At 61.1% G+C, this 57671-nt stretch carries 38 protein-coding genes (1 of these 38 running past the window's edge); 30 read left to right on the top strand and 8 right to left on the bottom strand.

The features are described 5' to 3' along the window. Positions 1 to 1779 carry the 5' portion of a protein kinase domain-containing protein gene (locus tag KSY82_RS03165; protein ID WP_217750249.1) on the bottom strand. The gene continues 306 nt to the left of window position 1, outside the view, so only the first 1779 of its 2085 coding nucleotides appear in the window; its start codon is at positions 1777 to 1779; its stop codon lies off the left edge, out of view. A 171-nt stretch (positions 1780 to 1950) separates the two neighbouring features. Continuing rightward, entirely contained in the window at positions 1951 to 2913 is a 963-nt protein-coding gene (locus KSY82_RS10525; protein WP_217750248.1) for an FHA domain-containing protein, read from the bottom strand. A gap of 588 nt (positions 2914 to 3501) precedes the next feature. On the opposite strand from KSY82_RS10525, the gene KSY82_RS03155 reads away from it, so the two are divergent. From KSY82_RS03155 to KSY82_RS03100, 12 genes are all read left to right on the top strand, one after another. Then, on the top strand, positions 3502 to 5760 hold the full coding sequence (locus KSY82_RS03155; protein ID WP_217750247.1) for a DEAD/DEAH box helicase: 2259 nt from the start codon (positions 3502 to 3504) through the stop codon (positions 5758 to 5760). Between the two features lie 621 nt (positions 5761 to 6381). After that, on the top strand, positions 6382 to 7143 hold the full coding sequence (locus tag KSY82_RS03150; RefSeq protein WP_148332050.1) for a ferredoxin family protein: 762 nt from the start codon (positions 6382 to 6384) through the stop codon (positions 7141 to 7143). Positions 7144 to 7486: 343 nt separating this feature from the next. Further along, the gene (locus tag KSY82_RS03145; protein ID WP_217108014.1) at positions 7487 to 7999 is read left to right on the top strand and encodes a PTS sugar transporter subunit IIA; all 513 of its coding nucleotides are present in this window, start codon (positions 7487 to 7489) and stop codon (positions 7997 to 7999) included. Positions 8000 to 8017: 18 nt separating this feature from the next. Then, entirely contained in the window at positions 8018 to 8872 is an 855-nt protein-coding gene (locus KSY82_RS10520; protein ID WP_368042027.1) for a PRD domain-containing protein, read from the top strand. Positions 8873 to 8971: 99 nt separating this feature from the next. Then, on the top strand, positions 8972 to 10570 hold the full coding sequence (locus KSY82_RS03135; RefSeq protein ID WP_217750246.1) for a PTS transporter subunit EIIC: 1599 nt from the start codon (positions 8972 to 8974) through the stop codon (positions 10568 to 10570). Positions 10571 to 10573: 3 nt separating this feature from the next. Further along, positions 10574 to 11956, top strand: coding sequence for a 6-phospho-alpha-glucosidase (locus tag KSY82_RS03130; protein WP_022094313.1), 1383 nt, complete (start codon positions 10574 to 10576; stop codon positions 11954 to 11956). 256 nt (positions 11957 to 12212) lie between these two features. Next, positions 12213 to 14045 (top strand): NAD(P)-binding protein, encoded by a 1833-nt coding sequence (locus KSY82_RS03125; RefSeq protein ID WP_217750245.1) that lies wholly within the window; start codon positions 12213 to 12215, stop codon positions 14043 to 14045. Further along, complete coding sequence (locus tag KSY82_RS03120) at positions 14039 to 15850, top strand: NADH-dependent [FeFe] hydrogenase, group A6 (RefSeq protein WP_254881692.1); 1812 nt, start codon at positions 14039 to 14041, stop codon at positions 15848 to 15850. The genes KSY82_RS03125 and KSY82_RS03120 overlap by 7 nt, the downstream gene beginning before the upstream one ends. 2 nt (positions 15851 to 15852) lie before the next feature. Then, positions 15853 to 16908, top strand: a complete 1056-nt coding sequence (locus KSY82_RS03115) for an ABC transporter substrate-binding protein (protein ID WP_217750244.1) — start codon at positions 15853 to 15855, stop codon at positions 16906 to 16908. A 3-nt stretch (positions 16909 to 16911) separates the two neighbouring features. Further along, complete coding sequence (locus KSY82_RS03110; protein WP_217750243.1) at positions 16912 to 18288, top strand: ATP-binding cassette domain-containing protein; 1377 nt, start codon at positions 16912 to 16914, stop codon at positions 18286 to 18288. Between the two features lie 226 nt (positions 18289 to 18514). After that, positions 18515 to 18718 (top strand): type II toxin-antitoxin system RelB/DinJ family antitoxin, encoded by a 204-nt coding sequence (locus KSY82_RS03105; RefSeq protein WP_006235351.1) that lies wholly within the window; start codon positions 18515 to 18517, stop codon positions 18716 to 18718. 88 nt (positions 18719 to 18806) lie between these two features. After that, complete coding sequence (locus KSY82_RS03100) at positions 18807 to 19721, top strand: CPBP family intramembrane glutamic endopeptidase (protein WP_217750242.1); 915 nt, start codon at positions 18807 to 18809, stop codon at positions 19719 to 19721. A gap of 8 nt (positions 19722 to 19729) precedes the next feature. On the opposite strand, the gene KSY82_RS03095 is transcribed toward KSY82_RS03100, so the two are convergent. Next, complete coding sequence (locus tag KSY82_RS03095) at positions 19730 to 20722, bottom strand: helix-turn-helix transcriptional regulator (protein WP_055250957.1); 993 nt, start codon at positions 20720 to 20722, stop codon at positions 19730 to 19732. Between the two features lie 153 nt (positions 20723 to 20875). On the opposite strand from KSY82_RS03095, the gene KSY82_RS03090 reads away from it, so the two are divergent. Both KSY82_RS03090 and KSY82_RS03085 read left to right on the top strand, forming a co-directional pair. After that, complete coding sequence (locus KSY82_RS03090) at positions 20876 to 22354, top strand: family 1 glycosylhydrolase (RefSeq protein ID WP_217750241.1); 1479 nt, start codon at positions 20876 to 20878, stop codon at positions 22352 to 22354. Between the two features lie 11 nt (positions 22355 to 22365). Then, the gene (locus KSY82_RS03085; protein ID WP_217750240.1) at positions 22366 to 23736 is read left to right on the top strand and encodes a PTS transporter subunit EIIC; all 1371 of its coding nucleotides are present in this window, start codon (positions 22366 to 22368) and stop codon (positions 23734 to 23736) included. Between the two features lie 126 nt (positions 23737 to 23862). Here KSY82_RS03085 and KSY82_RS03080 read toward each other — a convergent pair whose 3' ends face one another. Continuing rightward, a complete protein-coding gene (locus KSY82_RS03080) occupies positions 23863 to 26004 on the bottom strand; it encodes a YgiQ family radical SAM protein (RefSeq protein WP_368042026.1) in 2142 nt (713 codons plus the stop codon). A gap of 253 nt (positions 26005 to 26257) precedes the next feature. Here KSY82_RS03080 and KSY82_RS03075 point away from each other — a divergent pair, with 253 nt between their 5' ends. Continuing rightward, on the top strand, positions 26258 to 26977 hold the full coding sequence (locus tag KSY82_RS03075) for a YoaK family protein (protein WP_217750238.1): 720 nt from the start codon (positions 26258 to 26260) through the stop codon (positions 26975 to 26977). A 79-nt stretch (positions 26978 to 27056) separates the two neighbouring features. Here KSY82_RS03075 and KSY82_RS03070 read toward each other — a convergent pair whose 3' ends face one another. Continuing rightward, on the bottom strand, positions 27057 to 27596 hold the full coding sequence (locus KSY82_RS03070) for an LURP-one-related/scramblase family protein (RefSeq protein ID WP_006235355.1): 540 nt from the start codon (positions 27594 to 27596) through the stop codon (positions 27057 to 27059). A 412-nt stretch (positions 27597 to 28008) separates the two neighbouring features. Between KSY82_RS03070 and fucO the strand changes: the two genes are divergently transcribed. From fucO to KSY82_RS03055, 3 genes are all read left to right on the top strand, one after another. Continuing rightward, positions 28009 to 29175: a lactaldehyde reductase gene (gene fucO / locus KSY82_RS03065; protein WP_006235357.1), complete on the top strand. Its 1167-nt coding sequence runs from the start codon at positions 28009 to 28011 to the stop codon at positions 29173 to 29175. A gap of 604 nt (positions 29176 to 29779) precedes the next feature. Continuing rightward, the gene (locus tag KSY82_RS03060) at positions 29780 to 30823 is read left to right on the top strand and encodes a M42 family metallopeptidase (RefSeq protein ID WP_217750237.1); all 1044 of its coding nucleotides are present in this window, start codon (positions 29780 to 29782) and stop codon (positions 30821 to 30823) included. Positions 30824 to 30960: 137 nt separating this feature from the next. Continuing rightward, the gene (locus KSY82_RS03055; protein ID WP_217750236.1) at positions 30961 to 32334 is read left to right on the top strand and encodes a hypothetical protein; all 1374 of its coding nucleotides are present in this window, start codon (positions 30961 to 30963) and stop codon (positions 32332 to 32334) included. A gap of 8 nt (positions 32335 to 32342) precedes the next feature. Here KSY82_RS03055 and mnmA read toward each other — a convergent pair whose 3' ends face one another. Further along, positions 32343 to 33674: a tRNA 2-thiouridine(34) synthase MnmA gene (gene mnmA / locus KSY82_RS03050; RefSeq protein WP_303246694.1), complete on the bottom strand. Its 1332-nt coding sequence runs from the start codon at positions 33672 to 33674 to the stop codon at positions 32343 to 32345. Continuing rightward, positions 33625 to 34563, bottom strand: coding sequence for a cysteine synthase A (gene cysK, locus KSY82_RS03045; RefSeq protein ID WP_217750234.1), 939 nt, complete (start codon positions 34561 to 34563; stop codon positions 33625 to 33627). The genes mnmA and cysK overlap by 50 nt, the downstream gene beginning before the upstream one ends. A gap of 253 nt (positions 34564 to 34816) precedes the next feature. Here cysK and KSY82_RS03040 point away from each other — a divergent pair, with 253 nt between their 5' ends. After that, on the top strand, positions 34817 to 35245 hold the full coding sequence (locus KSY82_RS03040; RefSeq protein WP_022094857.1) for an RrF2 family transcriptional regulator: 429 nt from the start codon (positions 34817 to 34819) through the stop codon (positions 35243 to 35245). Between the two features lie 141 nt (positions 35246 to 35386). Here the strand turns inward: KSY82_RS03040 and KSY82_RS03035 are convergent, their stop codons facing one another. Further along, positions 35387 to 35752 (bottom strand): phage holin family protein, encoded by a 366-nt coding sequence (locus KSY82_RS03035; protein ID WP_035137358.1) that lies wholly within the window; start codon positions 35750 to 35752, stop codon positions 35387 to 35389. A 324-nt stretch (positions 35753 to 36076) separates the two neighbouring features. On the opposite strand from KSY82_RS03035, the gene KSY82_RS03030 reads away from it, so the two are divergent. The 11 genes from KSY82_RS03030 to KSY82_RS02980 all read left to right on the top strand — a co-directional run bounded on the left by KSY82_RS03030 (position 36077) and on the right by KSY82_RS02980 (position 57576). Then, on the top strand, positions 36077 to 36376 hold the full coding sequence (locus KSY82_RS03030) for a YerC/YecD family TrpR-related protein (protein ID WP_022094855.1): 300 nt from the start codon (positions 36077 to 36079) through the stop codon (positions 36374 to 36376). Positions 36377 to 36560: 184 nt separating this feature from the next. Continuing rightward, the gene (locus tag KSY82_RS03025; RefSeq protein ID WP_217750233.1) at positions 36561 to 39659 is read left to right on the top strand and encodes a PD-(D/E)XK nuclease family protein; all 3099 of its coding nucleotides are present in this window, start codon (positions 36561 to 36563) and stop codon (positions 39657 to 39659) included. Between the two features lie 3 nt (positions 39660 to 39662). Next, a complete protein-coding gene (locus tag KSY82_RS03020) occupies positions 39663 to 43295 on the top strand; it encodes a UvrD-helicase domain-containing protein (RefSeq protein ID WP_217750232.1) in 3633 nt (1210 codons plus the stop codon). A 176-nt stretch (positions 43296 to 43471) separates the two neighbouring features. After that, entirely contained in the window at positions 43472 to 47275 is a 3804-nt protein-coding gene (dnaE, locus tag KSY82_RS03015) for a DNA polymerase III subunit alpha (RefSeq protein ID WP_215674151.1), read from the top strand. Between the two features lie 45 nt (positions 47276 to 47320). Further along, complete coding sequence (locus KSY82_RS03010; protein WP_217750231.1) at positions 47321 to 50785, top strand: DEAD/DEAH box helicase; 3465 nt, start codon at positions 47321 to 47323, stop codon at positions 50783 to 50785. A gap of 165 nt (positions 50786 to 50950) precedes the next feature. Further along, the gene (locus tag KSY82_RS03005; protein ID WP_055285739.1) at positions 50951 to 51313 is read left to right on the top strand and encodes a desulfoferrodoxin family protein; all 363 of its coding nucleotides are present in this window, start codon (positions 50951 to 50953) and stop codon (positions 51311 to 51313) included. A gap of 117 nt (positions 51314 to 51430) precedes the next feature. Continuing rightward, positions 51431 to 53416: an NAD(+) synthetase gene (locus KSY82_RS03000; protein WP_217750230.1), complete on the top strand. Its 1986-nt coding sequence runs from the start codon at positions 51431 to 51433 to the stop codon at positions 53414 to 53416. 137 nt (positions 53417 to 53553) lie between these two features. Continuing rightward, a complete protein-coding gene (ruvC, locus tag KSY82_RS02995; protein WP_035137351.1) occupies positions 53554 to 54075 on the top strand; it encodes a crossover junction endodeoxyribonuclease RuvC in 522 nt (173 codons plus the stop codon). Next, positions 54075 to 54695, top strand: coding sequence for a Holliday junction branch migration protein RuvA (ruvA, locus tag KSY82_RS02990; RefSeq protein ID WP_217750229.1), 621 nt, complete (start codon positions 54075 to 54077; stop codon positions 54693 to 54695). The genes ruvC and ruvA overlap by 1 nt, the downstream gene beginning before the upstream one ends. Further along, positions 54695 to 55762 (top strand): Holliday junction branch migration DNA helicase RuvB, encoded by a 1068-nt coding sequence (gene ruvB, locus KSY82_RS02985; RefSeq protein ID WP_217750228.1) that lies wholly within the window; start codon positions 54695 to 54697, stop codon positions 55760 to 55762. Before ruvA ends, ruvB begins: the two co-directional genes overlap by 1 nt. Before the next feature lie 146 nt (positions 55763 to 55908). Next, the gene (locus KSY82_RS02980; RefSeq protein WP_217750227.1) at positions 55909 to 57576 is read left to right on the top strand and encodes a formate--tetrahydrofolate ligase; all 1668 of its coding nucleotides are present in this window, start codon (positions 55909 to 55911) and stop codon (positions 57574 to 57576) included. Positions 57577 to 57671: the final 95 nt, after the last annotated feature.

Here is a 57671-nt window from a genome sequence, read left to right as displayed (position 1 = left end):
CGTACCGCACAGCTCGACCATAGCGGGCAGCCAAAGGGTTGCGGGCAACTCGCTCAGACACGATGCACTGTTGGCGGCGCCAGCGTTATTCGAGACCTTTTTGACAGATTTGATGAGTGCGCGTAGCTCATTGGGCAGCAGCTTAAGGCCGTCGCCGTCGAGCCATTCTCGCAGCTCGCAATCTGCCCAGCCGGAGCTCGGCGGTTCAGCCGCAGCGTTGCGCTCGGCAATACCGGCGTCGAACATAAACGTTAGCCCTGCCTTGCCCGTACCGTCCAGAAGCTCATCGTGACGGATGCCCACAAGCTGCGCGCCGACCTCCAGCCCGTTGGTGAGTTTCACGCGCTTGGTACACGGATAGGGGATATGCCCATCGGCATCGAGCAGGTGGTAGCGCTTGGCAATCTCGCGTGCCTCGCTACGGGTCTCGGCGGCCTTAATCTTGAGCGAAATCTCCTGCAGCTGATCCCAGGTGTAGTCGTCAAGTGAACCGCGGATGCCATCGAGGTAGTCGGGGATGCCAAAGCCATGGGTTGCCGCGCCAATGACGCCGAGCCCCGCAACGACTGCAGCGACGCCGCCGATAATAAAGCGACGGCGGGTCATGGCATCGTTCCGGGCCTGCTCCAGGATCTCTCGCGCGCGCTCGCCGGCGACGTCGACCTTAAGGTGCGTACCGGAGTCGATGTCAATCGCGGCCTCGTCTCCTGTGCCTTCGCGGCCCTCGGATTCGGCATCGGTGAGGTATGCCGAGAGCACCTCGAGCATCTGCTGCTCGGTGGGACGATCGCACTGCTCGACTGAGAGACCCTTCATGATGATTTGGACGAGCGCTTCATCGCCCTCGCAGCGCGGCTCGAGCGGTGCCGGCTTGGTCTTGGTCTTTACGAGATAGAACGAGCCGGTTGCAGCGGCGTCCGTCGACTCAAAGTCAAACGGTTTGCGACCGCTGTAGAGCTGGTACAGAATGCTCGAAAGCGCATAGACGTCGATTGCCGGCGAACGGCGAAGGGCCGCGATGCCTTCGATATCCTGCGTGAGCATCTCGGGCGCGGCGTATGCGGGCGTGGCAAAGCGCCCGATGTCGGCGCGTCGGGTGATCGTGTCGTCGCCGAGAGCCATGGTCGCGGAGCCCATGTCGATGAGGCAGGGGTCAAAGGAACAATCAGCAATCTGCTGCTCGAGCGTTCGGCTGGTGGTGCGGAACATGATATTGGCAGGCGACAGGTCGCGATGGATGACCGGATTCACGAGGCCTTGGGTCATCAAGAGCGCACGAAGCACGGCGTTTCCGACGGCGGCGACCATCTGGGTGGTCAGCCCGCCCGAGGCGTCGTGCGGAAGCAGGGGCAGCGCCTGCTTGAGCGAGGTGCCCTCGACCCACTCCATGAGGATGAGAGGGTCATCCTCGCACGATCCGTAGCCATAGACGCGCGGAAATCCGCGCAGGTGCGAGACGGTATACAGATGACGGTACTCCTCGAACAGCGCGGCGGTGCTGGCCAGGTGCGCTGCCGATTGCTCGGCGGAGCGGTCGGGGGCTTGGCCGGAAAGGATAGCGTTGTCCTTGAGCAGCTTGACGGCAAAGACCTCGCCGCTCGTGTTGGTCGCGCGCAGCACGTGCCCGATGTTGCCGTTGTTGCGGTGGGCCGTCTGGAGAATAAGCGTCATAAACCGACGTTTGGCGTCGTCCTCGGCACTGGGGTCGACCGCCACGGCGGTATCGAACGTGTCGAGACGGATGAGTTTGTCGCCATAGGCGCTATCGGTAGTATCCATGGCGTTCCTTTGTCTGGCATGGGTTGCCGCACGTATACGCGAACAGTGCGGATATCGGTAAAGTACCACGATAGCCGCACTGCCCACGTATACCGCTGAGCATTGTCGTTTACGACGCAGAAGGTAGAAGACGAAAGACGGACGGCGACCGTCTTTCGATCGCCGTCCGCGCTAGTCCACAATGACAAGGAATGTCGTGTAGAGACCCAGATGGAGCCTGTCGCTGTTTTCGATTTCCACTGGGGGATAAATCTTGCCGGGCTCGCGTTGGTCGCGCGGCGGCTCAATCACAATATCGCCGTCGCCTGCACCCGATTCGAGCACCGTGCCGTTGGTCGATCCAAGGCCCTGGGCGTACCAGTGCTCACCCTCAAGCCAAATGCGAAGATGCTCGCGCGATGCGTCGGCGCCCACATCGGTGATGCTGGGCGAGGTTTTGGGCAAAGAACCAATCACGGTGCCGTGCGGATCGCGTGTGAGGGGATGGATTTGCATGTCGGCGCAGTTGTCGGCATGGGTTCTGAGCAGACCGAGGTTGGGGGCGACGGTGCGCGGCTGCTCCAGGCTGCTCATAAAGCCACGTCCGACGGTAGTTTCGGTGGTGCCAAAGTGCTCGCCCGTCTTGCTGTCGCAAAAGCGCTCGACGGTGGCCACGCCCTGAACGGGATCGGCGAGCGCCCCCGTTGCCACAAAGAGCATAAGGTAAAGCGTGCTTTTCTCGCGCACGGCATTGCCGTCAAAGTTGTCGATGCGATTGAGGGCATTTGCATATAGGCGGCTGTCCAGCTTGTAGCTGGCGAGAGCCGACATCATTTCGTTGGCGGCCGGACCGCGATAGTGCTCGGCGATTGCCCGATAGGCGGACTCGCCGCCGCCGAGCTTGCTGCAGATTGCCGAGGAAAGGTTGAGCGTGGTGACGGTAAAGTCGCTGTAGATGGAGGGCGCGCACTGGTCAGGCTTGCGATGGACGATGTAACGGGTGAGATACGAGCGGTTGGAAGAGCATTTCTCGAGCAGGGTACTGCCGAGATAAGAGTTTCCATTGATGAGCATTCGGGCGATCTCGAGATGTTTAAGACCGCCGAACGAGCGAATATCGTTATAGAGGACCGAGCAAGGCGTCTCTGCTGCCACGGATACCTCCTTTGATTGCTTCCTAGCCAATATGGCGATAGGAATTAATGGCCCCCGGTGGGCGACGTATTAAATGGCTGCGCAATATATAGCGTAACCAAAGCAACATTATAGGCCACATGTTCGAAATTGCAGGAAGACTGAGAGATTTGGTTTGGACTGGACGGAAATCCCCCTCTGTCTTGATCTATAACAATTAGGGCCGATTTTACTCGTTAACTGTTACAGATTGAGACGTTTGTGAGCCGTGTCGACCGTTTGTCTCGATCTGTAACACGTAGAGGAAGATTTGCCCTGTAGATGTTACAGACCGAGACAATCAGCCGGGCCCACCTCGTCCGCCTCGTCATCTGTGGTTTACGTGGGGGCATACGGAGTACGGGTATACTAACCGGCGGCGAATCTGCTCCATCGCTTAGGGCCGCTGCGTCTGGACGGCGCGTGATAGGGCTGCCAAAGCGATCGCCAGCGTGCTGAGCAACGTCCTCTCTGTGCGCACCCGTTTTTGTATGTATTAGCGCACTACCAAGCACGCCCGCGCGGCCGCATGCCGTGCCCCTTGCGCGTGCAGATAAGGAACAACAACATATGCGTAATTCTGTATCCGACGTCACCGACGCCGAGATTCTGGACGAGACCCGCGAGGCCATGACCCAGGCTGCCTTCGATGCCGCCGACGAGGCAAATGCTGCCCAGGCCGTCGAGTCCGCTACCGAGAGCCTGCCCGCCTTTGACGAGCTGGGCCTCTCCGACGAGATGCTCCGTGCTATCGAGAACCTGGGCTACACGGCGCCCACGCCCGTTCAGGCCGGCTCTATCCCCGTGGTGCTCGAGGGCCGCGACCTGCTTGCCGCCGCTCAGACCGGCACCGGCAAGACGGCCGCCTTTTTGCTGCCGACCATGAACAATTTGGAGCACATTGCTCCGCCCAAGCCCGTGCGCGAGCGCGGCGGCCGCAACCGCCGTCGCGGTGTTAAAAAGCCCGAGGGCAACGGCCGCGGCCCCGTGATGCTCGTCATCACCCCCACGCGCGAGCTCGCCCAGCAGATCGACGAGGTCGCAAGCAAAATCGCCGACGTCACCGGCCATGTTGCCGTGACCGTCGTGGGCGGCGTGAGCTACAAGCCGCAGACCGCGGCACTTAAGTACGGCTGCGACATCCTGGTCGCAACGCCGGGCCGTCTGGTCGATCTGATCGAGCAGGGCGCCTGCCACCTGGACGAGGTTAAGGTCCTGGTGCTCGACGAGGCCGACCGTATGCTCGACATGGGCTTTTTGCCCGCCGTCCGGCGCATTGTGCGCGAGACGCCGGCCGAGCGTCAGACGCTGCTGTTCTCGGCGACCCTCGACGAGGAGGCCGTGGGCGAGATCACCGACCTGGTGAGCGACCCGGCTCGCGTGGAGATCACACCTGCCACGTCGACCGCCGACACCGTCGACCAGTTTGTGTTCCCGGTGTCCATCGAGGCCAAAAACAACCTGCTGCCCGAGTTCCTCAAGAAGGAGGGCCCGGAGCGCACCATCGTCTTTATGCGCACCAAGCACCGCGCCGACAGCTGCTGCCGTCGTCTGGAGCGCAAGGGCATCAAGGCCGCCGCGATTCACGGCAACCGCAGCCAGGCTCAGCGCGAGCGTGCCCTTTCGGCCTTCCGCGACGGTACCGTCGACGTGTTGGTGGCAACCGACGTGCTCGCCCGCGGCATCGACATCAGCGACGTGCGCTACGTCGTGAACTTTGACGTGCCGGCCGAGCCGACCGACTACATCCACCGTATTGGCCGTACGGGCCGCGCCGGCGAGCTGGGCTGGGCCATCACGTTTGTGACCGAGCAGGATGTCGATGAGTTCTACGAGATCGAGAAGCTCATGGACAAGACCGCCGACATCTACGAGGCCGGCGACCTGCATGTGGGCCCCAATCCGCCCGCGGTTGACCCCGAGCGCGATCCTGCGGCCTTTAAGGTGAAGAAGAAGACCAAGCGCGGCAAGTCCAAGAGCAAGAAGAAGCTTGAGCAGGCGCGTCGCGACGGCAAACGCAACGGCGACGATTACGGTGATGTGGCCGGTCGTTCCAACCGCGGTCGAGACGAGCGTCGCGGCGACGGTGAGCGTCCGAGCCGTCCCAAGCGCGGCGGCAAGACCCGCGTGCGCGAGGGCGTTCAGGCTCGCGTGGACGAGGCTGTGGAGAGCGTGGCCCGCGAGGTGGCTGCCGAGGAGCGCGGCGGTGCTGGTGTCGTTGAGCAGGCCCCGCGCGGCAACCGTGCCGAGCGCCGTGCCAAGCAGTTCCAGGGCGAGGCGCATCGCCGTCGCCGCGAGGACGAGGACCGCGGCGGTCGTCGCCGTGTTGAGCGCGAGGACGAGGGCCGTGGCTCGCGTGGCGGCAAGCGTGGTTCGGGCGATCGTCGTCGTTCCGGTCGCGATGGCGAGCGCGGCGGCCGTGATGAGCGCCGTGGCGGCGAGGGCCGCGGTTCGCGTGGCGAGCGTGGTACTCGCGGCGGCGAGTCCCGTGGCGGCAAGCGCTTTGATGAGCGCGGTGGCCGTGGCGGCGAGCATCGCGAGGGCACTCGTGGCAATGGCAGCCGCAGCGGTGCTGGCCGCTCTAACGAGTCGCGCGATCGCCGCGATCCGCGTGCCAGCCGCGATCGTCGCGATGACTGGCGCAACTACGACGATACCCGCGAGGAGCGTCGTGGCGGCTATCGTGGCGGGCGTGGCGGCAACCAGGCCGGCTCCCGCGGCGGCCGTGCCGGCGGTCGCGATAATCGTGGTAGCTATGGCAATAGTCGTGGCGGCAAGCGCGGCGGCAGCTCCCGTCGCCCCGGTGACGGCGGCGGCAAGCGCAAGTAACATACGCATCGCCCGCTAGAGCGAGGTGAACCAAGGGCCCCGAGCAACTACGCTCGGGGCCCTTTTTGTTTGCCGTATCCGATCGCTAGTTCAAATGTGATTTCCTCGGGAATGCATCTAGAGGATGCCGTGGGCCTGTTTCCTACCATGCGGCAATGGGTCCCATGGGGTGCGCCGTGCATTTTTTGGAGTATTCTGCAGTTCGAGTTGTCTGCATATGATTTGACGTCGCCAACGGTGGCTTTCGGATATCCCTAGCGAGCGTTCTGAGTCAGATTTCGTCGTTTTCCGGAGCAGGGGCGCGTCATTCTCGCCATGTCGGAACCCAAAATGACGCAGCGCCCTAAAGGTTTGCCCGCTCGGGGTATTGCTGGCGCGGTCACGTTGCAGAATACTCCGTTTTTTGCACGGGCCAGGATGGGGTACCTCGGGAGAACACGGCGGTATCCCGTAAATATATACAATCTGTACCGTAATTTATACAAAACGAAGAGGCAGACAGCGTAGGGTTGGTGCATTGGGGTGCTTGATGCACCAAAATGGGGATCCCACGTGCCGTATACTCTGGCTGGATGTGAAAACGGCTTGACGCGTTGCCAGACGTAGGGGGAGGGTGTCTCGATGAGCGTATTCGAAATTGTGTTTAGTCCGACGGGTGGAACGCAGAAGGTGTCTGGCCTTGTGGCCGGGGCACTGGACAAGAATACCGTTACCGTCGATCTGACCGATAGCGGGCTAGATTTCAGCGCTGTCTCGATGACTGAGGACGACGTGGCCGTAATCTCTGTGCCGGCGTATGCCGGTAGAATCCCGGCTGTGGTGGCTGACCGGTTGGGCATGGTTCACGGCAACGGAGCGCGGGCCGTTCTGGTGTGCGTCTACGGAAACCGCGCGTTTGAGGACACGCTCGTAGAGCTGGAGGACGTTGCGAAGCATGCGGGATTCCGGGTGATCGCGGCAGTTGCGGCCATTGCAGAACATTCCATTGCGCGACAGTTTGCTGCCGGTCGTCCGGATGCGCAGGATGCGGCGCAGCTTGCTGAGTTTGCTCAGCAAATTCAGCAAAAGCTGTTGGCTGAGGATGCGTCCGAGCCCTCTATCCCCGGCAATCGTCCTTATAAACAAGCTGGAGGTCACCGCATGGCGCCCGAGGCAACAGAGGATTGCGTCTCCTGCGGTGCATGCGCCGCGGCGTGCCCCGTTTGTGCTATCGACAAGGGTGACCCCAAACGAGCAGCTGGCGAGGCGTGCATCTCCTGCATGCGCTGCATCGCCGTATGTCCGCGAGGTGCTCGCAAGCTTGATTCCAGCAAACTATCCGCTGTTTCCCAGATGCTGAGCAAGGTTTGCGTCGTGCGGAAGGAATGCGAGCTCTTCATCTAGCGCATACGAAATTGGCGCAATGGGGCCAGGTTAATCTGCACCGACCTGGTGCAAACAAACCTGTCCCCAATGCACCAGAGCAAGGAGTGTCCCCGGGTGCCGGCAGAAAAGGAACGTCCCTAAGTACCGCATAAATACCGTTTATCGGAGAAAAAATACCGTTCGCCGGTCATAATGATTGTTCCGGCTTTGGGCTTGTCTACAATAACCCCCGTAAAAGAAATGCGGAAGGTTACCGAGTCCCCTCGGACGTGGGCCTAACCAAAGTCTTTGATCGCGAGCGTCTCAATGGGCGCATTCGATTGATTTTGGTTGGGCTATATTTATGAAGGGACATGTCACCATGGGTTTCTTTTCTCGCCTAATGGGTGGCTCGGATAAGCAGACGACTGCGGCTTCCGAGTTCGAAATCCTCGCTCCCGTTTCCGGCGAGCTTGTTCATCTAGAAAATACCAATGACCCCGCTTTTAGCAGCCGTGCAGTGGGCGATGGCGTTGCCGTGGTTCCCCAAGAGGGAACGGTGTGCGCTCCTGTTTCCGGCACCGTCGCGGCGCTGTTTCCGACTGAGCACGCGCTGGGCATCATGTCCGACGACAGCTCTGCTCAGGTGATGCTGCATATCGGAATCGACACTGTTAAACTTGAGGGCAAGGGCTTCCATGCGCTTGTTGCCCAGGGTGATCACGTTGACGCGGGCCAGCCCCTCGTCGAGGTCGATTTCGACGTGGTCCGCGCCGCCGGCTTCGATCCCACGGTCTTCGTTATCGTGTGCGAGCGCTCGGAGAACTCGACTCTTCGCGAGCATGCTTCCGGCCCTGTTGCTGTTAAAGAGCCTGTTATCTGGCTTTCCGAGTAAATTCTTGTGGTGGGTACCGTGGTTATCAAGCGAGTTTTTAACAACAACGTCGCAATGGTCACTTCGGACGATGGCTCCGAGCTCATCGTCATCGGTCGAGGCCTCTGCTTTGGCCGTCATGCCGGCGATGCCATCGACGAGGCATCAGTCGAAAAGACCTACGCGTTGCAGGAGGGAACTTCTCAGGATTCGCGTACGATCGACCGCTTGGCACATCTTTTAGAGTCCATCCCCACCGTCAACCTCGTGATTTCCGAGGACATCGTTCAGATGCTTCGTCGAGAGCTCAATGTCGATATCAATGACAAGATTCTCATCGCTCTCGCAGACCATATCAGCCTTGCTTTGGAGCGCGAGCGCAAGGGCGTCCCCTGTGAGAATCCGTTGCTGCTCGAGATTCAGCAGTTCTATCGCAAGGAGTATGCACTTGCGGGCCGTGCGCTGCAGATTATCAAGGAGTATATGGGCATCCAGATGAGCGAGGAAGAGCAGGGTTTCATTACGCTGCATATCGTCAACGCCACCATGCCGCAGCGCTCTGACCGCCTGATCGTTTCGGTCCAGCTTGTTCGCGACGTGCTCGCGATTGTTTCCGAACGCTATGCTACGACCCTCGACGACACCTCGTTGCCCTATGAGCGTTTCGTCCGCCACCTGCAGTTTTTCGCACAGCGGGCGCTTGACCCCACGGCCGGGCAAATCAATGGCGACGCGCTGTTCCGAATCGATGAAACGGCGTATCCGTGCGCATTCTCGTGCGCGGACGCCATAGCCGCCCACTTGTCGTCTACCTATAACGTTGTCGTTACCGATGCCGAGAAGAGTTATCTCGCGTATCACATTGTTAACCTGCTTGGAGAACCTGGTCTCTAGGCATAACGTGCCCACACATCGATTGATATAAGGCAGGGCTTACGGTCTTGTCCAGGGCACATCTGTCTCAATTTGCGGAAAAGGAAGGGGAGTACCGCTATGGCCGCAAAAAAGAAAGTTAACCTCAAAGCGCCGTTGGAGGTGTTCGCGAAGTCGATCGTCCAGCCGATGATGTATCTCTCGGTTGCCGGCATCCTGCTCATCGTGGGCATCATTCTGACCAACAAGACCATTTGTGCTTTGGTCCCCGTACTGGGCTCCGGTCCGTTCCAGCTTGTGGGCGCCGTTGTCTACCAGTCGCTGATGTTTATCATCAACAACCTCTCGATTCTGTTCTGTGTGGGCATCGCCGGCGCCATGGCAAAGAAGAACAAGGGCCATGCTTCGCTGATCGCCCTGATGTCGTTCTTCCTGTTCCTGCAGGCTAACAACATCGTGCTCAACGCCACCGGCTCTCTTGCCGATGCGAGCGGCATGCTCGGCCTTACCGGAACCGGCCAGGCCACCGTTATGGGCATTCAGGTGCTCGATACCGGCGTGTTTGGCGGCATCATTCTGGGCTGCATCACCGGTGCCGTGTTCAACAAGTATTCGAACAAGCAGTTCCCCATTGCCCTTTCGATGTTCTCGGGCGTTCGCTTTCCGTTCCTGATCATGATCATCATCTCCTGGATCATGGGCGCTGGCTTCTGCATCGTTTGGCCTCCTGTCCAGGGTGCCATCTCCTCCGTTGCCGGCATCATTAAGGAGTCGGGCAACATCGGTCTGTTTATCTACGGTATGCTCAACAAGCTGCTCGTTCCCACTGGCCTGCACCACCTCATCTACACCCCGTTCCAGTTCTCCGATGTGGGTGGCACCCTGACGCTGGGTGATCAGGTTATCGCCGGCGCCTATCCCATCCGTGTCGCCGAGATGGCAATGACGGGCCAGCCCTTCTCCGATAGCACCTACTTCAACAGCTATACCTTCAACAACCTGTGGCCCTACATCGGCATCGGTCTCGCCTTTATCGTCACCGCTTACAAGGGGAACAAGGACAAGACCAAAGCCGTTATCATCCCGCTGATCATCACCGCCGTGCTCTCCTGCGTGACCGAGCCCATGGACTTCCTCTTTGTCTTTGTCGTTCACTCGGTTCTTTCCGGCATCTTCCTGGTCCTGCTCAAGGTCCTCTCCGTGCCCGCTTCGACTGCAGGCGGCATCATCAACATCGTGGTCTCCAACCTGGTTCTTGGTGTCGATAAGACCAACTGGCCGGTTATGCTGGTGCTCGGAGTCGTCAACGCCGCTCTGTACTTCTTCCTCTTCACCTTCCTTATTAAGAAGCTCAACCTCCACACGCCTGGTCGCGAGGAAGAGTCCGAGCTTGCTGAGTCCGTTGCCGAGGGCGAAGCTGCCGCGTCTGTCGCGGTGAAGCAGGGCGCTGTTGCCGCGGCTCCCGCAGAGGGCGTCGATGCAGGTATTGCCGACCTGGTCGCAGGTCTTGGCGGCAAGGACAACATTGAGGAGCTCGAGAACTGCTTTACGCGTCTCCGCGTGAACGTTAAGAACCCGGACCTCATCGATGAGAACCTCATCAACCACGTGCCCAACAGCGGCATCAACCGCAACGGCAACAATATTCAGATCATCTTTGGCATGAAGGTCGCCGAGATGCGCGACAAGGTCGAGAACGCAATTGAGAAGGAGCAGTAAACAATGATCATTACTCTGTGTGGTGGCGGATCCACCTTTACCCCCGGCATCGTCAAGTCCATCGCCCTGCGCAAGGACGAGCTCGACGTTGACGAGATTCGTCTGTACGACATCAACGAGGAGCGCCAGCGCAAGATCGGCGTGCTCGTGGACTGGATTTTGCACGAGGACCTCGGCCTGGACATCAAGCTCACGGTGACCACCGACAAAAAGACGGCTTTTACCGACGCCAGCTTCGTGTTTGCCCAGATGCGCGTGGGCGGCTACGCCATGCGCGAGCAGGACGAGAAGATTCCGCTGCGTCACGGCTGCGTGGGTCAGGAGACCTGCGGTTGCGGCGGCCTTGCCTATGGCATGCGCACTATCTTCCCCATGGTCGAGCTGATCGATGACGTTGAGAAGTACGCCAAGAAGGACTACTGGATTCTCAACTACTCCAACCCTGCCGCCATCGTCTCCGAGGGCTGCCGCGTGCTGCGTCCCAACGCTCGCATCATCAACATCTGCGACATGCCGATCGCAATCATCGACGTGGTTTGCGCCGCGCTCGATATCGACAAGAAGGATGTCGAGTACGATTACTTTGGCCTCAACCACTTTGGTTGGTTCACCTCGATCCGCCACAAGGGCGAGGAGGTCCTGCCGCAGCTGCGCGAGTACATCAAGGAGCATGAGATTCTGCTGCCCGATTCTTACCTCAAGGGCATGGGCTCGCTCATGGCAAAGAAGCCCGAGGAGGCTACCGACGAGCACCCTGAGCAGAACCGCCACACCAAGGGCAGCTGGTACTACGTCTGGAAGGGCGAGTACGAGATCATGGAGTGCTTCCCGGAGTACCTGCCCAACACGTATCTGAACTACTACCTGCAGCAGAAGGAGTTCGTCGAGCATTCCAACCCCGAGCGCACCCGTGCTAACGAGGTTGAGGAGACGCGTGAGAAGAACCTCTTTGATGGTATCGATCACTACGAGAAGACGGGCGAGATCGACGAGAGCACGTTCTATGCGGGTAGCCACGGCGACTGGATTGCCGACCTGGCCATCGCTCTGAAGAACGACACCAAGCAGCGTTTCCTGGTCATTTGCGAGAACAAGGGCGCCATCCCCAACATGCCCTACGACGCTATGGTCGAGCTGCCTGCCTACATTGGCAAGAACGGCCCCGAGGTCATCAGTCGCGACAACATTCCGCTGTTCCAGCAGGGCCTCATGATGCAGCAGCTGAACTCCGAGAAGCTCATTGTCGAGGCTACGATCGAGGGCTCGTACGAGAAGGCGCTTAAGGCCTTTACGCTCAACAAGACCGTGCCGTCGATGAAGGTCGCCAAGGAGGTTCTCGACGACATGATCGAGGCCAACAAGGGTTACTGGCCCGAGCTTAAGTAAAAGCAACAGGGTCGCTGACCGCATACCTGGAGCAATGCCCCGTCCACGTGATTGCGTGGGCGGGGCATTGTCATTTGGTAACGCGTTTTATCAAATATGGCTTTTATCTGCGGTAATGTTCTATTTCACCGCTGGGGGTGACATTTTATACCGCCTGCCGAACCGTGTGGAGACCTAACAACTTTTTAGCTCAGTGTTGTGCGTGTAGCAATTTCGCTCGGCCTCGCCTCCGGGCTGCCATGTGAGAGGGGATCTTATGGCACGACTGCACGTAATGGAACGCAGCCACGCTCAAGCCGTCATGGACGACCTGCACGATGCGCTCGGACGCCGTCTGGCGGTGAGTTCGCTCGCCCCGTGCCCCGTTGAGTTTACGGCGGCGCTCGTCAACCTGTGCTCGACACAGAGCTGCGGCAAGTGTACGCCCTGCCGCGTGGGCCTGAGCGCGCTGAGCGATCTGCTCGCCGATGTGCTCGAGGGCCGCGCCGACGAGTCCACGCTAAACTTGATTGAGCGCACCGCCCGCACCATCTATCTTTCGAGCGATTGCGCCATCGGTTACGAGGCCGGTGCCATGGCGCTTACGGCTATCCGCGGTTTCCGCGACGATTTTGAGCATCACATCCGCGAGCACTCCTGCGGCTTTGACCGCGAGGCCCGCGTCCCGTGCGTCTCGGGCTGCCCGGCGCACGTCGACATTCCCGGTTACATTTCGCTCGTCGAGGCCGGCCGCTATGCCGATGCCGTCAAGGTCATCCGCAAGAACAACCCGCTGCCGCTCGTTTGCGGCCTGGTGTGCGAGCATCCCTGCGAGATGCACTGCCGTCGCGGCATGGTCGACGACCCCATGAACATCCTCGCCCTCAAGCGTTTTGCCGTTGAGCACAGCGACCTTAACGATTACAAGCCCAGCGTGGCCGACAACACCGGCAAGCGCATCGCCGTGATTGGCGGCGGCCCGGCCGGCCTTTCCTGCGCCTACTACCTGGCCGTGATGGGCCATAAGGTGACCATCTTTGAGCAGCGCCGCCGCCTGGGCGGCATGCTTCGCTATGGCATTCCCAGCTACCGTCTGCCGCGCGAGCGCCTGCAGGCCGAGATCGACTGGATCTTGAGCGCCGGCATCGACGTGGAACTCGACCACTCCGTCAATGGTGAGGAGCTTGCCCGCCTGCGCGACGAGTTCGATGCCGTTTATCTGGCCATTGGCGCCCACAGCGATAAGAAGCTCGGCCTTCCGGGCGAAGAGGCGCCCGGCGTGGAGTCGGCCGTCAAGATGCTGCGCGCCATCGGTGACGACGAGCTGCCCGACCTGAGCGGCCAGCGCGTGTGCGTCATCGGCGGCGGCAACGTGGCCATGGACGTGGCTCGCTCTGCCGTGCGCTGCGGTGCCGAAAAGGTAAGCATCGTCTACCGCCGTCGCATCTGCGATATGACGGCTCAGGACGCCGAGATTGCCGGCGCCCAGGCCGAGGGCTGCGAGGTCCTGGAGCTCACCGCACCGCTCGCTATCGAGACGGGCGAGGAAGGTCACGTGAGTGGCCTGCGCGTGCAACCGCAGATTATCGGCGAGCCCCGTCGCGGTCGTCCGGCCCCGCGTGCCGCCGCCACGCCCGAGCGCGTCATCCCCTGCGAGCGCGTGTTTGTTGCCATTGGCCAGGACATCGATTCCAAGCCGTTTGAGGATATGGGCATCGCCTGCAAGTGGGGTCGCGTCGTCACCGATTCGGACGGCGCCGTGCCCAACTTTGATGGCCTCTTTAGCGGCGGCGACTGCCAGACCGGTCCCGCCACCGTCATCCGTGCCATCAACGCCGGCCGCGTGGCTTCGGCAAACATCGACCGCTATCTGGGCTTCGACCACAAGATCAAGCTCGACGTGGAACTGCCGACCGTTCAGTTTAAGGGCAAGCACGAGTGCGGCCGCTGCGAGCTGGGCGAGCGCGAGGCCGGCGAGCGCATTCACGATTGGAATCTGGTCGAGCAGGGTCTCACCGAGCAGGAGGCACGCCAAGAGGCGAGTCGCTGCCTGCGTTGCGACCACTTTGGCTTTGGCGCGTTCCGCGGAGGGAGGAACCTGGAATGGTAGAGCTCAACAACCCCACTGTCAGCGATAACACCGAAAGCGGAGCACTCAATATGGTCAAGCTCACTATCGATAATTGCGAGGTCGTGGTACCCGAGCACACCACGATCCTGGACGCGGCCAAGTCCGTCGGTATCCAGATTCCCACCCTGTGCTACCTGCGCGATCTAAACGAGATCGGCGGCTGCCGCGTGTGCGTGGTCGAGGTTGAGGGCTGCGACCAGCTGGTTGCCGCCTGCAACAACTACGTGCTCGACGGCATGGTGGTCCACACCAACAGCCCCAAGGCCCGCGAGGCGCGTCGCACCAACGTGCAGCTGCTACTGTCCCAACACGACTCGCGCTGTACGAGCTGCGTGCGCAGTGGTAACTGCAACCTGCAGACCATCGCCAACGACCTGGGCATCTTCTATCTGCCGTACGAGCAGCACCTGGCGCGCGAGGGCTGGGACTTCGATTTCCCCATCATCCGCGATAACGACAAGTGCATTAAATGCATGCGCTGCATCAAGGTGTGCGAGAGCGTGCAGGGCCTAGGGATTTGGGACCTGACCAACCGCGCCACGCATACCGCCGTGGGTACCCGCGGGCGCGCGCCGATCGGCAAGACCGATTGCGTCGCGTGCGGTCAGTGCATCACGCATTGTCCGACGGGCGCGCTGCGCGAGCGCGACGATACCGAGACCGTGTTTGACGCGCTCGCTAATCCCGACAAGATCGTGCTGGTGCAGATCGCGCCGGCCGTGCGCAGCGCCTGGGGCGAGGAACTCGGCATTCCGCGCGAGGAGGCCACCGTTGAGCGCCTGGCTTGCGCGCTGCGCCGCGTGGGCTTTGAGTACGTGTTCGACACCGATTTCTCGGCCGACCTCACTATTATGGAGGAGGGCTCTGAGCTGCTCGAGCGCCTGGGCGCCGCCGCCAAAGGCGAAGGCGACAGCCGCGGCTGGCCCATGTTTACGAGCTGCTGCCCAGGTTGGGTGCGCTTTGTGAAGGCGCGCTATCCGGAGTTTGTCGACAGCTTGTCCACGTCCAAGTCGCCGCAGCAGATGTTCGGCGCTATTGCCAAGACCTACTATGCCAAGGTGCTGGACGTTGAGCCCGAGCGCCTGTTTGTGGTGTCCGTTATGCCGTGTACGGCCAAGAAGGCTGAGTGCGCGCTGCCGAGCATGGTAGGCGAGGGCGGCGCACCCGACGTGGACGTTGCGCTGACGGTGCGCGAGATGGTGCGCATGATCCGCGCGAGCCACGTGAGCGTGGACACGCTGGTCGAGGAGCCGCTCGATACGCCGCTGGGCTTTGGCACGGGCGCGGGTGTGATCTTTGGCGCCACGGGCGGCGTGATGGAGGCCGCCGTGCGCTCGGCCTATTACCTGGTGACGGGCAAGAACCCCGATGCGGACTTCTTTACCGATGTGCGCGGCCTGGACGGCTGGAAGGAAGCCGCGGCCGATATCGAGGGCACCAAGGTGCGCGTCGCCGTGGTGCACGGGCTGGGCAACGCCGCCCGCCTACTCGACGCGATTCGCGACGGTCGTGCGAGCTATGACTTCGTTGAGGTTATGGCGTGCCCCGGCGGCTGCGTCGGTGGCGGCGGTCAGCCCATCCACGACGGCTGCGAGCTGGCAGCCGAGCGCGGTCAGGTGCTCTGGGGCCTCGATACGAACGCCGAGATTCGCTTCTCGCACGAGAATCCCGATGTTCAGGCGTGCTATAGCGAGTTCTTGGGTGCGCCGCTCTCGCCGCTGGCCGAGGAATTGCTGCATACCGACCATCACGCATGGACGATGCCTAACGAGGGGACGTGCTAGCGATGCGCGCGTTTAATGTTGAGCTGTCGCGCCGGGGGTTTGCCTCGGCGCTCGCCGCGGGCGCGTTGTCGCTCGCGCTGGCTGGCTGTGGCGGCGGAGCTGCGGGGGCGGGGTCCGCCGCGGGCTCGGCTGCCACGGACGGCGCCGGTGCTGTCGCAGAGCCGGTCGAGGTGCACGTCGCCTCGCTCAAGGGTCCGACGTCGATTGGGCTGGTGCAGTTTATGGACCAGGCTGCCGATGGCGAGGCGGACAATAAGTTCGACTTTGCGATCAACACTGCCGCCGACGAGATTGTGCCCAAGGTCATTCAGGGCGATATCGATATCGCCCTGGTGCCCGCCAACGTGGCGAGCGTGCTCTACAACAAGACCGAGGGCGCGGTGCAGGTCATCGACATCAACACGCTGGGCGTGCTGAGCGTGGTGACGGGCGACGCGAGCGTGGCCTCGTTTGGTGACCTGGCGGGTCGCACCGTCTACATGACGGGCAAGGGCACCACGCCAGAGTACGTCATGAACTATCTGTTGGAGCGCGCGGGCCTGACTGGCCAGGTGGCGCTTGAGTTTAAGAGCGAGCCCACCGAGGTGCTCTCGGCGCTGCTTGCCGACCCGTCTGCCGTGGGCGTGCTGCCCGAGCCGTTCAAGACCGCTGCCATCGCAAAGAGCGAGGGCAAGCTGTCGGCGCCGGTGAGCCTGACCGATGCGTGGGACGAACTGGCGGGTGACACGGGCTCCCGTTTGCTGACGGGCGTGACCGTGGTGCGCCGAGCCTTTGCCGAGGAGCATCCCGAGGCCGTGGCGGAATTCGTGAGCTGCCATGCGGCGAGCGTCGAGGCCGTCAACGCGGCGCCGGCAGACTGGGCACAGGCCGTGGTCAATGCGGGCATCGTGGATAACGCCACGATTGCCGAAAAGGCGATTCCCGGGTGCATGCTTGTGTGCCAGACGGGGAAGGATATGAAGGCGGCGCTCGGTGGGTACCTGCAGGTGCTGGCCGATGCGGACGCGAGCGCCGTGGGCGGCAAGCTCCCGGCTGACGATTTCTACTACATGGAGTAGCCCGTGCGTGCGTTTGCTCGACAAATGACAGAGCGTATGAAGGCGGTGGCGGCAGCAGGTGCCGTTGCCGCCTTTTGGCTTGCCGTGTGGGTCTTCGCGGCGGCGTTGGTGGCACAGCCGCTGATTTTGCCGGGTCCGGGCGCTGTCGTGGTGGCGTTGCTGCGGCTGGTGTGCGATGCCGGCACGTGGGCGATTCTGGTGGGCTCGGGTGCGCGGATACTGGGCGGGCTGGCGCTTGCCACGGTGTGCGGCGGCGTACTGGCGGGAGTCTCGGTGTGGTCGCGTGCGTTTGCCCGCCTGGTGGCGCCGGCGCTTTCGTTTGTTAAGGCGACACCGGTTGCCTGCGTAGTGGTCCTGCTGCTCATTTGGCTGGGGTCGGCGCGCGTGAGCATTGCGGCGGTCTTTTTGATGGCGCTGCCGGGTGTGTATTTCTCACTGGTCGAGGGCTTGGCGCAAGCGGATAAACCGCTGGAGCAGATGTTTCATCTGCATGGCGTGCGGGGTTGGCGTCTGTTTTGCGCCCATACCTGGCGCGAGGTCCTGCCGTTTGTGCTTTCGTGCGCGCGTGCCGTGATCGGCATGAGCTGGAAGGCCGGCGTGGCGGCGGAGCTCATCGGCATGGCGACGGGCACCGTGGGCGAGCGCATCTATCAGGCGAAGCTGCTCATCGATACGGCTGACCTGCTGGCGTGGACCGTGCTGGTCGTGGCGGCATCGTGGGCATGCGAGCGCGTGCTGGTGTGGTTGCTGCGGGCTTCGGGGCCCGTGGCGTGGCGATCTGCCGTGCGGGCGCATGGGCATGGACTGCGCGGGCGTACAGGGGCTGCGAGCGATGGTGCTGCAGCGGAGCTTGCGCTTGCCGTGGGCGATCGCGCGCCTTGGGCGCCGGCGCTCGACGGGCTGGTGCTTCATGTGCCCGCCGGTGGACGCACCTGTGTGATGGGCGCTTCGGGCGTGGGCAAGTCGACGTTGCTTGCGCTGGCGGCGGGGGAGTGCGCACCGTGCTCCATGGTGTTTCAGGATGTGCGCCTGGTCGAGGACGCTTCTGCCTTGGATAATGTGCTGGTGTGCGCCGACGCGCGCGTGGATGCCTCGAGTGCCGCAGCCCTGTTGCGCCTGCTGGTACCGGGGATCGATGTGCATGCACGCGTGGCTGAGCTCTCGGGTGGGCAGCGTCGTCGCGTCGAGATTGCCCGAGCCCTGCTGTGCCCGGGCGGCGCAGTGATTCTGGACGAGCCCTTTACCGGTCTAGACATCGCTGCGCGCGACGCATGCGCCGAGGTCGTGCTCGACTTGCTCGACGGCCGCATGCTGTTGCTTGCCACGCACGATGCCGCTGACGCTCGGGCCCTCGATATCTCGGATATCATCACGCTCTAAAAGCCATTTCAGGCGCTAACTCAACAATAAAATGATTCGTTTTCTTCTGTCTCCATGGGGTCGGGTATGGTATTCTATCTACGGGGTAATACTTAGGAATACCAAGTAATACCAACGCCGTAGAACAAACTCCAGATGCGGGCCAATCGGGTTGCCTTCACAGCCCGTCGCCCAGCCGCGTGGCCCGCATCCATCCGCACCACCGTCGTTTCAAAAAGGAAGCGCCATGGCAGAACACATGACCCCGGTTGTCGCGAAGGTCTTGCCCGAGGAAAAGGCAGCCTTCGCGGCGGCAACCCAGCTCGTGGGCACCACGCCGTCCAACGCCATCCGCATGTTCATCGCCGCCTTCAATCGCTGCGGCACCTTCCCGTTCGACATCTCGCCGAGCGGGGCTTTTGGCGCTGCGCCCGATTCTCATCAACAATGACTGTTTCAAACTGCCGGCACTTGGGGACGTTCCTTTTCTGCCGGCAGTTAAGGAACGTCCCTAAGTGCCGGGTTTTGAGGAGGTTGGCATGCTCAATGCACTGGTTTGGGCACTTGCCTGTTTTGGCGTTGTTGCTGCCGATATTGCCCTGAGCATGGTTTTGTTCTCCGTGCTGGACATCGTGTCGGCGCTGACGGGTTTCCCGATCGACAACCTCGATATCCAATGGTTCCAGGCTGCCGCTCAGACGGCGTCGTTTTTGATGGCGCTGCTGTGGTGGCGCTATCTGTGGCCCCGCTCCTTCATGGCGCGCCGGCAAGGCGAACGCCCACTCGGCGGGGGAGCAGGCGCGGCATGGAAGCGCATTGTCTGCATTGTTGTGATCGGCCTATCCATGCAGGTGGTCATTAGCTACCTATGCGACGGCGTACTGTCGCTGCTGCCCGAGGCCGCGGCAGACTATAGCGAGCTCGTCGAGGAGACGGGCATGGGCGATACCAGCCTTCTTGCTGTCTTGACCACAGTGCTCGGCGCTCCGTTTTGCGAAGAGCTCCTGGTGCGCGGCATCATCTTTGAGTTTTCGCTGCGTGCGTTTAATCCACAGTGCCGTCCGCTCTGGAAGCGCCGGCGCCGCGCGAACGCGCAAGACGGCGCCATGGTGCCCTGGGCGGCCCCAAGCACGTGGGGTATCGCCGCGGCAATCGTGCTGCAGGCGGCCATCTTTGGTTTTATGCATATGAACTGGGTGCAGGGCTGCTATGCGGGCGCTGCCGCCCTCATTTTTGGTTGGGTGCTCGTGACGACCGGAAAGCTCCGCTACACGATTCTGCTGCACTTTGCGTTTAATGCCGGGTCGTATCTCATGGGGCTGCTGTGGTTTGTGAGCACACCGCTCGACCTTGTGGTCACGGTTGGCATCGCCGGCTTTGTGCTGGTAGAGGCGATGCGCTCACTGCTTCGATTGCGCATTCCCGTGTCGCGCGAAGCTGATCGGTCTGAGTAATAACGCCTTTAATTAGACCGATGCGTCCTGAACGCACCTGGCGTTTCGCCGAATGCTTCTTTAAATTTTGAGTAAAAGAATGACATGTTGGAGATGCCGACTTTTCGGGCTACATACTGCACACTGCGCTCGGTGTTATTGAGAAGATATGCCGCCTCTGTGAGCTGCTGGTTGAGCTTTATTTGCGAAAACGTTTTGCCGGTTTTTTGCTTGATCAAGCTGCTGAGATAGCTGGTGCTATAACCCGTATCGCTCGCAATGCTTTCGAGTGTGCAGTCGCCGTAGCTTCGCTCAATATGATTCAGAATCGACACGATGCGTTCGTCCGACATGATCGCCTGGTTATCAGTTGCGGAGCGTCGGTACAGTCCTCGAATGAGAACAAGGAATAGGCTGACGGCGAGGTGCCTCATGAGTTCATTGGAATAGGCATCTTTAAAGTGATATTCGATAAAGAGCATCTCGATGAGGCGTCGCGCATGTCGGGCGTATTCCTCTGGAAGAATGAGATATTTTCGGGCCTCGCGGTTTTTGGACACAAAATCAAATAGAAGATTCGTTAATGGTGACGCGCCGGGTAGCTGGCTCAGGAACAACGAATCGAACATTTCTTTTTTGAAGACGATCGAAATGACGATATCATGCTCGCCCTTAACGTATGGAACGCTTCTGACTACGCCGGTGTTGCAAATGAGCACGTCGCCCTTTTTAAGGAGTAGTCGCCGTCCGTTGACGATAAACGTGCAGACGCCGTCGTACACGTAGTTAAGCTCCATATCCCGATTGATATGAGGAGGAATATCGGTAAAGCGCGACTCCTTGATAAGGCCCACGGGGTTTTCGTCGAGAGTTTCTTTCCAATCAAACAGATAGACCTCTTCGCCGTTAATGGTTGTGGTTTCCACCCTGTTATATCGCGGGCTAAGCTCTCCCGGATGTGTGCGATGCCACTCTTCGGTCTCGGTATGCGTATAGAGCAGCTGTTTGAGATTCGAATCCATGGGGTGCTCCAGGGGTGAACGGTAGAATCGATGCCTTAAACGGTATTATATCTAAAAAAATGTTATAAACCCACGCTTTCTATGCGATATCTTATGCATCTTGTTCTTCCTAGTATTGGGTTATCCGCTGGAGCATCCGATCAAGGAGGGCAAATGAGTAAGTTAAAACATGGGTTTGACTCCGACTTTTTATGGGGCGGAGCCATATCGTGCTCGCAGGCCGATGGCGCCTGGAATGAGGGCGGAAAGGGAAAGTCGACGCAGGATTGTCGATGGCTGGATGGTACCTGGACTCATGACCAGATTGAGGACAAGCATCAAAACAACCCCTTCTGCCATGACGAGCTAATGAACGCTCTCGCAGATGACGGCGTTGAGTTCTACCCGTTTAGGCGCGGTAACGACTTCTATCATCACTATCGTGAGGACATCGCGCTTTTTGCGGAGATGGGTCTCAAGCTGTTCCGCACCTCTATTTGCTGGAGCCGAATCTATCCTAACGGAGATGACCTTGAGCCTAACCGCGAAGGCATCGAGTGGTATCGAAGCATGTTGGGTGAGTGCAAAAAGCACGGCATTAAGACCTTCGTCACCATGCTCCACTATGACATCCCGGTAAATCTTGTCACCACATATGGGGGATGGAAGAATCGCAAGACGATTGATTTCTTCGCCCGCTATGTCGAGACAATCGTTACGGAATTGGGCGATCTGGTCGATTTCTGGCTGCCTTTTAACGAGTTCAATGCAGCGCGTTTTTCGCCTTGGGACGGGGTCTGTCTGGTCAAAGACGAAGAGGGGGAGAACTTCGATCGAGCCATCTTCCAGTGCCTGCACCACGAGTTCGTTGCCAATGCGCGTGCCGTCGAGATTGTCCATCGTCTTTCGCCCGATACTCCCGTTGGCGGCATGATCGCTCGATTCTGTACGTATCCCGCCACCTGCCGTCCCGAAGATAACATGCAGACTATTCACGACGACCAGTATTCCAACTGGTTCTATACGGATGTGATGGCTCGTGGAAAATACCCCGCTTATATGAATCGCTATTTCGACGCGTGCGATATCGAGATTCAAATGGAGCCGGGCGATGAAGAGCTCATCGCTCGCAACACGGTCGACTTCCTGGCCTTCTCGTACTACTTTTCCCAGGTATCCACCTGCGATCAGGGATGGGAGAAGACTGCGGGAAATCTGGTCATGGCAAACAAGAACCCTTATCTCGAGACGAGTGAGTGGGGCTGGCAGCTCGATCCCATTGGCCTGAGGGTTACCCTTAACCAGATGTATGACCGCTATGGGCTGCCCCTGTATATCGCCGAGAATGGCCTCGGTACATCTGATGTAGTCGAGGAGGATGGCAGCATCCACGACGAGTATCGAATCGATTATTTGCGCCAGCACATAAAGTGCCTTAAGGAAGCAGTGATCGATGGCGTTGACGTGCGCGGATACATGATCTGGGGATTCATTGACCTTGTTGCCTGCGGTCCTCTTACGATGGACAAGCGCTACGGGCTTATCTATGTCGATTTGGATAATTGCGGCAACGGCACTGCGGAGCGCTCGCGTAAAGACTCTTTCTATTGGTATCAGAAATGTATCGCCACTAATGGCGAGGATCTTGGGTAGGAGTGATTGTCGTGGCAGACAAGAAGGAACTGGCCGCTCGTGTCCTCGAGCTCGTGGGCGGCGCCGATAACGTTGTTATGGCAACGCACTGCATTACAAGGCTCAGATTCAACCTGAAGGACGATAGCAAGGCAGACCTGGAGGCCCTTAAGACGCTTGACGGTGCCTTGGGCGCGCAGGTTAAAGACGGGCAGTGGCAAGTTATCATCGGCGCCAGCGTGGGGTCGGTATATGACGAATTGGAGCCCATGCTAGGTGACAGGATGGGTGGCGAGGTCTCCGCTGATGCCGGGCAGCCTGAGCTCCAAAAAGGTTCGGCTCGCGTATTCGATATCATCACCGGCATCTTCTCTGCTATCATTCCCGCACTGGTGGCGGGAGGCATCGTAAAGGGCATCCTGGCTGCTATCGCGGCTTTTGGAATCGACACGGGTGCCGGCGACTTTGCGATATTCAATATGATTTCGGATATCCCGTTCTACTTCTTGCCGTTTTTGCTGGCAATGTCTACAGCTGATAAGTTCCGGGTCAACCGTTCGCTTGCGCTTTGTGTTGCCGGATCGCTGATGTACCCGACCATTGTCAACGCTGTCGGTACGGGCGAGACGCCCCTTGCGCTGTTCGGTTTTGCGGTGCCGATTTTTAGCTACGCCGATTCCGTGTTCCCGGTTATCTTTGGCGTCATTGGCTTGTCTTTTGTATATCGTGCAATCGACAAAGTCGTGCCGGATCTTTTTAAGCTCGTTGTCGTTCCGGCGCTCTCCCTTGCTATCGTGATTCCCGTCAACCTGTTTGTGCTCGCTCCGATTGGTGCCTGGTGCGGTCTTGGTCTTGCCAACGGTATCGTTTGGCTATTCTCGACGTTAGGCCCCGTTGCCGGTTTTCTGCTGGGCTTCTTTATGCCGCTTATCGTGCTCTTCGGCATGCATCAGTCAACGAGCCCTATCCAGATTTCCAATATCGCAACGCTTGGGTATGACTATCTGCTCCCGATCTCTTTCTGCCATAACCTCGCCGAAAGCGGTGCGTCTTTTGGTGCAGCCCTGCGCATGACCGACGAAAAGCTCAAGTCCGCTGCAATGACGTGCGCCTTCTCAGCATTTATGGGAATTTCCGAGCCCGCCTTGTTTACCGTTCAGGTTCCTAACAGGACTCCGCTTATCGCTGCGATGATCGCGGATGGCATTGGCGGTGCGCTTACCGTTGTTCTCGGCGCAAAGTGCTTCGGCTTTGTTATGCCCGGCATTACCTCGTTGCCCGTTTATGCCGATCCAAGCGGCAATCCCATGAACCTGATCATGATTGTCGTCTGCATCGCTTTGACTTGGGTTATCTCTGCGGCGCTCTCGTTTGCGCTCTATGGTCGTTTCGACAAAAAGTAACGACGTTTTGAGATAGACAATATTAATCGGCCGCTCGCCGGGGAATCGTTCTGCGACGCCCCGGCGAGCGGCATTTTATTGGTGGGGCGTGTCGTGTCGCCAACGGCGGCATGCCGCCTCGCCGCGCTAGTTGCGTCTGCCGCCTCCGTTGGCGCCCTGACGCCCCTGTGCCGCGCGATTGCGACCGGCAGTGTTCTGCGCGCGGGACATACCGCCGTGACCCTTGCTGCCCTTGGGCCCCTTGCCGGCGGCGCCACCGTGGGCCTTGCCGCCCTTCTTGCCGGTGCCATGCCCACCGCCGGCAGACGTCTCGCCCGGGCGTGGCGGCACGGGGCGAATCAGGCAATGCTTGGTATAGCCGATCAGATCACGACGCCCGGCCTTCTCTAGCGCCTCGCGCACCAGCTTGTAGTTCTCGGGCTTGCGATACTGGATGAGCGCGCGCTGCATGGCCTTCTCATGCGGGTCGCGCGCCACGTAGATCGGCTGCATGGTGCGCGGATCTACACCGGTGTAGTACATGCAGGTCGACATGGTGGACGGGGTGGGGTAGAAGTCCTGTACCTGCTCGGGCATGTAGCCCATGTCGCGCACGGCTTCGGCAAGGTCCACGGCTTCCTTCATGGTTGAACCGGGGTGGCTCGAGATCAGATACGGCACCACGTACTGCTTGAGTCCGTATTCGCGATTCAAGCGTTCAAATTTACGGCAGAATGCGTCGTAGACAGCTCGGCTCGGCTTGCCCATCACGGACAGCACCGCGTCGCTCACGTGCTCGGGCGCTACGCGCAGCTGGCCCGAGACATGGTGTTCCAGCAGCTCGCGTAAAAACTCGTCCGAGGCATCGGCCATGGTGTAGTCAAAACGGATGCCGCTGCGCACGAAGACCTTTTTGACGCCCGGCAGCTGGCGCAGGTCGCGCAACAGCTGCGTGTAGCCGCTTTCGTCGACCACCATGTTCTTGCACACGCTCGGCCACAGACAGCGCTTGTTCTTGCACACGCCGTGCTTGAGCTGCTTGTCGCAGGCGGGACGGCTAAAGTTGGCCGTCGGTCCGCCTACGTCGTTGATGTAGCCCTTAAACTCGGGATCGCGCGTGAGCAGCTCTGCCTCGCGCATGATCGAGTCGTGGCTGCGCATCTGCAACACGCGACCTTGGTGGAAGGTGAGGGCGCAAAACGAGCATTCACCAAAGCACCCGCGGTTGGAGCTGATTGAAAACTTGATCTCGGCAAAGGCCGGCACGCCGCCCGCGGCATCGTAGTCGGGATGCCAATCGCGTGCGTAGGGGAGCTCGGCCACCTCGTCCATCTCATCGGTCGTCAACGTCGCCGACGGCGGGTTCTGCACCACATAGACGCTGTTGGGATAGGGCTCTACCAGGCGATGTCCGGTGATGGGGTCCATATTCTGCTGTTGCACGTTAAAGCTGCGTGCGTAGTTGAGCTTGTCGGCGGTAAGGTCGTCCCAGCTGGGTAGCAGGTCGTAGTCGTAGACCTCGTCGAGCGAGCCTGTGCGGTAGACGGTGCCGTTGATATAGGTGATCTGATCGATGGGCAGCCCCGCGTCGAGCGCGTCGGCGATCTCGACGATCGCGTGCTCGCCCATGCCGTAGATGAGGATGTCGGCGCCCGAGTCGAGCAGTACCGAGCGCTTGAGCTTGTCCTGCCAGTAGTCGTAGTGGGCCAGGCGGCGCAGGCTCGCCTCGATGCCGCCGATGATGATGGGGGCGTCCTTGAACGTCTGGCGGATGAGGTTACCGTAGACCGTGACAGCTCGGTTGGGACGGTGCCCCTCCTCGCCACCGGGAGTGTAGGCGTCGGTGTGGCGGCGGTGCTTGGTCACCGAATAGTGGTTGACCATGGAGTCCATGTTGCCGGCACTGACGAGAAAGCCCAGGCGCGGCTCGCCGAGCACGGTGATGCTGGCGGGGTCGGTCCAATCGGGCTGGCAGATGATGCCCACCTTGTAGCCGTGTGCGTCGAGTACGCGGCTGACGATGGCCATACCAAAGCTGGGATGGTCCACGTAGGCGTCGCCGCAGATGTAGACAAAGTCGCACTGGTCCCAGCCGCGCGCATCCATGTCGGCGCGGCTGACGGGGAGGAACTTATCGCGGCCCGGTCGCCAGGGGCGGGCGGGCGTCGCTTGGGAATGCTTGGTGCGGGCGACCGTGGCCTGCGCCTTACCGCCACGCTTTTGCTGCTGGCCCTGTTTGCCCTGTTGACTGCGCTGGTTGTTCTGAGCGTGCTGAGGCTTTTTTGCCACGATCCCTCCCGGTGTTTGTATGCTGCACGTAATTGTAACCAGTCTTTTTGGGACGGGGCTAAAAAGACTGGTGGAGTACATGAGCTGGCGGATCGGCGCGTCGATGCGGGTGTTGTTTGTTTCCAGACTGTGTATCTGCGCGTTGGAGAACCCGTCTCGCGCGCACGCCATGTTGTCAATGGGTTACAGTATGAACGGCGGCTATGTTTCCGCCAACGCACGAGAGAGTCGTCAACAAGGAGGATGCACGACGATGCAGCGTGCCAAACAGATATCGGAGTCTATTGAGCTGGGCATCATCTTGGCGCTCGCCGGTGGCTTTATGGACGTGTATTCGTACATTGGGCGCGACCATGTTTTCGCCAACGCGCAGACAGGCAACATCCTGCTCGTGGGCGTGAGCATCTCGGAGGGCAACTGGGCGCTGGCGGGACGCTATTTCTTCCCCGTGGTGTCGTTTGCCGTGGGCATTATGCTTGCCGACTTGGTGCACGAGCGGTTTGGCAGCGTGATTCACTGGCGCCAGGTGACGGTGTTTTTTGAAGCCGTTATCTTGCTGGGCGTGAGCTTTATCCCCGGCGGCAATTTCAACCTGCTCGCCAACTGCCTCACCTCGTTTGCCTGCGGCATGCAAGTTGAGAGCTTCCGCAAGATCCACGGTCACGGCATCGCTACGACCATGTGTATCGGCAACTTGCGCAACGCGCTGCAAAACGTGGACGATTACATCATCACCCACAGGCGCGGCTTTTTGGAAAACGGCCTGCTGTACTTTGGCGTGATCTTTACCTTTGTGTTTGGCGCCGTGTTGGGCAACTGGTGCATTGAGCGCATGGGCCTGCACGCCATCGTCGTGGCGAGCTTGCTGCTGTTTGTCGCGTTTGCCATCATGTTCATCGACCGCGAGCGCGATTTGCACAGGAAATGGGCCCGCATCATAGCTGACTGGCAGACCGCGAGTCTTAAGCGCTAAGGTGCATGTTCGTTACAACATTCAGGAGCCAGAAAAACTATCTAGCTCCTGAATGTTGTTACAAACTGCTTTTTGCGATTTATTCGAGATGCTCTTCAATCCGAGCCCTAAGAAGGGCAATGGCTGTAGGTATTCCAATTGCGGCGGCTAATTCGGCTTTATCCAAAACCTGTATGCTAAAGCACGATTGTTTATCACATTGAAGGACGATAACTGAAGATAGTTTCACTTCTCGTTGGCTGAATATATCGTAATCTCCAAATAGGAAGTTACCTTTTATTGTGTAATTCGGTATGTTCGTTACGCACTTCATCTCAAGTCTGTTTAGGCCATAATCAAACACCGCAACTTCCTCGTGTTCGATGATGAGCGCAACCCTGGGCATGTTGCTAAAACCGCCGTCGACGACAGTGAAGAGTTTTTCGTTTGCATCGTCATAAACGGTATATTTAAGACTCAATAGCTGTCCTAGTGGACCCGTGAACCCATGTTTTTTGATGTTGAGGTTGTCTCCCGCTGGGTTGATGAGAGCCAGAGTATGCGGATAAGGGTTACCTTCAATTGAGATTTGATATTCGTTTGTAGCCGTCTTGCTCGATTTAGGACCACTAGCCACCATGTGTCATCGCCTCGATCGAATTGGAACCGTCTTCTGCTTCGTGCGGAGAATTACGCTGTACGTTGCAGTAGATGCAGCTGCAATAACCGCATGGGCAATTTCTAACAAAATGAATGACGTTATTTGCTGCATGCATGTTATTCAATACAAAGTATCTTTTTATAAACGTATTGTCAAACATATATTGCTAAAACAGAAACAATTTATAGACTGAGTCGGTCGTATTCTTTGGGCGATTGCTCCTATAATCTAGCCTTCGCTGCTGTCGGGAGGGAAGGACTAGGGCTCCGTTATTCTGTTGAAACGCTTTAACACTTTTGACGTTCTCACGCTTTTTTGTTTCAAAAGCGTTAGGATGGAACTTATAGCGCGGGGCGTAAATAGGTGTCCCGCACACGATGGGAGGCTATCAATGGCTAATCGTTTCGTTCTCAACACCATCTCTTATCATGGTTCCGGCGCCATCAAGGAGATCCCCGGCGAGCTCCAGCGTCGCGGCTACAAGAAGATCTTCGTCTGCTCCGACCCCGATCTCGTCAAGTTTGGCGTTACCGCTAAGGTGACCGACGAGCTCGACGCTGCCGGCATTGCTTGGAGCCTCTACTCCGAGATCAAGCCCAATCCCACTATCCAGAACGTCAAGGACGGCGTCGAGGCCTTTAAGGCCGCCGAGGCTGATGCTATCGTGACCATCGGTGGCGGCTCCTCCATGGATACCGCTAAGGCCATCGGCATCATCATCAACAACCCCGAGTTCGCCGATGTCCGCAGCCTCGAGGGCGTTGCTCCCACTAAGAACCACGCCGTGTTCACCATCGCTGTGCCGACGACTGCCGGTACCGCCGCCGAGGTGACCATCAACTACGTCATCACCGACCCCGAGAAGGTCCGCAAGTTCGTGTGCGTCGACACCAACGACGCCCCCGAGGTCGCCGTCGTCGACCCCGATATGATGGCCTCCATGCCCGCCGGCCTGACCGCCTCTACCGGCATGGACGCTCTGACCCACGCCATCGAGGGCTACACCACCAAGGGCGCTTGGGAGCTCTCCGACATGTTCCACTTTGAGGCTATTAAGCTGATCAGCGAGAACCTGCGCGACTCCGTCGCCGAGGCCAAGTCCGGCAAGCCCGGCTCCGGTCGTGAGGGTATGGCTCTTGGCCAGTATGTCGCCGGCATGGGCTTCTCCAATGTCGGCTTGGGCATCGACCACGCCATGGCTCACACCCTGTCCGCTCACTACGACACCCCGCACGGCGTCGCCTGCGCCATGCTGCTGCCGATCGCCATGGAGTTCAACAAGCCGGTTTGCACCGAGCGCCTGGCCAAGGTCGCCGTCGCCATGGGCGTTGACACCACGGGCATGAGCACCGACGAGGCTGCCGACGCCGCTATCGCCGCCGTCAAGCAGCTTTCCGCCGACGTGGACATCCCGCACGTCTGCGAGGCCATGAAGGCTGACGAGATCGAGGTCCTGGCCAAGGACGCCATGGCCGATGCCTGCTTCCCGGGCAACCCGCGCGAGGCGACGCTCGACGATGTCATCGAGCTCTTCAAGAAGATCTGCCCGGCTGCCTAGCCCAGTTTGGTGGTCCTTCGCCCGTAGGCATATAGTCTTTTGACTTGCCGCTGGCCCCGCCGCGCTACGCGCGGCGGGGCTTTTTGTGCCGCGTCGATGCCCCGAGATGGGTAAAGCCAAGGCATACCGCCCGCTGCGGATAGGTGGTGCACTTCCCAGCGTGCATTTTTGGGAGTATTCAGCAGACTCTGAAAAATGCATAGCGTTGTGAATGGGCCGTAGTGGTCCGCAGGCGCCCATCGACAGCCATTGCGGACGGACTATCGATGACCGGAGGGGTTGTCGCTGCAGTTTCTGCTTTGCGACGACCTGCAACCTTGCTGTAGCCGCGTCGTTTTGTCGTTTGTGATGGGGCCGTTGGGGGCCGCGGTGCAGAATACTCCGTTTTTTGCACGGTCCAAGGTAGGGTACCCTGAGACGAAGCAAAAGAATGCCCTATATTTATGCAGAAATCGAAAAGCTTTATGCACAATTCGGATTATAAACCGTGCGCGTGCGCAAAATCGGCGCGAGGACGTCTGGAGGTGGCTCGGCTTCTAGGGCATCGCACGTGTAGAACGGTTAAAATCGGGATTCGGTCTTAGTTTTATTTGGAAGGATGCATATGGGTTCCAATATCGATGCTTCTCTAGAGGAGACGCTCTCCTATATCGCGGGACAGCTTAAGACGCTGACTTCTATTGCTTCGCCTACGGGCTATACCCGTGCGGCGACTGATTATCTAATGGAAACGTTGCGCGATATGGGCTTTGGCCCCGAGCGTTCCAATAAGGGCAACGTGCTGGTCGAGCTTGGCGGCGAGGGTGAGCCGCTTGTGTTGGCGAGTCATGTCGACACCCTGGGCGCCATGGTGCGCTCCATCAAGGACAATGGCCGCCTGCGTCCCACGACGCTCGGCGGGCATCAGTGGTCTACGGCCGATGGCGAGAACTGCACCGTCTACACGCGTGACGGCAATGTCTACACGGGTGTGGTCCTCAATACCGAGCCTTCGGCGCATGTGGCCGATGAGCCGGTCAAGACCATCGAGAAGAACATGGAAATCCTGCTCGACGAGAACGTTGACAGCAAGGACGATGTGCTCGAACTGGGTGTTCAGACCGGCGACATCATCGCTATGGACCCGCGTACCACGGTGACGGAGAGCGGCTACATTAAGAGTCGCTTCTTGGACGACAAGTTGTCGGCCTCCATTTTGCTGGGCTTGGCGCGTGCCGTCGCCGCTGGCGAGGTGACGCTCTCGCGCAAGGTATCGCTGCTCTTTACGGTGTACGAGGAGGTCGGCCACGGCGGTGCCTTTGTGCCGGCCGACACGCGTGAGATGATCAGCGTGGACATGGGCTGCGTGGGCGACGACCTGGGCTGCACCGAGCGCATGGTTTCGATTTGCGCCAAGGATTCGGGCGGTCCGTACAACTACGACCTGGTAACCACGCTGTCCAACATCGCGCGCGAGCTGGAGCTCGATTACGCCATCGATGTGTACCCGCACTACGGCTCCGACGTCGAGGCCACGCTCTCGGCCGGCTACGACATTCGCCATGGTCTGATCGGCCCCGGCGTGTACGCGAGCCACAACTACGAGCGCTGCCACATCGACGGCGTGCGCAATACCTACGAGCTGGTTCGCGCCTACGTTCAGCGCTAGGGGAGTAGCTTGCGACTCGGCTGACCATCGCTAAGGCCCGATTTCTCGGGCCTTTTTTCGCTTTGGGTTGATTAGTATTATGATGTATGTAATCTATTAACTAAACGTTTAAATTACTTAACGAGGTGATGCGGTGTATGGATACGTCTGAGTACTTGTCTATGGGTGATGCTGCCCGCCTGCTGGGCGTTACGAAAGCCCGCATATCTCAACTTGCCTCATCAGGAACGCTCGCGTGCGATATTGTGGGCGGACGGAAGATGGTCGAGTACAATTCCGCGGTCGCTTATCAAAAGGTCCGCAAACGTGGACGCCGTCCTGCGGCCGATGTGGGGCGCAAATTTACGCTGATGTCCGCCGATTACGAGGTTGCGCGTGTCTCATTTGATCCGACGCGTGAGTTTCCCTTCGAAATCGCCGAGGTACTCGATGAGCAGAGGATGCCGTTTGGCACGTGCTCGAGCTCTTCTCCAACGGTGAATAAGCGGGAGCTCAACGCGTGGTGGGGGCATCGGTCGGTGCCTGACGTCCGCCCCGGACTCGTCTCGCGCTATCGTGAACTGGGGATTGTCAACGGTGTCGAGGTGCCGGTTCAGTGCCTGGGCCTCTCGCTTTCGGATTGCTATTGGCTGCGGCCGACCGATTGCGCCGAACTCAAATGGCAAAACATCAATTACTTTGAGAACGAGTTTGAGCGATCGGCGCCCGAGGGGCGTTCGGGTTGGCTGGAGGGCATCGGTCTTAAAAATCCCGACAACACATCCGAGGGCGAGCTTCCTAAATCGTGGATGATTCGCAACGGTGTTCGCGTTCTGGTCAAGGGGTGCGGCATGGACGACCAACGGCCCTTTAACGAGGCGGTTGCAACAGCTCTGCATCGTCGTTTGCTTTCCAAGGGGGAGTTTGTTCCTTACACGGTTGAGCGCATGTTCGATGCCCCTGTGTGTCTGTGCGACGACTTTCTTGATGGCCGCGAGGAATACGTTCCGGCTGTTTACGTTAAGGGCGCACTTGCTAGCCAGCGGGGAAACTCGACATACGATCGATACTGTCGCTACCTTGGCAAGCATGGTGCCGATGAGGCCGCTGTGAGAAGGTCTATGTCGCAGGTGATTGTCTGCGATGCCCTTTTGGCCAACAGCGACCGCCATTGGCGAAACTTCGGCATCATCCGCAATGTCGATACCCTGGAGATAAGGCCTGCTCCGCTGTTCGATAGCGGCAATTGCCTGTGGTACAACGTACCAACTGCCGTGCTCGCAGCTGGGGAGTTTGGGTTTTCCGCTAAGCCGTTTGGGCCCGACCCTTCCGTCCAGCTGGCGCTTGCGGACTCACTCGATTGGTTCGACGCATCGAGACTGGACGGATTTGTTGATGAGGCAATCGAAATTCTTTCGCAGAGCGAATGGGTGACGGCGGAGGGTCGACTCGAGGCCATTCGCCGCGGCCTCGAGCGTCGCATAATCGAGGTTAGTGCCGCTGTTGAGGTACTTCGACACGTGCGGCGATAAACCCGCGGCTACTTAAGTGCGCCGGTCACGGTGCCGCCGCCCAGGACGATGTCGCCGCGATAGACGACGACGGCTTGGCCGGGGGCGATGGCTCGTTGCGGCTCGTCAAAAGTTAGCAGCATTTGCCCGTCTTCGTCACGCGTAAGGGTCGCTGCCTGGTCTTTCTGACGGTAGCGGTACTTGGCACCTACGCGAATGCCGCCGGCGTCGAGCTCCGCCTCCATGCGCTCTGCCGGAGCGCTCCAGATCCAGTCGTTTGCCGTGAGCGCTGTGGCCGCCAGGTCCTCGGCCTCGCCCAGATGCACGGTGTTGTTGGCGGCGTCGATGCCCGTCACATACACGGGATGCGCCATCGCGACGCCCAGGCCCTTGCGCTGGCCGATGGTGTAGCACAGCGCGCCGTTGTGGCGCCCGACCACGCTGCCGTCGCGCCACACAATGTCGCCCGGTGCAGCGGGATGTCCGCAGCGGCGCTCGATATAGCCCGCGTAGTCACCGTCTGGAATAAAGCAGATATCCTCGCTTTCGGCCTTCTTGGCGTTGGTAAAGCCCTGCTCGGCGGCTATGCGGCGCACGTCGCGCTCTTTGTCTAGGCCTGCCAGCGGAAAGATCGTGTGCGCCAGGCGCTCCTGCGTAAGCGAATACAAAAAGTAGCTTTGGTCCTTTTTGGGGTCCTCGCCGCGATGGAGCTGCCAGGTGCCGTCGGGCGTCTGGCTCGTTTTGGCATAGTGGCCCGTGGCGATGCAGTCGCAGCCCATGTCCAGCGCCGCATCGAGCAGCGCGCCAAACTTAATGTGGCGGTTGCAGATAATGCACGGATTGGGCGTCAGCCCCTCCTGGTAGGCGTTCACAAAGCGCTCGATAACGCTGTGGTCGAACGTCTGCTGCAGGTCGAGCACATGGTGGGGTATCCCCAGGCGCTCGGCGACGGCCTTCGCGTCGGCGATGTCGCGGTCGACTTTGCTCATGCTCGTGGCGGGGTCGGGCGCGGGGCAGGTGAGGCGCATGGTGGCGCCGACGCATTCGTAGCCCTGGCTTTTGAGCAGGTACGCGGTCACGCTGGAATCGACGCCGCCGCTCATGGCGACGAGCACGCGCTTGTTGTGCATGGGGAGGTTCTCCTTGGTGGCATGTGGCCAAAAAAGAAAAGCGGCGCGGGAGGCTGGTTCCGCGCCGCAGACATTGTAGCAAGTTCGGACGTCCCGTGGGACACCCTGTTGGGATGAGCTCAGGCCGCCAGAAGAGAGGGTAGACCGGCGTGCCTTGGGCCTATCGACAAGTGACGGGCCCTTAGTTCTGGAACAGTGCCGTGGACAGGTAGCGCTCGCCGGTGTCGGCAAGCAGGGCCACGATGGTCTTGCCCTCGTTCTCGGGGCGCTTGGCCAGCTGCAGTGCGGCCCACACGGCGGCACCGGACGAAATGCCCACGAGCACGCCCTCCTTGTGGCCCACGGCGCGGCCGGTGGCAAAGGCGTCGTCGTTCTCGACGGGGATGATTTCGTCGTAGACTTGGGTGTCGAGGACGTCGGGCACAAAGCCGGCGCCGATACCCTGGATCTTGTGCGGGCCGGCCTGGCCCTTGGAGAGCACCGGGGAGGTGGCGGGCTCGACGGCGACGACCTGAATCTCGGGGTTTTGTTCCTTGAGGAACTCGCCCACGCCGGTCACGGTGCCGCCGGTGCCGACGCCGGCGACGAAGATGTCGACCTTGCCGTCGGTGTCATCCCAGATCTCGGGGCCGGTCGTGGCCTTGTGGATGGCGGGGTTGGCGGGGTTCACAAACTGGCCGGCGATAATGCTGTTGGGGGTCTCCTTCTGCAGTTCCTCGGCCTTGGCGATGGCGCCCTTCATGCCCTTGGAGCCGTCGGTGAGCACGAGCTGTGCGCCATATGCCTGCATAAGCTTGCGGCGCTCGACGGACATGGTCTCGGGCATGGTAATGATCACCTTGTAGCCGCGAGCCGCCGCCACCGAGGCGATGCCGACGCCGGTGTTGCCGCTCGTGGGCTCGATGATGGTGTAGCCGCCGCCGCGCACGAGCTTGCCGGCCTTCTCGGCCTCGTCGATCATGTTCTTGGCGACGCGGTCTTTGACGGACCCGGCGGGGTTGAAGTATTCCAGCTTGACGAGCACGCGGGCCTTGAGGTCCTCATCGGCCTCAAAGTGAGTGAGCTCCAGGAGCGGGGTGTGGCCGATAAGCTGATCGATGGACGCGTAAACCTTGCTCATGATGAACCCCCAAAGTGTTCAAATGACTGGATACCGTGTGGTTTTACGGTGTGTGTAGCAACGAAACCCACAAACCTTATAGGTTGTTCGTTTTGCTGTTGGCAAGCATAGTAGACAGTAAAGCCTAGTAACGCAATAGGAAATAGAAGATTATTACGAGTCGATTAACCATCTTGACCGGAACAGGTATTTTCAAAACAAATTTTTCGGCTAGAATTTCTACGGACTAAATGACCGAAAGGCAGCACTATACATGTTGGTTTCTACTAAGGGCAGATATGCCCTGCGCGTTATGGTCGACCTGGCCGAGCACCAGGCAGCCGGTCGCATCCCGCTCAAAGAGATCGCGGCGCGCCAGGGGATTTCCGAGAAATATCTGGAGAACATCTTGGCTACGCTCGTGCGCGCCAACATGCTTTCGGGTATGCGTGGCAAGGGCGGCGGCTATGTGCTCACGCGCCCGCCCGAGCAGTACACGGTGGGCGAGATCTTGCGCCTGACCGAGGGCAGTCTGGCGCCGGTCGCCTGCCTGGATGGCGACTGCAAGGGCTGCTCGCGTTCGGATGAGTGTCCCACGCTCGACGTGTGGAAGAACCTGGACAAGCTCATCAACGACTACCTCGACGGTGTGACGCTCGATCAACTAGTCGCTCCCAACCATGGCTACGACTACGTCATCTAACCCACACCTGCATTTGGGGACGGGGTGGAAATGGTAGATTCTCTCGCCCTTTGAGACTTGAAAAATAAGAAGGCCGTCCATTTTTGCGATGGGCGGCCTTCGTTTTGGGCTGTTGAGACGGACACGGTCGGAATGGCCGTTTTAGTCCTCGGCGATGCTGTCGAGGATGCTGCGCGTGATGGACACCAGGATGCTGCCCATAAAGGCCGATCCAAAGCTGGCGATGGAGATGCCGACGCCCAGCAGGTTGACCGACAGGTAGCTCGCGAGCTCAAGCATAAAGCTGTTGACGACAAGCTGGAAAATGCCCAGCGTAATGATCGTGAGCGGCAGCGAGATGACCGTGAGGAACGGTTTGACGAACGAATCGACAATGTTCAGGAACAGTCCCACAAAGGCAAAGCAGACCCAGGTCTCGGCAAAGCCGAAGGGTTGGATACCGGGGACGAGGAACGTGGCGATCGCGATGGCGATCGAGGTGAAGAGCCAGTTAAGCATAAAGCGCATGGCGTGAATCCTTTCTTGCGCCGGGATTGCTGGCGTCGCGTGAAGCGGCTTACGGCGGCGACCTGGATGGTTGCGCGGGCGCGCCGCGGTGTTTGGGCGCCCATTGTCTCAAATATTCGTGGAGCTTACGTGCGCATATGGTTTCTAAACGGCGTTCGTCCTGAAAAACGCGCCGCTGGCAGAGAGTCTTGTCGCTTTAGTTTGGTGGTGTGCTACACTGCTACGGGCAAAAGCCACAGGCGTTGCCCTATTGCATAGAACGGGTGAACGATGCCCGATGTCAGTATCAACTTCGATGCCTTTTGGCGGGTTTGGCGGTGATCGATGAATATCGAGAACATGTTTGACAAGCCTGATGTCAAGCAGCTGGTCCACGCATTTAGCCTTTTGGACGACGAGAAGGATATCCAAGCGTTTTTGACCGATATCTGCACGCCGCGCGAGATTTGCGACCTTTCTCAGCGTTTGCAGGTTGCGCGCTATTTGGACGAGGGCGAGCCTTATGTTGAGGTTCAGGCCCGTACCGGCGCTTCGTCCACCACGGTGAGCCGCGTTTCAAAGGCGCTGAACGGCGAGTACGGTGGCTACCGCAAGATCCTCATTAAGTTGGAGGATGGCGAGTAGGCCAGCGACAACATTGAATTACGAAGAACCGTCCCTCCGGGGGCGGTTTTTATATGCCTGCAATCGGCTGGTGCGTTGGGTTCAGGTTGCTTTGTACCAAAAGATGGAACTGCGGTGGCAATGTGTCCGCTTGGGCGGGTAGGATGGATGCATTGATTATTGCGAACGGTTTGAGCGGAGGACCATGCCTGTTCGAATCTATACCACCAATGCCGGCACGGATTTGAGCGATGCCGAGTCGGCGCTGCTTGCCGACCTTATTGCCCGTCACGGGCGTGCCGTGTTGCTGGCACCAACGTTTGCCGAGCTCGATCTGTGCCGTCATGATGCGGCGGAAGCCAGCATTTCGCTGGGTATCGACTACAAGACACCCGCATCGTGGCTTCGCTCGCTTTGGGAGCTTTTGGGCGACGGGCGCGGTTTCGTCGACAACCTGCAACGTCAGATGCTGTTTTCGGATATGATTGCCCGCCGCGACGATGCCGACCTGCAGCCGCTTTCGCGTAGCCAGGGCACGGTGCGCATGCTCGCGCGCATGGCCCGCGATGTGCTGCCGGGTGTGGCGGGGACGACGGCCGAGCGATGCGGTGGCAACAATTGCCAGCCTGAGCCAAAAAGCGATGCCGAGGCTCGTGTGTTTGAGCTTTTGCGTGCCTACGCGGGCGGTTTGGACCGTCGAGATATGGTCGAGCCCTGCGAGGCAGCCGACATTATGGCCGGTGCCCTGGCCGATAGCCTGCCGGCGTGCGCCCGCGCCGTATGCGTGCGCGGTACCACGTCGTTTACGCACGGTCTACTCGAGCTGCTGTCTGCCGTGGCGAACAATGGGGGAGAGGTCGTCGTGCTGCTTGCCCGCGAGCAGGCGGCGATGCGCGAGGAGCTTGCCACGGCATTTGATGCCCGCGGTGTGCTGTTTGAGATCGCGCCGCTGGGGGAGGACGCCGTCGCGTCTGATGTCGCTTGCGGGGCCGCCGCTCAGCCTGCCTTTATTGAGGTCGCCGGCCCCCATGCCCGTGCTCATGTCTATGCGGACGCCATCGATAAGTTGGTGAAAGCGCACAAGGAGTCCAAGGCCGATAAAGCTACTGCAACGCCCGCCGACCCCGTGCGCGTGCTCGTCGTTTCTGCCCGGGCACCCCAGCTGTTCGGCGAGCTCGCCGCCCGTTTGGCGGCGCGTCACATTGCGGCCGAGACGACTGAGTTCACGGCGTTTTCCCAGTCCATCGCGGGCAGGCAGTTTACGGCGCTCGCCAACCTGATCGAGCGTATGAAAGCCGCCGACGAGGGCACCGCTTCCAAGACTGAGTGGTGGCCCGCGCCGGAGCTTACCGACTGGATCTACAGTCCGCTTTCGGGCGCTGATGCCGTCAATGCCCGTACCTTCGATAAGAATATGCGTCTCTCGCGCAGCAAGACTACCGCGGGCGTCAAGAGCCTGCTGCAGAGCGTTCAGGGCCAGGTGAGGGGCGCGCGCAAGGCGACGAGCGACGATAACTGGTTTAAGAACGTACCGTGTGTGGTCTCGGACGTGTTCCAGGCGCTGTGGCGCGACAAACCCGTGACGGCGCTCAAGGCCATGCTCGCCGTTGCCGAGGCGCTGCCCGATCGCGCTCTAGGCGGCCTTGACGGCCAGGCCCGTCGCCAGGCAGAGACGGCTTTGCTGCGCCATGCCATCGACATCCTTATGAACGATGCTCGCGCACTCGACGTGTCGCAGGCCGCGACCGTGCCGGTTCTCGACGGCGTTCGAACCAAGGTGGACAAGCGCAGTACCGCTTACGATTACGCGACCTACGAGGTCGATCGCACGCCACGGGCACAAGTGCGCTTCGTGTCGCTTGCCGATGCGTCGGTTTTGCGTCCTGGCGGCTACGATGCCGTGCTGTTTGCCGATGTCGACCTGGACAGCTATCCGCTTTCGCACGAAGAGGGCCCGCTTGCCACGTTGATGGCCGAGCTGCGCCGCGACGGCGTGTCTTTGGAGCCCGCCGCCCTGCTGCGCGTGCGCTTTGGCCGTGCAATGCAGGCGACGAGCGGTCCGGTCGCGCTTGCCCGCGTGACACACGATCGCCAGGCGCGAGAGTGCTACCCGGCAGCCGTATGGACCGAGCTGCGGGCACATGCCGAGGCCGCTGGCGCTGCCAAGCCCACGTGCGTGGGCGAGGGCGATATCATCGCCGACTTTGATCCCGCGGCAGGTGAAGGCCTCAAGCGCGAGCGCGTGACCTGCGAAGCCCCTCAGCACCTGAGCGATGAAGCCATTCCGTATCTGGTTCTGCGCCGTCGCGATGGCGAGGGCGAGGACGCGCCGCTCGTGCCGCGTCTGACGTCCGCCTCGCAGATCGAGGCCTATTCTACCTGTCCACTGTGCTGGTTCGTGTCGTATCGCGTCAAGCCCCAGTCTATCGACGCGGGCTTTGGCAACATGGAGAAGGGCAACTTTGTCCACGACGTGCTGGAGCATCTGCATGCCCGTCTGCCCCAAGAAGGCATGGAGCGCGTGACGCCCGAGAACCTGCCGCGTGCACAGGAGCTGCTGCACGAGGTCTTTGACGAGACGTTGGCCGAGCACGCCGGCAAGCGAGGCACGGAGGGCCCGCTGGTGCCACTCTCTGCGGTGGAGGAGCGCCAGGTGGCCGAGATTTTGCCGCAGCTGGAGGGCGTGCTTGCCTACGAGTCCGAGGCACTTGCCCCCTTTGCCCCGCGCTACCTGGAGTTCGCCTTCAACGAGCTCAAGGTCGAGTATGCCGGTTGGCCGCTTGGCGGGCGCATCGACCGCGTGGACGTGGACGCCGAGAATCGTGCCGTGGTGATCGACTACAAGCATCGCACGGGCGTTGAGGAGTTTAAGCTCGCCGACCCCACGGTGCGCGACGAGGAATCGGGTACGGCGCCCATCGACGATCCGCGCTGGTTGCCGCCCCATACCCAAACGCTCATCTACGCGCAGGCCATGCGCCGGGCGCTGGATTTGGACACCCGCGCGGCGCTCTACTTTTCGACCAAGGGCGGCAAGCCGGCGCTGCGAGGCGCCGCGAGTGCCGAGCTGCTCGAGGAAGAGCGCGGCGACGGTCGCATCCCGGGCCTCAAGAAGGGCTTTCCGGGCGAGGGCGGCAGCATGGACTTCGACGCCCTGCTCGATCGTGTGGAGGCCGGCATCGCCGAGCGCCTGCGCGAGCTCGAGGCGGGCAACGTTGCCGCCGTCGACCCGATGTCGGCTCAGGCCGCGCATGCGCGCTGCTCGTATAACCACCAAGGAACGTTTGTAAGGAGGGACGTGTAGACCATGGATCTTTCGACTTTGATGCCGCAACAGCTGCGGATCGTCAAAACGCTCGACCGTCCGCTGTTTGTCTCGGCGGGCGCCGGTTCGGGCAAGACCTTTACCCTTACGCGCCGCATCGTCTACGCGCTCTCGCCCGAGTCTGGTCCGTTCGTTGAGCATCTGGACCAGGTGCTCGCCATTACCTTTACCAAAGATGCCGCGGCCGAGATCCGTGACCGCGTGCGCCGCGCGCTCATCGACGAGGGCATGGACGAGGAGGCTCTGACCGTCGACGATGCGTGGATCTCGACCATTCACGGCATGTGTTCGCGCATCCTGCGCGCGCATGCGCTGGAGCTGGGCATCGACCCCGAGTTCACGGTGCTCACCGATACCGACGAGCTTATGGACCAGGCTGTTGAGCATGTGCTGGCCCGCGCGACGGCGCCCGATGCCGCCCCCGAGCTCGCGGCATCGCTCAAGGCCCTCTACGCCTGGTATCCCATGGCGGGCGAGGGCGGCCCCTTTGGCGCCGGCACCACCATCAAGGGCCTGGTGCGCGAGCTGCTGGAGCTCTCGAGCCAGCTGCCGGGCGGTATGGACGACGTGCGCGTGGCGCGCGGCCAGGCCGATACCTCGGCACTTGCCGATGCCTATCGCGCGGCGCTGGGCGTAAGCAAGGCCGCGACCGAGAAGGCACAGATGGCGCTCGATGCCATCGATGCATTCGAGGCCAGCGGCAAGACCATGGCCGATGCGGCGCGACTCATGATGTCGTGCACCATGCCGCGCGCGAGCAAGGCATTCCCTAAGGAGCAGGTCGAGCTGCTCAAGGCCGAGGCCGCCGATGCATTTATCAATATCGTGCTGGCCTGCGGTGGTCCCGCGCTCGATGCACTGGTGGGCTTGGCCCGCTCTGTAGAGGCCGAGTATCGCGTACTGAAGGCTGCCCAGTCCGCCCTCGACAACAACGACTTGCTGCGTATGGCCTACGAGGCCCTGCGCGATTACCCAGCCATCCGAGCGGCATACGAGGGCCGCTTTAAGATGGTCATGATCGACGAGTTCCAGGATACCGACCAGATGCAGGTCGACCTGATCCGTTACCTGACCGGCGCGGGGGAGCGTGCGCTGTGTACCGTGGGCGATGCGCAGCAGTCGATCTATCGCTTCCGCGGCGCTGAGGTCGAGGTGTTCCGTCGCCAGGAGCGCAAGGTGGGCTCGTCTGCCGCGCCCGAGGCGACTGCCGTGACTGACGCCCCCGCCGGCGAGCTCGTCAAGCTCGTGCGCAACTTCCGCAGCCATGACGAGGTGTTGCGTTACGTGGCACGCGTCTTCGACGGCGATGACGGCGGCCTGATGCAGGGCTTTTTGGACCTTGAGGCGAGCGACGGCCGCAAGGACACGCTGGTGGCAGACGCCTCGCGTCGCCAGGCCCTCTTTGTTGCCGGCGGCAGCACGCAGGAGCGCACACAGGCCAAGGCCCGTGCGATCGCCGAGCGATTCCGCGCGCTTGCCGATGCCGGCCAGCCCCAGGGCGGCATGGTGCTGCTGCTGGGCCGCATGACCAACGCAGACGTCTACGCACAGGCCTTCCGCGACCAGGGGCTCGACTGTGTTATCGCAGGCGGCTCGGTCTTTGCGCAGGCTGCCGAGGTGCAGACGGTGCGCGCCCTGGTTTGTGCGCTCGCCAATCCGGCCGATACGGCGCAGGGCCTTATGCCGCTGCTCGCCTCGCCGATGTTTGCGCTGGGCGCCCAGGAGTTTTTGGCGCTGGCGACCAAGCTCGATAGCGAGACGGGGGAGACCTCGCGCCGGAATATCGACGTGGGCATCATGAGCGATTCCGATGTGCCGGGTTTGCAAGACTTGCCGCTCGTGACGCGCGCCCGCGAGGTGCTGCGGTATGCGCTTCGTCGCGTGGGCCGCGATTCGTTCGCCGCCATCGCACGCGACGTGGTCAACGCTTCGGGCTGGTTCGTGCGTCTGGCGCAGCGTGGCCCCGAGGGCAAGGCCATTGCCGCCAACGTGCTCAAGGCGCTCGACGCTGTGGCCGAGGCGGAGGCCGAGTTCGGCAACTCGCCGCGTTCCATCGCGCTTGCCTTCGATCGCTTCCTAGCGGGCAAGGAAGCCCCGGGTGCCCTCAACGAGGAGGGCGACGGCGCGGTGCGCATCATGACGGTGCATGCCTCCAAGGGTCTGGAATATCCGGTCGTGGCGGTCGCCGAGTGCTTTGGCGTGCGTAAGTCCTCGGGTGCGGCACAGATGGGTCGCGTCGAGGGCGGAGCGCAGGTCGTGGCGCTGCCGGCACGCTTCGACGGCGTTAAGCTCGCCGACGGAACCTTTGTGAAGGGCGACGACGTTAAAAAGCAGTTTGAGCATGCGTTTAAGGGCAAGGGCACGTCGCTGTGGCTGCCGCCGGAGCTCATGGAGGACGTCTGCGCGACGGGTTCTCCCGCCGAGGCATTTGCTCGCCTGCGCAACGACGACCTGCAGCTTTCGCTCGAAGAGCGGGCTCGTTTGCTCTATGTCGCCATGACGCGTGCGCGCGAGCTGGTGATCTTGGCGATGGATGCCGGCGTGAGCCGTGGCAAGGTGACGGCGCCGACCTTCGACGTCGAGACCGATCTGACCTATGACGTGCTGCGCCGTATTTTGCCGACCGACGCTCTGGACATGCCGCAGCTCGATGCCGACCGCCTGGTGTTCGACAACTCCCGGCCGGGCGACTACGAGCTCATTTCGCTTGCGAACTTTATCTTTGGCGAGCAGGCGTTTGAGGCCAACGCTTCGCTGGATGCCGAGGGCAGGCTTGTTCGCGGCGATGTCGATACAGATACTGCCGACGATTCGGCCAGTACAATCGTCCCCGGTCCTGCCGACCCCGATCCCGATGCGTTTGAGCTCGTGTATCCCCAGGCGGCGGGCGTGCGCATGGGCACCTGCCCGTATCCGGAGCGCGATTCGTACAGCTACTCGTCAATTGCCGCGGCGCTACATGCCGAGTCCGAGGACCGTGCTGCCGAGGCGCGCGTGCCCATGGACGAGTCCGGCGATGATGCAGAGTCGGATGGCTCGGAGATGACGGATGCAGACGTGGCCGCCGTTGAGCCCGCCGGCAACCCCATGGCGCTGGGCTCGGCCTTCCACGCTGCCTGCCAGTGGCTCATCGAGATGGGTGCCGATGCGCTGCCCGCCGCGCGTGCCGATGCGCTGGCGCGCCTGTGGCGCCTGACGCCGGAGCAGCGCGAACGCTTCGACGTTGCCCTGGACCGCTGGCTCAAGTCGGCTGTTCGTGCCGACCTGCTCGCGTGGCCGTGTGTTCGCGCCGAGGTGCCGTTCTTTTCGCTGGGCTGCGAGGACGAGGACATCGCTCGCTACGGTGCATATGCCGAGGGCGCCATCGACGCTTTGGCGACGAACCCGGCCGATCCGTCGCGGGCACTGGTCATCGACTACAAGACGGGCGGCACGCCGGACGAGACGCCGGAACAGCTGCAGGAGAAGCACGCCCTGCAGGCGCGCGTCTACGCTGATGTTCTGCACAAGGCGGGCTTTGAGGCCGTGACCGTCAAGTTCGTCCGCGTGGAACAGGCCGATCCGACTCTCTTCGTCGAACCCGCCGAACCTCAAGTGGTCACCTACAATCTCTAGCTCTCAGATAACTTGCGGTGGAATAGTTCCTGTATTGCGGCCCAGATGGCCCAAGCGGGAACTATTTCACCGCAACTGCAAGAGGAGCCGTGTGGGTTTGGCTAGGTTCGGGTGCTGTCCGTGCCGTGGGGTAAAATCGTTCAGTCAGAACACGAACCCGCATCGGAGCTCATCACATGGCATTCGTCCATCTGCACAATCACACTGTTTTCTCCATGCTCGACGGCGCAACCCGTATCCAGGATATGGTCAACCGCGCCGTTGAGCTTGGCATGCCCGCCGTGGCCATTACCGACCACGGCTACATGTATGGCGTGCCCGACCTGGCGCTGGCCTGCGACGCCGTCAACCACAACACGCCCGAGTACAAAACGTGGAGCCACGACAAGGCCTTCTTGGAAAAGGACCGCCGCGACGAGCTGGTGGAGCCCGACCCCGAGGCAAACCCGCGCGAGCACGCCCAGTACGTCAAGGACATGGCCATGTGGGACGAGAAGGGCAACATCGACGAGCTTAAGCCGCCCCTGGTCATCAAGCCCATCTTTGGCTGCGAGGTTTACTTTACGCCGGACGAGACGCTCGCCCGCGACCATAAACCCGAGCTCTACCACATGATCCTTCTGGCCAAGGACCAGGAGGGCTACGTCAACCTGATGCAGACGGTCTCCGAGGCCGCCGTGCAGGGCTTTTACTACAAGCCGCGCGTGACGCTCGACAACCTGCGCCGTCATGCCAAGGGCATGATTTGCACGAGCGCCTGCATCGCCGGCATCATTCCCAAGTACATCGACCGCGGTGACATGGAGGGCGCCATCAAGTGGGCCGAGACCTTCCGCGATACCTTCGACCCCGGCGACTTTTATATCGAGATCCAGGAACACGGCATTACCACCGATAACGGCCTGACCGACGAGCAGATGGACCGCACGCTCATCGATATCGCCAAGCAGGTGGGTGTCAAGGTCATCGCCACCAACGACTTCCATTACCTGCGCCGCGAGGACGCCCCCGTGCAGGACGTCATCATGTGCATCGGTATGAACGCCAAGGTCGACGACCCCAACCGCATGCGTATGACCGGCTCGGAGTTTTACATGAAGACCGAGGAGGAGATGCGGGCGATGTTCCCGTATTGCCCCGAGGCCTGCGACAACACGCTCGAGATCGCCGACAAGTGCTACGTGGAGCTCGACTGGGACTCCATCATCCTGCCGCGCTTCCCGCTGCTCGATCCCGGCGAGACGCACGAGAGCCAGTTCCGCCGCGAGTGCGAGAAGGGCCTGCGCCAGCACTACGGTGACGACTGGGCCACGCGCGAGATCGGTGGCGTCAACATCAAAGAGCGCTTTGAGTACGAATACAAGGTCATCTGCGACAAGGGCTTTGCCGCCTACTTTTTGATCGTCGCCGAGTACGTGCAATGGGCCAAGGACAACGGCATCGGCGTCGGCCCCGGCCGTGGCTCGGCCGCCGGCGCTATCGTCGCCTACGCCATGAACATCACCGCGTTCGACCCGCTCGAAAACGGCCTGATGTTCGAGAGGTTCCTGTCCCCGCAGCGTACCGAGATGCCCGATATCGATATGGACTTCGACGATGAGCGGCGCCTCGAGGTCGTGGAGCACGTTCGCCAGCTCTACGGCCCCGAGAAGGTCACCCACGTCATCACCTACTCGACCATTAAGGCCAAGCAGGCCATCAACGACGCCGCGCGCGTCCTGGACTACCCGGTCTACATGGGCCAGCGCCTGTCCAAGATGGTCTCGAGCGACCCCAAGGTCAAGCTCAAGCAGGTGCTCGACAAACAACCCGGCAAAGAGGATCTGTTTAACCCCGATTTTGCCGAGGCCTATAAAAAGGACGACGACGCCCGCCGCATCATCGACACGGCGCTCTCGATCGAGGGCCTCACCCGTGGCGAGGGCGTGCACGCGTGCGCCGTTCTGATCTGCCGTGACCCCGTCAACGAGCACGTGCCCACCAAGCTCGACACCAAGGGCGGCGTCGAGATTACCCAGTACGAGGGCCATACCGTTGCCGACATGGGCCTGCTCAAGATGGACTTCCTGGGCCTGCGCACGCTGACGGTTATCTCCAAGGCCAAGGCAAACATCAAAAAGAACTTCGGCATCGACATCAAAGAGGAAGAGATTCCCTTTGACGACCCCGAGATCTTTAAGCTCATGGGCTCCGGTCACACCGCCGGCGTCTTCCAGGTCGAGTCCGCCGGCATGACGGCCACGATCAAGAACATGAAGCCCACAGAGTACAAGCACGTCGTGGCATTGATCGCCCTGTACCGTCCGGGCCCGCTAGGCGCCGGCATGGTCTCGTCCTACATCAACCGTATGAACGGCAAGGAGCCGGCCGTCTCCTACGACGACCGTCTGGACGACATCCTGGGCGAAACCTACGGCACCATGGTCTACCAGGAGCAGGTTATGCTCATCTCCGTCGAGATGTGCGGCTTCTCCAAGGGCGAGTCGGACTCGCGTATCCGTAAGCCCGTGGCTAAGAAAAAGATCAAGCTGCTCACGTCGACGGTGCTCCACTGGGAGGATGGCTCGGACGAGACCACCTACGACCACTGGATGAACGGCGCTATCAAGAACAACTACACGCGCGAGGTCGCCCAGAAGATTTGGGACGATGTTCTCGAGTTCGCGTCCTACGCCTTCAACAAGTCGCACTCCGCCGGCTACGCCATTCTGGTTATGCAGACGGCATGGCTCAAGGCGCACTATCCGCACGAGTACATGGCGGCCGTGCTGACGTCCTACACGGGCAAGACCGACAAGATCGTGCACTACGTCTCGGCATGCCGTCACGACGGCATCCCCGTGCTTTCGCCAGATGTCAACGAGTCCGGCACCGAGTTCACGGCTACCAAGGAAGGCGTGCGCTTTGGTCTGGCCGGCATCCGCGGCGTGGGCACCGGCGTGGCGCAGGCGATTATCGCCGAGCGCGAGGCGGGCGGCCCGTTTAAGACGCTGCACGACTTTGTCGAGCGCGTGGACTCGAGCCAGGCCAACCGCCGCGTGATCGAATCGCTGATCAAGGCAGGTGCCTTCGACTCCACGGGCTATCCGCGCCGCCAGATGATGCACTTTGTGGACAAGAACAACCCCGAGAACATCATCGACGCCGCGATAAAGCGCCAGAAGGACCGCGCGAGCGGCCAGACCTCGTTCTTCGACATGTTTGGTGATGTTGAGGGCTCGGGTTTCGAGGTCAGCGTGCCCGATCCGGACGGCCAGGAATGGGACCGCCACCTTAAGCTGAGCCAGGAGAAAGAGGTTCTGGGCATCTATGTCTCGGACCACCCACTGCGCCCGTTTGAGTATGCGCTCAGCAAAGCGCGCGACTTCTCGTTCTCGCAGATCGACACCGGCTACGAAGTTCAGAATCCTACGGGCGGCACCATCAACCAGGAGATTCCCGAGGGCAAAGCGCTGTGGTGGGCCGGCATGGTCTCGAGCGTGTCCAAGCGCGTGACCAAAAACGGCGACCCCATGGGCATCGTGCAGCTCGAGGACATGGAAGGCGAGGCCACCGTCGTCGTGTTCCCCAAGACCTATAAAGAGGCCGAGGGGTACCTGTACGGCGAGGTCGATCCCGAGACCGGTGCGCAGCTGTCCGACGCCTTTGTGCGCATCAAGGGCAAACTCGAGCGCTCTGACCGCGGCGACCAGATCATCGCGCAGGAGATCGTGCCGCTTGAGCTCAACGAGGAGAACAACAAGCCCAAGGTGTTTGAGGTCATGGTGCCCAACAGCCGCTTTAGCCAGGGCAATATGGCGCGCCTGGCCACGGTGCTCACCGCTAACCCGGGCGGCGACCGCGTGGAGATCTTTATCGAGCAGGTGGACGGGCGCGTGCTGCGCGCCGAGGTGCCTGCCAAGGTCAACGCGCGCTCGATTCCGCTGCTGGCCGAGGCCAAGGCCATTGTGGGTAACCAAGGCCGCGTGACGGTTATCTAGGGACGGCGTTGCTGAGAGGTACTCGGTGCGAGATTGGAGGAAGTGATGGCGCAGGGGACGTTTGTGCAGGCGCTCCGGAAAGAGGCGGCGCTGAGCGGCACCTTTATGAAGGGCCGCTCGCTCATGCTCAACGGCGCCGTGCTGTCGATCGAGGACAGCGGCTCGCGCTTCTCCAAAAACGTGACGGTTGAGGGCTCAGTGCGCGGCTCGCGCGGTGACCTGTACAAGACGCACGTGGCGCTCGACATGGACGAGCACGAGGTGATCGACTACGACTGCGATTGCCCCGCTGCCTATCGCTACCCCGGCATGTGCAAGCACGCCATCGCCACGGCGCTGGCGTACCTGGATGCCAGCGGCATTGAGCCCGTCGAGGGGCTGCGCACGCCGGTCCGCACGTTTACGGCGGCGCCCAAGCAAGCCGCGCGTCCCTCGTCCGCCGCACCAGCGGTCAACCCTAACTTTCCCTTCCCGGCGCCCGTCCCCACGAGCCCGAGCCTCATGAAGGCGCTCTCCGATCTTTCGGACGCGCGCATGGATGAGTTGGCGGGCATGCGCCGCAAGCTCGCCGGCACTGTCGACCCCGATGCCCCCAAGGCGGTGTTGGAGCCCTCGCTGGTGCCGTACTACAATCCGCTGTTTGCCGACCGCTTTAGCTGGGCGCTCGAGCTTCGTATCCGCTGCGGCTCGGTGTCCTACGTGGTCAAGGACATCGACGGCATGGCCGCCGCTTACGTGCGCGGCGGCACGTTCTCGTACGGCAAAAAGCTTACATTCCTCCATGCGCCCGAGGCCTTCGACGAGGTTTCGGTGCGCCTACTCGACCTTGTTGTGGCAACGGTTGTGTATCTGAGCGACATCACAAGTTCGCGTTCGGCGTCGTACGATTTTGCACGCAGCGGCTTTGTCGCCGAGCGCCAGCTGCCGCTGTCCGAGCATGACATCGTATACATGCTGGACTTGCTGCGTGGCCGGACCATTTCCTTTGAGCCCGCCTGGTCGCGGGGAACGACGACGCATCGTTCCTACGAGGTGGCGGTTGAGTTGTCGCCGGTGGGGGAGGACGAGGCCTCGGCAAAACAACCACCGCTCCTCGCCGCCAAAATCGCGCCGGCGGCTGGTGGCAGCTACGATCTGCGCCTGCCCGCCGATATGTACTGCTTTGTCTCGGGCGACGTTGCCTATCTGGTCGACACGCACCGCGCGCGCCGCGCCGATGCGGCGTTTGCCCAGCATGCCGCACCGTTTCTGTCGCGTCTGCTGCCCTGCCGCACGCCGGTCCATATCGCCGCCGAGCAGGTGGGCGAATTCTGCCGCATGGCACTGCCCGTGCTGCGCGAATACACTGACCTCACCGCTCCCGCCGTGCTCGACACCGTGGCGCCCGAGCCGAGCTTTGCCATGGCAATCGGTGTCGACGACGGGCTCGTGACCTGCAAGATTACGGTTTCCTACGGCGACTGGTCGGCAGATCTCTTTAGCCTGGGTGCTCCGGGAAGCCCCTTCGAAGAACAGCGCCCGGGCGTGCCGCCGCGCGACGAGATAGCAGAGTTTCGCGTTATGGACACGGCGGCCCTGTATTTCGACTTTTACGAGGGCGGCCTGGCGTTTGAGGAGCGCGACGACGAGAGCTTGTTCCGCCTGCTGACCGAGGGCCTGTCCGCCCTGTCCGAGCTGGGCGAGGTCATGCTCAGCGACCGCCTACGCCAGATCTCGGTGCGCCCTGCGCCCAAGCTTTCGGTGCGTGCCACCGTCAAGAGCAACCTGCTCGATGTTGAACTGGGCGCGAGCGGTCTTTCGGCGGCAGATCTTGCCATCTACCTCGACTCCTACAAGCGTCACCAGACGTTTGCGCGTCTCACGTCCGGCGACATCATTCGCCTGGACGAGGGCGCCCGAGCTGCATTTGGCCTTGCCGAGGACCTGGGTGTCGATGCCGTCGACCTGCTCGACGGCGTGTCGCTTCCCGCGTCGAGCACCCTGTTCGTCGATAGTATGCTCGCGCGCACGCCCGCGCTCGAAGCCGATCGCGACGCTGCGTTCCGCCGTACCGTCGAGCGTCTGGACACGCTCGGCAAGATGGACTTTACGGTGCCAGCATCGCTCAAGGCAACGATGCGCGGCTACCAGGTCGACGGATACCAGTGGCTCGGCTCGCTCGAACACCTGGGCCTTGGCGGCATCTTGGCCGACGACATGGGCCTGGGCAAAACGCTGCAGATGATCGCACATATCCTGGCGCGCGTGGAAGCGGGGGACATTAAGCCCACGCTTGTGGTGTGCCCTGCGTCGCTTGTGTACAACTGGACCGCCGAGCTGGAGCGCTTTGCCCCGTCGCTCGATGTGTGCGCCATTGTGGGCGCCAAGGCGCAGCGTCGCGTGCAGATTGCCGGCGTGGCCGAGCATAACGTGGCCGTGACGTCGTATGACCTTATGCGGCGCGATATCGACGAGTATGTCGAGCAGGACTTTGCCCGTGCGGTGCTCGATGAGGCCCAGTACATTAAAAACCCGCTCACCCAGGTGGCGCGCGCCGCCAAGCGCCTGCCGGCCGGCGTGCGCTTTGCCCTGACGGGCACGCCCATCGAAAACCGCTTGTCCGAGCTCTGGAGCATCTTCGACTTTTTGATGCCGGGCTTACTTGGCACGCGCGAGTCGTTTGCCAAGCGCTTCGAAAGCCCAGTCGAGCACGCCGAGGGCGACAGCGCCGCTCGCCTGCAGGCGCTCGTGTCGCCGTTTGTGCTGCGCCGTGTTAAGGAAGACGTGGTGGCCGACCTGCCCGAGAAGATCGAGGACACCGTCATGGCACAGCTCACCGGCGAGCAGCGCAAGCTCTACCTGGCCAACCAGGACCGCATCGCCCAGCAGGTGCAGCACCGCGAGGCTGGGGAGTTTAAGAAAGACAAGCTCAAGGTGCTTGCCGAGCTCACCAAGTTGCGCCAGATCTGCTGCGACCCGCGTCTGCACTACGAGGATTACAAGTCGGGGAGCGCCAAACTCGATACGTGCATGGAGCTCGTGCACGGCGCACTCGACGGCGGACATCGCATCCTGTTGTTCAGCCAGTTTACGGGTATGCTCGATATTATCGGTAAGCGCCTGGCCAAGGAGGACATCGCCTTCCTTAAGCTCACGGGCGCTTCGTCTAAGGAGAGCCGCGCCAAGATGGTCGCGCAGTTCCAAGCGGGCGAGGTTCCGGTCTTTTTGATTTCGCTCAAGGCGGGCGGCGTGGGCCTTAACCTGACGGCTGCCGACGTGGTCATCCACTACGACCCGTGGTGGAACGTGGCGGCGCAGGACCAAGCAACTGATCGTGCATACCGTATTGGTCAGCAACATACCGTGACCGTGTACAAGCTCATCGCCAAGGACACGATCGAGGAACGCATTATGCAGATGCAGGAGTCCAAACGCGACCTGGTCAACAGCGTGCTCGGCGGCGACGGCATCTCGTCGGCGCTGTTTACCCGCGAAGATGTTCTGGCGCTGCTGGGCGGCGACGGTCGCTAGCCGCGCGCGGGGTGGGACTGCTGGAGTGGGCAGGACGGTCGACGCATTTTGGCCCGACCGCTTGCCTGGTCCGTTATGTGTTCATTTGCAATGCCGTGGATGGTTTGTCTGCCTTTGGGCATAAGAACCATCAAGAACATTGGCACATTAGCAAAGGAGAACATCATGGCGAAATTCTTTAAGGACCCCGACGGCAAGCTCATCGCTGCCCTTGGCGACGACGTTGCGACCCCTGCCGGTTGCACGGAACTGACTGCAAACACTGAGGACGCGGCGCACGAGAAGCACGTGCCTGTTGTCGAGACCGAGCGTGACGGTCACGTGATTCGCGCACGCGTTGGCTCGGTCGAGCACCCCAGCCTGCCCGAGCACTACATTGAGTGGATCGCCCTTGAGGCCGAGGGCCGCTTAGAGGTCCATTACCTTGAGCCCGGCATGAAACCCGCGACGTTTTTCGCGGGCGGCTCCAAGACCGGTACCGTCTATGCCTACTGCAACCTGCACGGGCTGTGGTCCGCGACATTCTAGGAGCGCGCCCCCGCTCGGGGTATCATAGCTAGCATATGCACATGCAAGCGCCGGCTGCATTATGCGGTCGGCGCTTTTACTACGATTTCGATGGTTTACGACGGAAAGGGCTGAGCCATGAAGCTCGCGCTTGCACAGATCGATATGCGCCTTGGGGATGTTGAGGGCATTTGCGGCCGCATCGAGGACCAGGCTCGTCTGGCCCACGAGCGCGGGGCGCGCGTGCTGTGCGTTCCGGCTCCGCTCTTTATGGGCGCCATGCCCGGTGGCCTGGTGGGCGCTGCCGACTTTGAGCACGACGTGCTTGCCGGTTTGACTGGTGTCGCCGAGCGTATCCAGGAGCTTGACATGATCTGCATCGTGCCCGCGGCGGTTTCGTTTGAGGGCCAACCGCTGCTCGACTACATGATGCTCAAGGACGGTCATGTGGTGCCGGCGCGTTCGAGCATTGCCTTGCAGCGTGGCGAGAACAACGACACGCGTTGGGCGCCGCCGGTGTTCGACGTGGACGGCGTGCGCATCGCCGTAATTTTTGACTTGGACCGCGAACTCGAGATGCTGCCGACCGGTGTTGACCTCATTGCGTATTTCCAATTCAACGCGTTTGACATGACCGACCGCGAGACTGCCGCCATTGCTGCCGTTCGCAGCGGCGCCTACCGCAAGATCGCATCCAAGCGCAGCGTGTGGTTTGCCTGCATGGCGCCGGTCGGTGCCTATGACGAGTCGGTGTATACCGGCGGTTCGTTTGTGCTCGACGACTGCGGTCGCGTGGTGGCCCAGGCGCCGTGCTTTGAGGAGAGCCTGCTGGTTCAGGAGATTCAGCGCGGCGTGATGCTCGATGCCCTGGAGGATCACGAACTGCCCGAGTTCCGTTCCGAGGAGTGGCTGTGGCAGGCGCTGGTGCTCGCCGTGCGCGACAACGCCCGAGCCCACGGTGCGTCGCGTGCTGTGGTGGCACTCGAAGGTGACCTGCCGTCGTCCCTGCTGGCGGCGCTGGCCGTCGACGCTCTGGGCCCGCGCAATGTGATTGGCCTGGTGCTGGGGCGCAACCGTATCTTTACGCCGGCGCAGGAAGAAGCCGAGGCTGCCCGCTGTGCCGCCGTCCGCGCCATCGCCGAGCGTCTGCACATTCGCACCGTCGAGCGCGATGCACCGGATGCGGCGCGCGTGCTCGATCGCGACGTGTCGGCGGGCGATGCCGAGCGCCTGCGCTCGCGCACGCTGGGCCTGATGCTGGAGGATACGGCGCTCGAGCTGGGTGCGATGGCGCTGAGCCCGCTGTCCAAAACCGAGTACGCGCTGGCGGCGCCGGCGCTTTGCGGCGGCTACCAGGGCGACTTTGCGCCCTTTGGCGATGTGTACCTGTCGACGCTTGAGTTTGTGGCGCGTGTGCGCAACCGCACGTCTGCCGTGGTGCCCCAAGAGCTCGTGACGCTCAACGCAGTGGAAGATTGTATGGAGCGCGTGCTGGCGCAGGCGCTCTCGACGCTCGACGGTCCGGTCGATATGCTCGACCGTGCGGCACAGCTGCTCGGCGGGCTTGAGCCGGGTGAGGTCGATGGCGCGCTCGAGGCGCACGTGGACCGCAATCGATCTTTCGACGACATCCCGATGGCCGCTGGCAAGCCTGAGGCCTGCTCGCTGCTGCTGATGCTCGTTCGACAGGGTGAGGCTGCCCGCCGCATGTTGCCGATGGCGCCGATCGTCTCGGCCCGTTCGTTTGCCGAGCGTGCCTGGCCGTATATGCTCGCGTGGTCCGACCTGGGGCTTAACGGCAAGGAGCGTATGACGGTCGATTCGCTGGCGCGCGCCGAGGTGCGCCGTTTTGCTGACGAGGATACGAGCGAGCGCGTGCGAAACGAGATGATGGGCGTGCTGGGCGAGCTACTGGGTATTTCGCCCGAGCAAATGGAGGAGCTGCGCTCTGAGGACGGTCAGCGTCGCTTGCATGAGGGCATGAAGAAGTTTGAGGGCGAGGTCCAGGACGCCATCGATAAGATGATGGGCGGTCAGGGCGGCCCGCAGGGCGGGCCCCAGGGCGGACCGATGCCGCACCCGCCGGTTGATCCGAGGCAGTTCCCCTTTTTCTCGCAGAACTAACTATGGGATAGGATTCGCTTCCAACCCTGACACTTCAACTAAGCATCTTGGCCCCGTTGTGTTATTCTAGAACAGACGTTCGTGAATGATGCGCGGGGCCTTGTCTTGCGCTGTGCTTGTGGCGAGGGGAGGTCGGCTTGGTTATCTTGGGCATTGACCCCGGTTTGGCTCATACGGGTTGGGGGATTATCGAGGAGCGGCGTGGCGAGGTTCGCTGCCGTGCCTATGGCTGCATCGAGACCAGTGCCGGAAGTCCGCTCGCGGTGCGCCTGTCGCATATCGCCCGCGACCTCAAGGGCGTTGTCGAACGCTATCGTCCCGATACCGCTGCTATCGAGAGCATTTACTTTGGCGCCAACGTTCGTTCGGCCATCCCCACGGCGCATGCCCGCGGTGCTGCACTCGTCGCACTTTCGGAATGCGCGCTCGAGATTGGCGAGTACACGCCCATGCAGATCAAACAGGCTGTGGTGGGCACTGGCGCCGCGGACAAGCGGCAGGTCGCCTACATGGTACGCACACTCACACAGCTCGATCACGACCCGCATCCCGACCATGCCGCCGATGCCCTGGCCTGCGCCATCTGCCACGTAAACCTCAGCCGCACCCGCGCCCTCACCGGTGGCGAGTTCTATCAACAGAGAGGAACCGGATACTGATGATTTCCCAGCTCCACGGAACGCTTGTCGAGGCCACGATGAGCTCTGCTGTCGTCGATGTGTCGGGCGTTGGCTTTGAGCTCGGCATCTCGGGTAGCACTGCGGCCACGTTGCCGACGCCCGGTGGCGAGGTCCGCCTCTACACGCGTATGCAGGTGCGCGAGGACGCCATGACACTTTTCGGTTTTTCCTCAAAGGATGAGCGCATGATGTTCGACCGGCTCGTGTCCGTTTCGGGCGTCGGCCCGCGCCTGGCGCTCGCCGTGCTCTCCACCTATACCGTGGGACAGCTGTATTCTCTGGTAATGGCCGAGGACGACAAAGGCATGGCCAAGGTGCCTGGCGTGGGCAAAAAGACCGCGCAGCGTCTCATCCTGGAGCTCAAGAGCACCTTTGCCAAGGACAAGGGCTTTGTGCCGGTCGATGTAATTCCCGGCCAGGTTGCGATGCCGGTTCCCGCTGCCGCTCCCTCGGCGATCGACGATGCCCGCGCGGCACTCCTTTCCATGGGCTTTAGCCCGCAGGAGACCGATGTTGCCCTGAGCGGGTATGATGGGCAGGATATGCGTGTCGAGGATCTGCTCGGCGCGGCGCTTAAGCGACTCGGAATGGATGCGTGATGTGGGAAGCCGATGACTCTCAGGACCTGTGGGCGACGCCCGGCAACTCGCCGGCGGCATCCATGGCGCACGGTGAGCGCGTGGTGGGCTCGGAGCTGACGCCCGAGGACCTCGATGTCGACCGCACCTTGCGCCCTCAGCGCTTGGACGACTACTGCGGCCAGGAGCACATCAAGCAGAGCCTGCGCGTGTTGATCGAGGCAGCGCAGAGCCGTGGCGAGACGCTCGACCACGTGATCTTCTCAGGCCCTCCGGGCTTGGGCAAGACCACGCTGGCTACGGTTATCGCCAACGAGCTGGGCGCTCAGATCAAGACGACGAGTGGCCCTGCCATCGCGCGTACCGGCGACCTGGCGGCTATCCTTACCAATTTGCAGCCGGGCGACGTGCTGTTTATCGACGAGATCCACCGCCTCAACCGTTCGGTCGAGGAGGTCCTGTATCCCGCGATGGAGGACTTTGCGCTCGATATCGTAATCGGCAAGGGTCCGGCGGCTCGCTCGATTCGCCTTGACATCCCCAAGTTCACACTGGTGGCGGCGACGACCCGCTCGGGCATGCTGACCGGTCCGCTGCGCGACCGCTTTGGCATCTCGTATCGCCTGGATTACTACACCGTCGAGGAGCTCGCCCAGATCGTGACGCGCTCAGCGACCATCCTGGGCGCGACGATTGACCATCCCAGCGCGCTCGAGATAGGCTCGCGCTCGCGCGGCACGCCGCGTCTTGCAAACCGTCTGCTCAAGCGCGTGCGCGACTATGCGCAGGTGCGCGGTAACGGTCCCATCGAACTCGACATTTGCCGTCAAGCGCTCGAGTTCTTCGAGATCGATGAGCTTGGCCTGGACTGGATGGACATCCGTATTTTGGAGACGCTTGCCAAGACGTTCTCCGGTCGCGCCGTGGGCCTGACCACGCTTGCCAGCGCGGTAGGCGAGGACCCGGGCACGCTTGAGGATGTCTATGAGCCCTATCTGCTGCAGTGCGGTCTGATGATCCGTACGCCCCAGGGCCGCCAAGCAACCCTTCGCACGTTTGAGCATTTGGGGATCGAGCCAACCGTTTAGGGATGGTTTTGTTTTGGCAGGCTGTTAGGCTATCGCTGGGCATTGGATAAACATATCGCCATTCATCGGTTACGGGTGTTTTTCTATTGCGCGCCCGTGCTATGCTGGATTGGTCTTTTTCTCATCCGGTAACGAAAGGACCGCCCATGCCTACTGACATCGAAATCGCACGTTCCGTCACGCCGCTGCCTATTACCGAGGTGGCTAAGAACGCCGGCGTTGACGTTAAGCATCTGATTCCGTACGGCTTCGACAAGGCTAAGGTCGACTACTCCCTGCTCAATGAGCCAACTGATCATCAGGCTAAGCTCGTCCTCGTGACCGCTATCAACCCCACGCCCGCCGGCGAGGGTAAGACCACCACGACCATCGGTCTTGCCGACGGTCTGCGCCGTCGCGGCGTCAAGAGCGCCGTGGCTCTGCGCGAGCCTTCGCTCGGTCCCGTCTTTGGCGTGAAGGGCGGTGCCGCCGGTGGCGGTTGGGCCCAGGTTATCCCCATGGAGGACATCAACCTGCACTTTACCGGTGACTTCCATGCCATCGGTGCCGCCAACAACCTGCTGGCCGCTATGCTCGACAACCATATTCAGCAGGGCAACCAGCTCGGTATCGACGTTAAGCGCATCACCTGGAAGCGCGTCGTCGACATGAACGACCGTCAGCTCCGTCACGTCATCGACGGCATTGGCGGCAAGGCCCAGGGCGTGCCGCGCGAGGACGGCTTCGACATTACCGTCGCCTCCGAGATTATGGCAATCTTGTGCCTGTCCACGAGCATTAACGACCTCAAGGAGCGCCTGGGCGAGATCGTCGTCGGCTACAGCTTTGCCGGCGAGCCCGTCCGCGCTCGCGACCTTAAGGCTCAGGGCGCCATGGCTGCTCTGCTCAAGGACGCGCTCAAACCCAACCTGGTGCAGACGCTCGAGGGCACGCCTGCGTTTGTCCACGGCGGTCCCTTCGCCAATATCGCCCACGGCTGCAACTCCATCATGGCCACCCGCATGGCCATGCGCTTTGGCGATGTTGCCATTACCGAGGCCGGCTTTGGTGCCGACCTGGGTGCTGAGAAGTTCCTCGATATCAAGTGCCGCATGACGGGCGTTCGTCCCAGCGCTGTCGTGGTCGTTGCGACTGCCCGCGCGCTTAAGTACAACGGCGGTGTCGCCAAGGCCGACCTCAACGAGGAGAACCTTGAGGCCCTTAAGGCCGGCATGCCCAACCTGCTGCGCCATGTCGACAACATTCAGAACGTGTACGGCCTGCCCTGTGTGGTCGCCATCAACCGCTTCCCGACGGACACCGAGGCCGAGCTGGAGCTCATCGAGTCCGAGTGCCAGAAGCTTGGCGTCAACGTTAAGCTGTCCGAGGTCTGGGCCAAGGGCGGCGAGGGCGCGCTCGACCTGGCCGATGAGGTCATGCGCCTGATCGAGCAGCCGAGCGAGCTCAAGTTTGCTTACGAGGACGGTGCCGATGTGGCCGACGCCCTCGAGGCCGTTGCCACCAAGGTTTACCGTGCCGACGGCGTTGACTTTACGCCGGCTGCCAAGCGCCAGCTCGCTGAGCTGCGCGAGAACGGCTTTGGCAACCTGCCGGTGTGCGTGGCCAAGACGCAGTACAGCTTTAGCGACAACGCTAAGGCCCTCGGTGCCCCCGAGGGCTTCCGCATCACCGTGCGCGAGCTCAAGGTTTCCGCCGGCGCTCACTTCGTGGTCGCGCTGACCGGCAGCGTTCTGACCATGCCGGGCCTGCCCAAGGTTCCCGCGGCCGAGAACATCGACGTCGACAACGACGGCAACATCACCGGCCTGTTCTAAGCCCGCTATTCATAGCCGCTTGCCCGCCCCGCCGCGCCACTGAACTGCCTCCCATTTCTTGGACATGAGAAATGGGAGGCTTTCTTTATGCGCGT

This window comes from Collinsella aerofaciens, assembly GCF_019131995.1.
Classification (GTDB): Bacteria; Actinomycetota; Coriobacteriia; order Coriobacteriales; family Coriobacteriaceae; genus Collinsella; species Collinsella aerofaciens_S.
The sequence above is the reverse complement of the archived record's forward strand: the minus strand, read 5'-3'. Positions and strand labels throughout refer to the sequence as shown.

Excerpts from the sequence above, each read along its gene's own strand:
- KSY82_RS03155 (WP_217750247.1), top strand. The coding sequence starts at position 3,502 with ATGCGTAATTCTGTATCCGACGTCACCGACGCCGAGATTCTGGACGAG.
- KSY82_RS03150 (WP_148332050.1), top strand. The coding sequence starts at position 6,382 with ATGAGCGTATTCGAAATTGTGTTTAGTCCGACGGGTGGAACGCAGAAG.
- KSY82_RS03145 (WP_217108014.1), top strand. The coding sequence starts at position 7,487 with ATGGGTTTCTTTTCTCGCCTAATGGGTGGCTCGGATAAGCAGACGACT.
- KSY82_RS03135 (WP_217750246.1), top strand. The coding sequence starts at position 8,972 with ATGGCCGCAAAAAAGAAAGTTAACCTCAAAGCGCCGTTGGAGGTGTTC.
- KSY82_RS03130 (WP_022094313.1), top strand. The coding sequence starts at position 10,574 with ATGATCATTACTCTGTGTGGTGGCGGATCCACCTTTACCCCCGGCATC.
- KSY82_RS03125 (WP_217750245.1), top strand. The coding sequence starts at position 12,213 with ATGGCACGACTGCACGTAATGGAACGCAGCCACGCTCAAGCCGTCATG.
- KSY82_RS03120 (WP_254881692.1), top strand. The coding sequence starts at position 14,039 with ATGGTAGAGCTCAACAACCCCACTGTCAGCGATAACACCGAAAGCGGA.
- KSY82_RS03115 (WP_217750244.1), top strand. The coding sequence starts at position 15,853 with ATGCGCGCGTTTAATGTTGAGCTGTCGCGCCGGGGGTTTGCCTCGGCG.
- KSY82_RS03105 (WP_006235351.1), top strand. The coding sequence starts at position 18,515 with ATGGCAGAACACATGACCCCGGTTGTCGCGAAGGTCTTGCCCGAGGAA.
- KSY82_RS03100 (WP_217750242.1), top strand. The coding sequence starts at position 18,807 with ATGCTCAATGCACTGGTTTGGGCACTTGCCTGTTTTGGCGTTGTTGCT.
- KSY82_RS03095 (WP_055250957.1), bottom strand. The coding sequence starts at position 20,722 with ATGGATTCGAATCTCAAACAGCTGCTCTATACGCATACCGAGACCGAA.
- KSY82_RS03090 (WP_217750241.1), top strand. The coding sequence starts at position 20,876 with ATGAGTAAGTTAAAACATGGGTTTGACTCCGACTTTTTATGGGGCGGA.
- KSY82_RS03075 (WP_217750238.1), top strand. The coding sequence starts at position 26,258 with ATGCAGCGTGCCAAACAGATATCGGAGTCTATTGAGCTGGGCATCATC.
- KSY82_RS03070 (WP_006235355.1), bottom strand. The coding sequence starts at position 27,596 with ATGGTGGCTAGTGGTCCTAAATCGAGCAAGACGGCTACAAACGAATAT.
- fucO (WP_006235357.1), top strand. The coding sequence starts at position 28,009 with ATGGCTAATCGTTTCGTTCTCAACACCATCTCTTATCATGGTTCCGGC.
- KSY82_RS03060 (WP_217750237.1), top strand. The coding sequence starts at position 29,780 with ATGGGTTCCAATATCGATGCTTCTCTAGAGGAGACGCTCTCCTATATC.
- KSY82_RS03055 (WP_217750236.1), top strand. The coding sequence starts at position 30,961 with ATGGATACGTCTGAGTACTTGTCTATGGGTGATGCTGCCCGCCTGCTG.
- cysK (WP_217750234.1), bottom strand. The coding sequence starts at position 34,563 with ATGAGCAAGGTTTACGCGTCCATCGATCAGCTTATCGGCCACACCCCG.
- KSY82_RS03040 (WP_022094857.1), top strand. The coding sequence starts at position 34,817 with ATGTTGGTTTCTACTAAGGGCAGATATGCCCTGCGCGTTATGGTCGAC.
- KSY82_RS03035 (WP_035137358.1), bottom strand. The coding sequence starts at position 35,752 with ATGCGCTTTATGCTTAACTGGCTCTTCACCTCGATCGCCATCGCGATC.
- KSY82_RS03030 (WP_022094855.1), top strand. The coding sequence starts at position 36,077 with ATGAATATCGAGAACATGTTTGACAAGCCTGATGTCAAGCAGCTGGTC.
- KSY82_RS03025 (WP_217750233.1), top strand. The coding sequence starts at position 36,561 with ATGCCTGTTCGAATCTATACCACCAATGCCGGCACGGATTTGAGCGAT.
- KSY82_RS03020 (WP_217750232.1), top strand. The coding sequence starts at position 39,663 with ATGGATCTTTCGACTTTGATGCCGCAACAGCTGCGGATCGTCAAAACG.
- dnaE (WP_215674151.1), top strand. The coding sequence starts at position 43,472 with ATGGCATTCGTCCATCTGCACAATCACACTGTTTTCTCCATGCTCGAC.
- KSY82_RS03010 (WP_217750231.1), top strand. The coding sequence starts at position 47,321 with ATGGCGCAGGGGACGTTTGTGCAGGCGCTCCGGAAAGAGGCGGCGCTG.
- KSY82_RS03005 (WP_055285739.1), top strand. The coding sequence starts at position 50,951 with ATGGCGAAATTCTTTAAGGACCCCGACGGCAAGCTCATCGCTGCCCTT.
- KSY82_RS03000 (WP_217750230.1), top strand. The coding sequence starts at position 51,431 with ATGAAGCTCGCGCTTGCACAGATCGATATGCGCCTTGGGGATGTTGAG.
- ruvA (WP_217750229.1), top strand. The coding sequence starts at position 54,075 with ATGATTTCCCAGCTCCACGGAACGCTTGTCGAGGCCACGATGAGCTCT.
- ruvB (WP_217750228.1), top strand. The coding sequence starts at position 54,695 with ATGTGGGAAGCCGATGACTCTCAGGACCTGTGGGCGACGCCCGGCAAC.
- KSY82_RS02980 (WP_217750227.1), top strand. The coding sequence starts at position 55,909 with ATGCCTACTGACATCGAAATCGCACGTTCCGTCACGCCGCTGCCTATT.